At 47.9% G+C, this 55,936-nt stretch carries 55 protein-coding genes; all 55 read right to left on the bottom strand.

Going from position 1 to position 55,936, the window contains the following annotated elements; translation table 11 throughout:
• A partial coding sequence (gene infB, locus V7126_RS11320; RefSeq protein ID WP_335497600.1) for a translation initiation factor IF-2 occupies positions 1-1,771 on the bottom strand: 1,771 nt, incomplete at its 3' end.
• 19 nt (positions 1,772-1,790) lie between these two features.
• A complete protein-coding gene (locus V7126_RS11325) occupies positions 1,791-2,093 on the bottom strand; it encodes a YlxQ family RNA-binding protein (protein ID WP_046128922.1) in 303 nt (100 codons plus the stop codon).
• Positions 2,094-2,369 (bottom strand): RNase P modulator RnpM, encoded by a 276-nt coding sequence (gene rnpM / locus V7126_RS11330; protein WP_082094016.1) that lies wholly within the window; start codon positions 2,367-2,369, stop codon positions 2,094-2,096.
• Positions 2,370-2,382: 13 nt separating this feature from the next.
• Positions 2,383-3,498, bottom strand: coding sequence for a transcription termination factor NusA (nusA, locus tag V7126_RS11335; protein ID WP_046128923.1), 1,116 nt, complete (start codon positions 3,496-3,498; stop codon positions 2,383-2,385).
• Between the two features lie 31 nt (positions 3,499-3,529).
• Positions 3,530-4,003: a ribosome maturation factor RimP gene (rimP, locus tag V7126_RS11340; RefSeq protein WP_046128924.1), complete on the bottom strand. Its 474-nt coding sequence runs from the start codon at positions 4,001-4,003 to the stop codon at positions 3,530-3,532.
• Between the two features lie 195 nt (positions 4,004-4,198).
• A complete protein-coding gene (locus V7126_RS11345) occupies positions 4,199-5,374 on the bottom strand; it encodes a glycoside hydrolase 5 family protein (RefSeq protein WP_046128925.1) in 1,176 nt (391 codons plus the stop codon).
• Positions 5,375-5,453: 79 nt separating this feature from the next.
• Positions 5,454-7,109, bottom strand: a complete 1,656-nt coding sequence (locus V7126_RS11350) for a cellulase family glycosylhydrolase (RefSeq protein ID WP_046128926.1) — start codon at positions 7,107-7,109, stop codon at positions 5,454-5,456.
• Between the two features lie 112 nt (positions 7,110-7,221).
• Positions 7,222-9,336, bottom strand: a complete 2,115-nt coding sequence (locus tag V7126_RS11355; protein ID WP_046128927.1) for a glycoside hydrolase family 48 protein — start codon at positions 9,334-9,336, stop codon at positions 7,222-7,224.
• A gap of 60 nt (positions 9,337-9,396) precedes the next feature.
• Complete coding sequence (locus V7126_RS11360; RefSeq protein ID WP_396335463.1) at positions 9,397-11,295, bottom strand: glycoside hydrolase family 9 protein; 1,899 nt, start codon at positions 11,293-11,295, stop codon at positions 9,397-9,399.
• A 442-nt stretch (positions 11,296-11,737) separates the two neighbouring features.
• Positions 11,738-16,054: a PolC-type DNA polymerase III gene (locus V7126_RS11365; protein WP_046128929.1), complete on the bottom strand. Its 4,317-nt coding sequence runs from the start codon at positions 16,052-16,054 to the stop codon at positions 11,738-11,740.
• Positions 16,055-16,139: 85 nt separating this feature from the next.
• Positions 16,140-17,858 (bottom strand): proline--tRNA ligase, encoded by a 1,719-nt coding sequence (locus tag V7126_RS11370; RefSeq protein ID WP_046128930.1) that lies wholly within the window; start codon positions 17,856-17,858, stop codon positions 16,140-16,142.
• 46 nt (positions 17,859-17,904) lie between these two features.
• A complete protein-coding gene (rseP, locus tag V7126_RS11375; protein ID WP_099047038.1) occupies positions 17,905-19,170 on the bottom strand; it encodes an RIP metalloprotease RseP in 1,266 nt (421 codons plus the stop codon).
• A 6-nt stretch (positions 19,171-19,176) separates the two neighbouring features.
• Positions 19,177-20,328 (bottom strand): 1-deoxy-D-xylulose-5-phosphate reductoisomerase, encoded by a 1,152-nt coding sequence (gene dxr, locus V7126_RS11380; protein WP_046128932.1) that lies wholly within the window; start codon positions 20,326-20,328, stop codon positions 19,177-19,179.
• 44 nt (positions 20,329-20,372) lie between these two features.
• Entirely contained in the window at positions 20,373-21,176 is an 804-nt protein-coding gene (locus V7126_RS11385; protein WP_046128933.1) for a phosphatidate cytidylyltransferase, read from the bottom strand.
• A gap of 12 nt (positions 21,177-21,188) precedes the next feature.
• The gene (locus V7126_RS11390; protein ID WP_046128934.1) at positions 21,189-21,968 is read right to left on the bottom strand and encodes an isoprenyl transferase; all 780 of its coding nucleotides are present in this window, start codon (positions 21,966-21,968) and stop codon (positions 21,189-21,191) included.
• 129 nt (positions 21,969-22,097) lie between these two features.
• Positions 22,098-22,640 carry a ribosome recycling factor gene (gene frr / locus V7126_RS11395; protein ID WP_202049319.1) on the bottom strand — a complete coding sequence of 181 codons (543 nt, stop codon included), beginning with the start codon at positions 22,638-22,640 and terminating at the stop codon, positions 22,098-22,100.
• Positions 22,641-22,656: 16 nt separating this feature from the next.
• The gene (pyrH, locus tag V7126_RS11400; protein ID WP_046128936.1) at positions 22,657-23,379 is read right to left on the bottom strand and encodes a UMP kinase; all 723 of its coding nucleotides are present in this window, start codon (positions 23,377-23,379) and stop codon (positions 22,657-22,659) included.
• A gap of 147 nt (positions 23,380-23,526) precedes the next feature.
• Positions 23,527-24,408, bottom strand: coding sequence for a translation elongation factor Ts (gene tsf / locus V7126_RS11405; RefSeq protein WP_046128937.1), 882 nt, complete (start codon positions 24,406-24,408; stop codon positions 23,527-23,529).
• A gap of 99 nt (positions 24,409-24,507) precedes the next feature.
• Positions 24,508-25,251: a 30S ribosomal protein S2 gene (gene rpsB, locus V7126_RS11410; protein WP_046128938.1), complete on the bottom strand. Its 744-nt coding sequence runs from the start codon at positions 25,249-25,251 to the stop codon at positions 24,508-24,510.
• Between the two features lie 150 nt (positions 25,252-25,401).
• Complete coding sequence (locus V7126_RS11415; protein ID WP_046128939.1) at positions 25,402-25,920, bottom strand: DUF6115 domain-containing protein; 519 nt, start codon at positions 25,918-25,920, stop codon at positions 25,402-25,404.
• A 71-nt stretch (positions 25,921-25,991) separates the two neighbouring features.
• Positions 25,992-26,756, bottom strand: a complete 765-nt coding sequence (locus V7126_RS11420; protein ID WP_046128940.1) for a FliA/WhiG family RNA polymerase sigma factor — start codon at positions 26,754-26,756, stop codon at positions 25,992-25,994.
• Positions 26,757-26,778: 22 nt separating this feature from the next.
• On the bottom strand, positions 26,779-27,285 hold the full coding sequence (locus tag V7126_RS11425; RefSeq protein ID WP_082094012.1) for a chemotaxis protein CheD: 507 nt from the start codon (positions 27,283-27,285) through the stop codon (positions 26,779-26,781).
• Positions 27,282-27,911 (bottom strand): chemotaxis protein CheC, encoded by a 630-nt coding sequence (locus tag V7126_RS11430; RefSeq protein WP_046128941.1) that lies wholly within the window; start codon positions 27,909-27,911, stop codon positions 27,282-27,284. Before V7126_RS11430 ends, V7126_RS11425 begins: the two co-directional genes overlap by 4 nt.
• Before the next feature lie 8 nt (positions 27,912-27,919).
• Positions 27,920-28,366, bottom strand: coding sequence for a chemotaxis protein CheW (locus V7126_RS11435; protein WP_373688015.1), 447 nt, complete (start codon positions 28,364-28,366; stop codon positions 27,920-27,922).
• 55 nt (positions 28,367-28,421) lie between these two features.
• Positions 28,422-30,449, bottom strand: a complete 2,028-nt coding sequence (locus tag V7126_RS11440; RefSeq protein ID WP_046128943.1) for a chemotaxis protein CheA — start codon at positions 30,447-30,449, stop codon at positions 28,422-28,424.
• A gap of 18 nt (positions 30,450-30,467) precedes the next feature.
• Positions 30,468-31,526 (bottom strand): protein-glutamate methylesterase/protein-glutamine glutaminase, encoded by a 1,059-nt coding sequence (locus V7126_RS11445; RefSeq protein ID WP_335497601.1) that lies wholly within the window; start codon positions 31,524-31,526, stop codon positions 30,468-30,470.
• Positions 31,523-32,407: a MinD/ParA family protein gene (locus V7126_RS11450; RefSeq protein ID WP_335497602.1), complete on the bottom strand. Its 885-nt coding sequence runs from the start codon at positions 32,405-32,407 to the stop codon at positions 31,523-31,525. The genes V7126_RS11445 and V7126_RS11450 overlap by 4 nt, the downstream gene beginning before the upstream one ends.
• A gap of 2 nt (positions 32,408-32,409) precedes the next feature.
• On the bottom strand, positions 32,410-33,522 hold the full coding sequence (gene flhF, locus V7126_RS11455) for a flagellar biosynthesis protein FlhF (RefSeq protein ID WP_046128946.1): 1,113 nt from the start codon (positions 33,520-33,522) through the stop codon (positions 32,410-32,412).
• Positions 33,519-35,555, bottom strand: a complete 2,037-nt coding sequence (gene flhA, locus V7126_RS11460; RefSeq protein ID WP_046128947.1) for a flagellar biosynthesis protein FlhA — start codon at positions 35,553-35,555, stop codon at positions 33,519-33,521. Before flhA ends, flhF begins: the two co-directional genes overlap by 4 nt.
• Before the next feature lie 30 nt (positions 35,556-35,585).
• The gene (gene flhB / locus V7126_RS11465) at positions 35,586-36,665 is read right to left on the bottom strand and encodes a flagellar biosynthesis protein FlhB (protein ID WP_046128948.1); all 1,080 of its coding nucleotides are present in this window, start codon (positions 36,663-36,665) and stop codon (positions 35,586-35,588) included.
• The gene (gene fliR, locus V7126_RS11470) at positions 36,662-37,441 is read right to left on the bottom strand and encodes a flagellar biosynthetic protein FliR (protein WP_046128949.1); all 780 of its coding nucleotides are present in this window, start codon (positions 37,439-37,441) and stop codon (positions 36,662-36,664) included. Before fliR ends, flhB begins: the two co-directional genes overlap by 4 nt.
• 7 nt (positions 37,442-37,448) lie before the next feature.
• Positions 37,449-37,718 carry a flagellar biosynthesis protein FliQ gene (gene fliQ / locus V7126_RS11475; protein ID WP_046128950.1) on the bottom strand — a complete coding sequence of 90 codons (270 nt, stop codon included), beginning with the start codon at positions 37,716-37,718 and terminating at the stop codon, positions 37,449-37,451.
• 14 nt (positions 37,719-37,732) lie between these two features.
• Entirely contained in the window at positions 37,733-38,398 is a 666-nt protein-coding gene (gene fliP, locus V7126_RS11480; RefSeq protein WP_046128951.1) for a flagellar type III secretion system pore protein FliP, read from the bottom strand.
• On the bottom strand, positions 38,391-39,059 hold the full coding sequence (gene fliZ, locus V7126_RS11485) for a flagella biosynthesis regulatory protein FliZ (protein WP_046129017.1): 669 nt from the start codon (positions 39,057-39,059) through the stop codon (positions 38,391-38,393). Before fliZ ends, fliP begins: the two co-directional genes overlap by 8 nt.
• A 15-nt stretch (positions 39,060-39,074) precedes the next feature.
• Positions 39,075-39,437 carry a response regulator gene (locus tag V7126_RS11490; protein ID WP_003181796.1) on the bottom strand — a complete coding sequence of 121 codons (363 nt, stop codon included), beginning with the start codon at positions 39,435-39,437 and terminating at the stop codon, positions 39,075-39,077.
• Positions 39,438-39,465: 28 nt separating this feature from the next.
• Positions 39,466-40,593, bottom strand: a complete 1,128-nt coding sequence (gene fliY, locus V7126_RS11495) for a flagellar motor switch phosphatase FliY (protein WP_046128952.1) — start codon at positions 40,591-40,593, stop codon at positions 39,466-39,468.
• Complete coding sequence (fliM, locus tag V7126_RS11500) at positions 40,583-41,581, bottom strand: flagellar motor switch protein FliM (RefSeq protein WP_046128953.1); 999 nt, start codon at positions 41,579-41,581, stop codon at positions 40,583-40,585. Before fliM ends, fliY begins: the two co-directional genes overlap by 11 nt.
• 38 nt (positions 41,582-41,619) lie before the next feature.
• Positions 41,620-42,051 carry a flagellar basal body-associated protein FliL gene (fliL, locus tag V7126_RS11505; protein ID WP_046128954.1) on the bottom strand — a complete coding sequence of 144 codons (432 nt, stop codon included), beginning with the start codon at positions 42,049-42,051 and terminating at the stop codon, positions 41,620-41,622.
• Complete coding sequence (locus V7126_RS11510; protein ID WP_335497603.1) at positions 42,048-42,263, bottom strand: flagellar FlbD family protein; 216 nt, start codon at positions 42,261-42,263, stop codon at positions 42,048-42,050. Before V7126_RS11510 ends, fliL begins: the two co-directional genes overlap by 4 nt.
• 44 nt (positions 42,264-42,307) lie before the next feature.
• Complete coding sequence (gene flgG, locus V7126_RS11515) at positions 42,308-43,105, bottom strand: flagellar basal body rod protein FlgG (RefSeq protein ID WP_335497604.1); 798 nt, start codon at positions 43,103-43,105, stop codon at positions 42,308-42,310.
• Positions 43,106-43,133: 28 nt separating this feature from the next.
• Positions 43,134-43,571: a flagellar hook assembly protein FlgD gene (flgD, locus tag V7126_RS11520; RefSeq protein WP_046128957.1), complete on the bottom strand. Its 438-nt coding sequence runs from the start codon at positions 43,569-43,571 to the stop codon at positions 43,134-43,136.
• The gene (locus tag V7126_RS11525; RefSeq protein WP_046128958.1) at positions 43,571-44,947 is read right to left on the bottom strand and encodes a flagellar hook-length control protein FliK; all 1,377 of its coding nucleotides are present in this window, start codon (positions 44,945-44,947) and stop codon (positions 43,571-43,573) included. Before V7126_RS11525 ends, flgD begins: the two co-directional genes overlap by 1 nt.
• Before the next feature lie 18 nt (positions 44,948-44,965).
• Entirely contained in the window at positions 44,966-45,559 is a 594-nt protein-coding gene (locus V7126_RS11530) for a MotE family protein (protein WP_046128959.1), read from the bottom strand.
• Between the two features lie 12 nt (positions 45,560-45,571).
• Entirely contained in the window at positions 45,572-46,015 is a 444-nt protein-coding gene (gene fliJ, locus V7126_RS11535) for a flagellar export protein FliJ (RefSeq protein ID WP_046128960.1), read from the bottom strand.
• A 2-nt stretch (positions 46,016-46,017) separates the two neighbouring features.
• Positions 46,018-47,331, bottom strand: coding sequence for a flagellar protein export ATPase FliI (gene fliI / locus V7126_RS11540; RefSeq protein WP_046128961.1), 1,314 nt, complete (start codon positions 47,329-47,331; stop codon positions 46,018-46,020).
• Positions 47,331-48,098: a flagellar assembly protein FliH gene (gene fliH / locus V7126_RS11545; protein ID WP_052948478.1), complete on the bottom strand. Its 768-nt coding sequence runs from the start codon at positions 48,096-48,098 to the stop codon at positions 47,331-47,333. Before fliH ends, fliI begins: the two co-directional genes overlap by 1 nt.
• Positions 48,082-49,098 (bottom strand): flagellar motor switch protein FliG, encoded by a 1,017-nt coding sequence (gene fliG / locus V7126_RS11550; protein WP_046128963.1) that lies wholly within the window; start codon positions 49,096-49,098, stop codon positions 48,082-48,084. Before fliG ends, fliH begins: the two co-directional genes overlap by 17 nt.
• Before the next feature lie 13 nt (positions 49,099-49,111).
• Complete coding sequence (gene fliF, locus V7126_RS11555; protein ID WP_046128964.1) at positions 49,112-50,713, bottom strand: flagellar basal-body MS-ring/collar protein FliF; 1,602 nt, start codon at positions 50,711-50,713, stop codon at positions 49,112-49,114.
• A 50-nt stretch (positions 50,714-50,763) separates the two neighbouring features.
• Entirely contained in the window at positions 50,764-51,081 is a 318-nt protein-coding gene (gene fliE, locus V7126_RS11560) for a flagellar hook-basal body complex protein FliE (protein ID WP_065894398.1), read from the bottom strand.
• 12 nt (positions 51,082-51,093) lie between these two features.
• Positions 51,094-51,546 (bottom strand): flagellar basal body rod protein FlgC, encoded by a 453-nt coding sequence (gene flgC / locus V7126_RS11565; protein WP_046128966.1) that lies wholly within the window; start codon positions 51,544-51,546, stop codon positions 51,094-51,096.
• A complete protein-coding gene (gene flgB, locus V7126_RS11570) occupies positions 51,546-51,935 on the bottom strand; it encodes a flagellar basal body rod protein FlgB (RefSeq protein ID WP_046128967.1) in 390 nt (129 codons plus the stop codon). Before flgB ends, flgC begins: the two co-directional genes overlap by 1 nt.
• A 341-nt stretch (positions 51,936-52,276) precedes the next feature.
• The gene (gene codY, locus V7126_RS11575) at positions 52,277-53,056 is read right to left on the bottom strand and encodes a GTP-sensing pleiotropic transcriptional regulator CodY (RefSeq protein ID WP_006638180.1); all 780 of its coding nucleotides are present in this window, start codon (positions 53,054-53,056) and stop codon (positions 52,277-52,279) included.
• Positions 53,057-53,093: 37 nt separating this feature from the next.
• Positions 53,094-54,497 carry an HslU--HslV peptidase ATPase subunit gene (gene hslU / locus V7126_RS11580; protein WP_175076215.1) on the bottom strand — a complete coding sequence of 468 codons (1,404 nt, stop codon included), beginning with the start codon at positions 54,495-54,497 and terminating at the stop codon, positions 53,094-53,096.
• A gap of 16 nt (positions 54,498-54,513) precedes the next feature.
• The gene (gene hslV / locus V7126_RS11585; RefSeq protein WP_048354622.1) at positions 54,514-55,056 is read right to left on the bottom strand and encodes an ATP-dependent protease subunit HslV; all 543 of its coding nucleotides are present in this window, start codon (positions 55,054-55,056) and stop codon (positions 54,514-54,516) included.
• 13 nt (positions 55,057-55,069) lie between these two features.
• The coding region (xerC, locus tag V7126_RS11590; protein ID WP_335497605.1) for a tyrosine recombinase XerC at positions 55,070-55,936 on the bottom strand (867 nt) is incomplete at its 5' end.

Here is a 55,936-nt window from a genome sequence, read left to right on the forward strand (position 1 = left end):
TACTCTTAGCATTACCGTCAGGTCTTACATTAAACCCGATAACGATCGCATTTGACGCGGAAGCCAAAATGATATCTGATTCGGTAATCGCGCCGACGCCTGTATGAATGATTTTTACCCTGACGCCTTCCACTTCGATTTTTTGAAGAGCTGCCGCCAGCGCTTCAACAGAGCCTTGAACATCGGCTTTTACGACAAGATTGATATCTTTGACGTCTCCTTGTTTGATCTGTTCAAATAAGTCGTCAAGGCTGAGCTTCGCTTTATCGCTGCGCTGTTCTTCAAGCTGTTTGGAAGCGCGCGCTTCACCGACCGAGCGGGCCGTTTTTTCGTCTTTGAAGACAAGGAACTGATCCCCGGCGTTCGGAACTTCGTTAAGACCTGTGATTTCAACAGGAGTTGACGGGCCGGCCGCTTTGACGCGTCTGCCGACATCGTTGACCATCGCACGCACGCGGCCGAACGTGTTTCCGACAACGATCGGATCTCCGACGCGAAGCGTTCCGTTTTGGACGAGCAATGTTGCCACAGAGCCTTTTCCTTTATCAAGTTCGGCTTCGATGACCGTACCTTTCGCCCTGCGGTTTGGATTCGCTTTAAGCTCCTCTACTTCGCTGACAAGCAGAATCATTTCAATCAGCTCGTCGATTCCTTCGCCTGAAAGAGCGGAAAGCGGAACGAAAATCGTGTCTCCTCCCCATGCTTCCGGAACGAGGCCGTGCTCTGTCAGCTCTTGCATGACGCGGTCCGGGTTTGCCGTCGGTTTATCGATTTTATTAACGGCGACGATAATCGGCACCTCTGCGGCTTTTGCGTGGTTGATCGCTTCGACCGTCTGAGGCATAACCCCGTCATCAGCCGCGACGACGAGAATCGTAATATCGGTTACTTCCGCTCCGCGGGCGCGCATTGTCGTGAATGCGGCGTGTCCCGGCGTATCGAGGAACGTGATTTTTTTGCCGTTTTCTTCGATTTGATAAGCGCCGATATGCTGCGTGATACCCCCTGCTTCTCCTTCGACAACCTTCGTTTTGCGGATGCTGTCAAGAAGCGTCGTTTTTCCGTGGTCAACGTGACCCATGATCGTCACGACAGGCGGACGGATTTCAAGATCTTCTTCGCGATCAGGCTCCTCGTACTTTTCAAATTCGGTTTCTTCGTGGACGATCACTTCTTCGACTTCAACGCCGTATTCGGAAGCGATCAGTTCAACCGTATCTTTGTCGAGATCCTGGTTGATCGTCGCCATAGTTCCGAGCAGCATCAGTTTTTTAATGATTTCTGACGGCTCTTTGCCGAGTTCTTCGGCCAGCTGGCCGACCGTCATTGAATTTGTAAACGAGATTTTTTCAGGCAGTTCCTTTTTCGGTTTAACCTGCTTCTCCTGCGGAGAATGATGGTTTCTATTGCGCTTGTTTTTTTTGTTGTTGTTGTTTTTCTTCTTGTTTTTGTTGTTAAATTGAGTATTTTGCACGTTATTCTTCTTTCCGTCTCGATTTTTCTTTGGCTTAGTTCCGGCATTCTGTTTTGCGGCTTCTTGCTGAGGTTTTTGGCCGCTTCGATCGGCGCTTTTTTTGTTTTCGGCCTGCTTGTTTCCCGCAGGCTGTCCGGCGCCTTTTTTGAATTTTTTATCAAGCTGTTTGATTGCACTTTCTTCAATCATTGCCATATGGTTATTGACTTCGATATTCATATCTTTCAATGACGCGATGACATCCTTACTTGAAACATTTATGGCTTTTGCATATTCATAAACTCTCATTTTAGCCATTCGTTCACCCCCAAAAAAATTAATCGAGCTTTCGGAGCAACGTTTGCGCAAAGCCTTGATCAGTGACGGCCACTGCCACACGGGATTCTTTGCCGATTGCACGGCCGAGAATCGTACGGTCTCCGACTTTTTTACACGGCACGCCGTAGTACTTGCATTTGTCGGTTACCTTTTTCTCCGTGTTGGCTGATGCGTCTTCTGCAAGCAAAACAAGCTTTGCGCGCAAATGCCTGATTTCCTTCACAACCAGGTCTTCTCCGGACACGACCTTTCGAGCTCGATTCGCCAGGCCCAGCAAGGAAAACCACTCTGATTCCGACATCTATCTGGTCTCCTTTTCCGCCAGTTCCAGCAATTCATCAAAAATCTGATCATCAATTTGTGCCTGAAGCTGATTTGCTAAGCTGTTTTTCTTTTTTGCGGTTAAGATTACGTCTTTATCAAGCGTAAGGTAAGCTCCCCGGCCGTTCTTTTTGCCAGTCGGGTCTACTGAAACTTCCCCTTCTTTGGAGCGGACGACGCGGATGAGCTCCTTTTTAGGCTTCATTTCCCCTGTTACGACGCATTTTCGAAGCGGGATCTTCTTTCGGCTTTTCACCAAAGGTCACCTCTTATTCATCCGTTTCTGGAGTTTCGCTCTCTAAAAAGAGCTCTTCAGACTCTTCTTCAAGCTCCCTTGGATAAATCCCAAGTTCCCTTGCATCAGTTTCGCTTTTAATATCGATTTTCCAGCTTGTCAGCTTTGCGGCCAGCCGGGCGTTTTGGCCCCTTTTGCCGATGGCGAGCGAAAGCTGGTAATCAGGGACGATGACGGTTGTCGCCTTGTCTTCCTCATTGACGATGACATCAAGGACTTTGGAAGGGCTCAGCGCATTTGCGACAAATTCGACGGGATCGCTTGACCAGTGGACAATGTCGATTTTCTCGCCTTTCAGTTCATTGACGATCGCTTGCACGCGCTGTCCTTTAGGGCCGACGCAGGCGCCGACCGGATCGATGTCTGGATCGTCCGTCCGGACGGAGATTTTCGAGCGGTCTCCTGCTTCTCTCGCCACAGACTTAAGCTCGACGGTTCCATCGTAGATTTCAGGAACTTCGATTTCGAAGAGGCGCTTTAATAATCCGGGATGAGTTCTTGAAACATAAATCTGCGGACCCTTCGTCGTTTTCTCGACCTTTGTGATGTACACTTTGATCCGGTCGTGAGGCTTGTAGACCTCGTTCGGCATTTGTTCAGAGACGGGCAATAGCGCCTCGATTTTGCCCAGAGAAACGTAGATGAACTTATTGTCGATCCGCTGGACGATGCCTGTCATGATATCTTCTTCACGGTCGATAAATTCTGAATAGATGACGCCCCGCTCGGCTTCGCGGACGCGCTGGGTAACCACCTGCTTCGCCGTCTGGGCGGCGATGCGGCCGAAATCTTTCGGGGTAACTTCTATTTCCACGACGTCCCCGACAATATAGTTCGGGTTGATGTTTCTGGCGTTTTCAATCGAGATTTCAAGGCGCGGATCATAGACTTCGTCCACGACGTCCTTGCGTGCGAAAACGCGGATTGTGCCGGTGTCGCGGTTTAAATCGACCCTGACATTCTGCGCCTGGTTAAAGTTCCGCTTGTATGCGGAAATGAGCGCAGCCTCAATTGCATCAATAATAATTTCCTTACTGATTCCCTTTTCTTTCTCAAGAACAGTCAGGGCATCTAACAACTCACTACTCATGTTTATGGTTTCCCCCTTAAACAGTCAAAAATTAATTGAACGAAACAGCCAGCCTTGCTTTTGCTATTTTTTCGTACGGTATCTGGATTTTTTTCTGCCGTGTTTTGATCGTGACTGTAATTTCTACGGTTTCACCGTCAAATGCAGAAAGCTCGCCTTCGAATTCTTTATTGCCTTCAATAGGTTCGTACGTCTTAATGTATACGTTTTTTCCGAGCGCTTTCGTGAAATCGGCTTCTTTCTTTAAAGGCCGTTCCGCTCCGGGAGATGATACTTCAAGAAAGTAGTTCTGCTGAATCGGATCAGCCTCGTCAAGCTTTTCACTCAGCGCTTCGCTAACCTTTGCACATTCTTCGATGTCGACGCCGTCATCAGAATCAATAAACACGCGAAGGAACCAGTTTTGCCCTTCCTTGACAAATTCGATGTCAACGAGTTCAAGCTGAAGATTGTCTAATATGGGCTGAACCATTTCGCTTGCTGTTTCGACCACTTTGCTACTCATACTTTTCCTCCTTGTGCAGGCTCCCATTCATCAGCTCTCTCGTAAAAACCCCGCTTTTTAAGAAGCAGGGGCTAAAGAAAAGACGATGAACATGTCGAGACAAAATTGCCTGTTCAATACAAAAGAGCGGGTTTCCCCACTCTTCGCCTCGGCTATCGTTAGCATTTCCAATAAAACTATACCATAACCATATTTTTATTGCAAATCGGTTGCGGTTTTCTCCTTTATTTTGAACGACTTTTCGTTCATTCGCTCCGCATGTTCTGAAATGACGGAAGCAGACGTACTCGGATGAATAATCCGGAAGCCGTCATAATCCGGATAAAGGGTGCCGTCGTCCTGAATGCCGGTTAAAATCCAAAATTGGCTTCCGGCGCCGCCCTGTGACTCGATGATATCAAGCCAGGTGCTGTAGACGGCATCCCGCCTCGCTTTGTCCAGGTAGCCGTATTCCTCCAGAACGACGGGCTTGCCGATTTCGTTTCCGTCACGAATATGATCCAAAATCCACCGGTTTCCCCATTCCGCGGTTTTGCCCCAATGGTCGGGATACAGGTGGAAGGTTCCGTAATCAATGCCGGGCAAGGCGGTCAGCCGCTTCCAGTCAACGCCTTCTCCGCCTCCGTATGTCCAGTCCGGATGGCCTTCAATCCGATAAAACCCTTCATCTCCTGCCGCGACAAGATGGTTTTGATCGATTGATTTAATAAATGCGCTCATTTCATCAGCCCATTCAATGAGCGTGTCGCCGCTATTATCCGACTGAACCCTTGGCTCGTTTGCCAGTTCCCATGTCATAATGGCGGGATCGTCCTTATACTTTACGCCCGTATAAGTGTTTACCCGGTTCAGCATATAAGCGACATAATCTTTATAAGCCTGTTTAATGCCGGGATGGGTATAAAACGCATCATGTCCGGAAGCCTGAAACCATCTGACGTATTGATTCATCCCGCCGAAATCGTCCCAGTTGTTCACAAAGGGAATGACCAGTTTTATCCCGGTCTGGCCCGCTTTGTAAATGGCGTAATCAAGCTTTGAAAAGCCTGATTCATCGAATACCCCGGGCCTTGGCTGCATGACGGAGTTTTCTTGCGGCGTGCCGTCAAGAAAGCCCCAAATCCGGATCACTTTCAGATTCATCGCTTTCATATCTTCAAATACATCATCGACCATTTTTTTAGATTTGTAGTGAAAATAATAGTTATTGGTTCCTGCAAAATAAAAATCTTTTCCGTTCAATTTAAAAATTGTTCCCGATGTCTCCACAAAAGGAGATGCGGCAAATGCCCGGTTATCGCCGGGCAGCATGGCCGAACATGCCGCTAACAGCACCATCAGCAAGTGCAGCAACATTTTTCGCGCTTTCATGGTTCTCCCCGCTTTCACTGAGGTGACGGCGGCATCTGATTTTCGCCGCCGCTCCCTGTCTTTTTAATCGCCCGTTTCTTTAAGGCGTGACTTTCACTTTCACGGCTACTTCGACACCCTTCGGCCACATTTCAAATGTAAAGGTCGAATCGCTCTTCAAGAAGTGTAAAACGCGCTCTCTGAGATACAGCTTCCCGGCTTTTTCATAAAAATCTTCGTCATAGTTCAAGTATGGCGTCCATGACCATACGTCTTCAAGAACCGGCCTGCCGGTCGAGTCCACGACACCTTTAACGGTGGCGAGCTTCGTCCCGTTTAAAGAAGCGGGGATTTCCAAATCTCCCTTGATATTCGACCTGCTGATCGTAAACTCATCTTTCTCAAGCTTCGGCGCGCCATACAGAATCACGTCGGCCACCTGGCTCGCTCCTTTGTCAAACGCAAAGGTAAGCTCTGCCTTCGTTCCGAATGCCGGCGATCCGTCAATGAGCTTTGCCAAATATGATGCTTTGATCGTCACCGACTGTCCGGAGACCGTATAATCAGTTCCGTTTTGCAATTGTTCCGATCGGTGCCGGATTCCCGCAAACTTGTTTCCGCTCAGGCGGATTTCCATCGTCTGATCGGTGATGGACTGCCCTTTTCTGATATAAAGGTCTCCCGGATTGACGATGGCATTAGAGATGCCCCGCCCCGCTTGAATGACGATGTCTTTTACAACCGGATCGCGCCAGGTTCTTGTTGTCCGGTCGAACTGGTCATTCCCATTATCCCACCACATGGTGACCATTTGATATTTGTGAGCCAGTCCGACAAGCGCATCGTGGTAAAGACGCTTGGAATACTTCTCATTGGCGCCCAGCGTCCCGTACTCGCCGATAATGACCGGATAACCTTTCGCAACGAATGTTTCATAAACCGGTTTAATATCCCGCTCCATGTCTTCGATATCTTTGGACGTTCCCCAAGTCGTCCGGCCCCACCAGTTGGAGACATAGTCCCATGGGGAATAGTAGTGGAAGGTCAGCACGATTCTGTCATCATCAGGCGGTTCAAATGTATTGAGCAGCTCATCCTTGTTGTCTTCCAGCCCGCCGACGATAACGAGACGCTCGGCATTTTGCCCGCCTGTAGCGCGGATCATCCTCAACATCTCACGGTTGAGGAGATTCAATTGATAGGCGCTCATTCCCGTCGGTTCATTGACGATTTCAAAGAGCAGACGGTCGCTTTTGTTTTTGAAGCGGTCTGCGATCTGTGTCCATACTTTACCCAGTTTTTCCAGCGTTTCCTGCTGGCTGCTTCCCATGCGGTTGATCCACAGCCATGAATCGTGATGGACATTTAATACGACATAGAAGTCTCTTTTTAACGCCCAGTCTGTGACTTGTTCCACCCGATTCATCCACTCCGGGGCAATCTTGTAATCCGGAGCGCCGCCGATATGCGAATCCCAGGTCACGGGAATTCTGACGCTTTTAAACCCTGCCTCGCGAATATCGTCAAATGTGTGCTCCTGAACAGGCGGGTTGTTCCATGAGCCTTCGGTGGGGACGGCATCAAGCGTGTTGCCGAGATTCCAGCCGGGGCTCATCTTTTCCAAAAGGTCTAACGGTTTATTCTCAACTGTCGCTTTTGTTTCCCTTTCTGTTCCCGAGGCCGGAATCGCGCCAAGAGCAGCCGTTCCCATGAACAAAAATAAGACGATGATCGATTTTATGCACTTATCTCTCAATCTTTTATCCTCCTTATTTCGCATCTTTATTTGTAGAGTAAAGCGGCGGCGCCGTTCGCTTAAGGTCAGCACCGCCTCTATTTAAAGCGTTTTCAAAAATATGCTGAGTTCTCTACGCATCTCCGATTAAGCGGTCATACTCGGCATACGCTGTCGCGATGTCGACTTGGGACCAAAAACGGTGGTAAATGAATGTCGGCAGACCATTTTCCCATTTGCCGGTATCCGGGTTCCACGATGTTCGGTATTTGTTTTCCAAATAAGTCCATTTCGGATCGTTTTTGATCTTTGGACGGAGATCCGTATGGCTGATATAGACGCCGTTTCCTCCTTTAGCAGGGTCGGACGGCACGGTATTCGGTCCGGGGATGGTGTTTCCCTGGCCGTTCCTTCCGCTCCAGCCGTTCGGGAAGTAGATTTCCTCCGTAAAGTAGCGGACGTAATCGGCATGCTCTTCCTCTGCCGCAATACCGATCCCGTCATTTTTATTCCACGCCGAATCGAGCAGGCCTTTCGCGAGGTTTTTGGCGCGGTTTCCGAGAGCGGTGAAGCTTCCTGTTTCGGCTTTTGTTCCAGCCGCAAAGAAAACAAGCGTTTTAATATAGCTTCCGAGAACACCGACATCCTGTGACGGGCTCTTTGTCGTAACGTGCAGCCCCGGGTTGCCCGTAAAGGAAGCGAAACCTTTCCACGTGTCGGGCTGACCGCTCCATTCTAGATTGGACGGAATCCAAAATTCGCCCGGATCAGGCTCTGTGGCAACATTCGGGTTGTTGCCGCCGTAAATTCTTTCTCCCGCTTCATTCAAATAATAGCCCTCATCGTCTGACAGCGGACGTTCGTTAACAAAAACATAGTCCATCGAATAAGCGGTCCATTTTTCAATGACGGTCTTTGCCATTTTAAAATTCTCGGAAGATGTGTCGCCTTTTGCAGCCAAAATATAATACAGTTCAGCGACCCTTTCCATCGGCCAGGCTTGCATGCCGAACCAATTGTTTGAAGGCGGATCATGGTAAACCGGCGCTTCTGTGTACGCCATGCCATAAAACGTGCTGACATCCTCCGGATACCGGCTGTAGTTGCCGTTCCAGCTGTTTGTAGCGCCGCCGGCGATCGCACCTTCTGAAGAAAGCAGCCACGTATACAGTTCAAGCTGCCGTTTCAGCGCGGTTTCCCAGTCGGCGCGCGCCGAAGGCGAATTTGGAATCAGGCCACCTTCAGACGTAGACAGCGCATATGAGGCAACCGGATTTTGATAGCCTTGATGCACATGGCTTGCGCCGATCCGCCAAGCCCAGTTCGCATACTGTCCGAGCCCGCCTCCCCATGCGGTGTACCATGCCATTAAATAATGGCAGGCGTCTTTGCCCGATCCCCTTTGCGGCGATCCTCCAGAAGCGCTCCCAATCCTTTGGAAATATTTATCATACATGCCGTAGCGGAGAAAGTCCCCCATCTTTTTGGCTTTGTTCAAATACGTTGAATTGTTGTAGCCCCACTGCTTTGCCCAGTACATCGCCTGAATGGCGCGGGCATCGGCATCCGTCGCGTTCGTGTAGCGCCATTGCGGAGCAGGCGCCTGATTTTCTTTTGTGAACAGGCTCATAAACCCTTCATTTGCTTTTCCAAAGGTCTGATCATCCTGGGACGGATGCGGAATCGTTTCCCAGACTGATTCCTGTTCTCCGCGCTGATAAGTGTTGACGTAGGCAGCAGTATGGGAAGGGTTCAGAAGATTGCCGAATCCATACCAGTTGTCAACGTCCAGCAGCCAGTGCATCAAATACGTTTCATTGCTTCCGTATGTGGCTTTCAGCTCGGCGTCAAGCGGGTCGTTTCCTGCGGGATACTGTCCGGTAAGAGGCGACGGGTAGCGGTCAGGAAAGGGATGTTCAGCGGCGTATGTGGCAGGGCTTGAAGGGTTGTAGTAGCGCATCGTCGGCTGTTCTTCTTTTCCGTCTCCTTCATTGACGGGGATGATATATTTCTCCATGTTGTCCCAAGCGGCTTCAAGCTTAGCCCAGTCTTGCGTGTAACGCCCGTACATCGCTTCGAGCCACAGCCAATAGCTGTATGCTTCAGATGTCGTCATATGGCCGTAGTCCGGAGCTTCACAGATGAGTGTTTCAATGGAGTGGTACGGAATGCCCTCCGGGGAAAAATAACCGTTATTCGGATTTTTAATCTGCTCATACAATTGCATAAAACGGGTTTTGTTGTCCATGGTGTGTCCTCCTTTTAAAGCTTCTCCATGTTTTGCACGCCGGGTTTCCATCCCGGCTTTTTACTTCGGCTCGTTTCCGAATACGAGCCGTCCTCCATCATAAACAGGGATATACCGGGTTTTCGCAAGCATATATGACAGTCCTTGGTAGGAGTAATCGTTATTCGGATTCCAAAAGGCCGTTCCCGACGGTGCCGAAATGCGAAATTGCGCTTCCTTTTTGTGAGCCGATTGTCCGCCCGGATAAATCGGCACACCGCTGAAGCTGACTTCCGTGTAGTAAACGTGATTCTTTGCATCATAAGGCTTCAGCTGAGACACGGTTGCCCCCTCGTGATATCCTCCGAGTGCGACTTTGATGTCGTCGGCTGAATATCCGGCACCCGCCGCTTCAGTAAGGTCAATGTAATAGCGGAAAGACAGTTGATCGGATTTTCTTGCCGGCCATCCCGACCGGTTGTTGAGCTGCACCCGTATTTCGGTGAAATTGATTCCTGAGCTGTTGACGGACGCTTCTGCAAAAAACTCGTCATCCGGCGTTTCGTTTTCAGGGAAGCCGGGCAGCGGCAATTGTCCCACTCCATGCAGTTCATACATTTTCGCAATATTCCCCGTAAAAGCGGCATTGTAGTCAATCGCTACCTCGTTTGATACATAGTCTGATGTCTCATCCCGGTATGAATCGTCTCTTCCCGGTCCGCCGACCAGTGCTCCGTAAAGCGTATGCCGGTGGTTTTCAGGCACGTTCATATTGTCGGCCCATGACCCGTGTGCAGTCCGGTGATGCGGATGTTTCGGCGGATTTGTTCCATAGCCGACAACGAAGCTGCGCTTCCCCGGATTGTCTCCAAGCATATAGTTGATTTGCTGTTCGGCAAAATCGCGATACCTTTTCGCTTTAGCCTCGTCTTTTACCCAATCTGAATAAACAAACGCGAGAAACGCGGCATTTGATGCATAACGGAGCGAGCCCCACTGTTCAAGCCACGCCAGCCCTCCCGGCGTATATGTGATTCTTTCCGTGCTTCCGTCATGCTTGTAGCCGGTTGACCAGTAATCAAGGTTGCGCTCGACACTCGCGGTAAAGCGGGAATCGTTCGTCAGACGTGCCAACAGGAGCTGTGCCCCGTATGTGACGTCATCCCACGAAATGGTCCAGCGGTAAGGCCAGCTTGCCGGATCTCCCCAGTCGTTGACCGAAGAGAGCGCTTTGTCCAGATATCGCTCTTCATCGGTTGCCAGATACAGCCATACGGCTCCCCATGTCAATTCGTCCTTATACCCGCTCCACGAATTGTAATATTGCCGGGCATCTGTGATACAGTCGGAATATTTGCCGCGGTATCGGTCAGCGAAATCATACAGCTGCTTCGCGTGCGTTATAAGTGTCGCGGCATATGAGGAATCTGTCGGCTGAAAGACGATTGAAGCTGCAGCGAGGGCAGCAGCGGTACCGCCTGCTAAATCCGAACCGGGGCAGCCGGCATCAATCTTGTAGGCGGGACGCTTCATCGGCATGACTTCAGCCGGCCCCCACCAGCCGTGGTCAGCGGCTCCATTGCCGACCTGCCCCCAATATTCGTTAGGAGCTGTATGCGCTTTAATAAAATAATCCGTCGCCCATTTTAAATTGTCCAAAATCGCCCCGAGCTGTCCGGCTGCTATATACGCATCGCGGTATTCATAAACCGACCAGGCTAAAACGGCGGCAGAATACGCCATCGGCAGCCCGAACTTCACATGATCTCCGGCATCATACCATCCGCCGGTTAAATCGCGGCCGGCGTCCTTTCCGTCATCAAGCCCTGAATCGCCTCTCCAATTCAGCCGGCTGTTGTCGGGGAGTTTGCCTGAGCGCTGCGCTTCATAAAACAAGATCGACTTTTGCAGGAGCTCAGCGTAATTTTGCTGATTGTCCGCCGCATATGCCGTACTGTCCCTTTCAGAAAACGGCATCATAACCGCGGCGGCCAAAAGTACAGCAAGCGAGAAAAGCGCTTTCATTTTTGAAAAAACGGTCCGTTTCACATGATTCATCCCCCTCACCTCTGTTTACCGATAAAACTAAAAGTTTGCTACATCCTCCTCACCTCCTTTCAGTTAAAGCTCATAGTGTCTGCCAATAACAGAGAGATTCTGAATGCAACCTTTTTTGAGGGGGCGGTTAACATGGGGAAATGGTGTACTGTATAAAAACTTAGTTTGTTTAAACGAGAAACAAACTAAAGAGATTGATAGCTTTTTGTCTTCAAATCTGAGATTCTTTTGAAGATATTAACATTATTGTATATTTTATGTCAATGGATCTGGCAGCCCTTTATGCAGAATGAGGCATTTCCTCCTGCAGCTGTCCTATTCGAAGAAAACCTAACAAAAAAAACTGCCGACAAAGCCGGCAGTTTTAGAATAAAGAAAGCTGATTCTGTTCCGGAAGCGACTCTAAGCAGCCGTGCCGCTCCAAGTATTCCATAAGGGTTTTCGAAACCTTTCCCCTTTTTTGCAAATCTTCTTTTGAAAGAAATTCGCCTTCCTCCCTTGCCTTGACAATATTTAAAGCGGCGTTTGTACCAAGGCCCGGAATGGAGTTGAAAGGAGGGATCAGGCTGTTGCCGTCAATAATAAATTCTGAGGCGCTTGACCTGTATAAATCCACCTTTTGGAAAGAAAATCCCCTTTCACACATTTCAAGCGCCAGCTCAAGCACGGTAAGCAAGCTTTTCTCTTTCGGAGAAGCGTCAAGCCCCTTGCTGTTGATGTCATCCATGACGGCTCTGATCGCGGTCGAGCCTTTGATCATCGTATCGATATCGAAATCATCGGCGCGGACCGTAAAGTATGCCGCGTAATAAAGCAGAGGGTGGTGCACTTTAAAATATGCGATCCGGACGGCCATCAGCACATAGGCGGTGGCGTGGGCTTTCGGGAACATGTATTTGATTTTCTTGCATGAATCGATGTACCACTCGGGAACATTATTATTCCTCATTTCTTCTTCCCACTCCGGTGTCAAGCCTTTCCCTTTCCGGACAAACTCCATAATTTTAAAGGCCAGGGAAGGTTCAAGGCCCTGATAGATGAGATACACCATAATATCGTCGCGGCATCCGATAACCTCGCTCAGCTCGCATATATTATTATGAATGAGCTCCTGTGCGTTCCCGAGCCAGACGTCCGTGCCGTGAGAAAGTCCGGAAATCTGGACGAGCTCGGAAAATGTCGTAGGCTTTGTATCCTCAAGCATCTGTCTGACGAAACGGGTTCCGAATTCAGGGATTCCGAGCGTACCGGTTTTACAGCCGATCTGCTCTTCTGTGACGCCTAAAGACTCAGGCCCCTGGAAGATTTTCATGACTTCCGGATCATCGGTCGGAATCGTCTTCGGATCGATTCCGCTTAAATCCTGAAGCATGCGGATCACCGTCGGATCATCGTGTCCAAGAATATCAAGCTTCAGCAGATTGTCGTGAATCGAATGGAAGTCGAAGTGGGTCGTTTTCCATTCTGAATCGGTGGCATCTGCCGGAAACTGGATCGGTGAAAAATCGTAAATATCCATATAGTCCGGAACGACGATGATTCCGCCCGGGTGCTGGCCCGTCGTCCGCTTAACGCCGGTGCACCCCTGCACAAGGCGGTCGATTTCCGCCCCGCGTATATGCAGATTGTTATCGTTCGCATACCCTTTGACATATCCGTAAGCCGTTTTTTCGGCAACCGTGCCGATCGTTCCCGCGCGGTAGACGTTATCTTCCCCGAACAGCACTTTCGTGTAATTGTGGGCGCGGGGCTGATATTCCCCGGAGAAGTTCAAATCGATATCCGGAACCTTGTCCCCTTTAAAGCCCAGGAACGTTTCGAACGGAATATCGTGCCCGTCTTTTTTATAGACGGCCCCGCATTTCGGACAGTCTTTGTCAGGCAAGTCGAATCCCGAGCCGACAGATCCGTCATTGAAAAATTCCGAATGGCAGCAATCAGGACAGACGTAGTGCGGAGGCAGCGGATTAACCTCGGTAATTTCAGTCAATGTCGCAACGAGTGAAGAACCGACCGATCCCCTTGAGCCGACGAGATAACCGTCATCAAGAGAGCGTTTTACGAGCTTGTGGGAAATCAGATAAATAACGGCAAATCCGTGGCCGATAATGCTTTTCAGCTCTTTTTCGATACGCTTCTCCACAATCTCGGGCAAATTTTCGCCGTAAATGCTTTTCGCTTTTTCATAGCTCATGTTGCGGATTTCTTCATCTGCCCCTTCGATCTTCGGCGTATAGAGATCGTCTTTGATCGGTTTGATTTCTTCGATTTTTTCGCTGATCATCCGCGTATTCGTCACAACGATTTCTTTCGCTTTTTCCTTGTCCAAGAATGAAAAGGCTTCAAGCATTTCATCCGTCGAACGGAAATGAACGTTCGGCAGCTCATGCCTGTTCAGCGGATTTGCCCCGCCCTGCGAGGAAATCAAAATCTTTCTGTAGATTTTGTCCTCCGGATTTAAGTAATGCACATTTCCTGTTGCCACGACGGGTATGTTCAGCTTGTCCCCAAGCTTTGTGATGTTTGTAATGATTTCCTTGAGCGATTTTTCATCCCTGACCAGCTCAAGCTCGAGCAGATGGCGGTAGACTTCAGGCGGCATCACTTCAAGATAGTCATAGAACGAAGCGATCTCCTCGACCTCTTCCGGCGATTTCTGCATCATGCCTTCAAATACTTCGCCTTTGTCGCACGCCGAGCCGACTAACAGGCCTTCTCTGTGCTTTTCCAGCTGTGACCGCGGAATTCTCGGCACCCTGTAAAAATAGTTGATGTGTGAAAGTGAAACGAGTTTGAACAGGTTTTTTAAGCCTGTTTCGTTTACCGCCAAAAGTGTCGCATGATAAGGTCTTGAGCGCTGATACGCATTCGACTGCCCCATGTTTTCATTGAGCTGGTCATGATACAAAATATTTTTTTCAGCCGCGTCTTTAAGCATTTTCACGAGGAGATAGCCCGTCGCTTCCGTATCATAAATCGCCCTGTGGTGCTGCGTGAGCTCGATATCGAACTTTTTACAGAGCGTATTCAGTCTGTGGTTTTTGAACTCAGGGTAGAGAAAACGTCCAAGTTCCAGCGTATCGATGACAGGGTTTTGCGCTTTTTCGGTTTTCAGAAGCCGCTTATAGGCGACATTGATGAACCCCATGTCAAAACTCGCATTGTGGGCGACAAGCGTGTGGTCTCCGATCCATTCCTTAAAATCCCTGATCACTTCTTCAACATCTGGTGCGTCTTTGAGCATATCGTCCGTAATTCCCGTCAGCTCAATGATGGTAGCTGATAAAGGACGATGCGGGTTAGCAAACCTTTCAAAACGCTCGATGATTTCCCCGCCTTTTACTTTTACAGCGGCCAATTCGATGATCGTATCGTATACCGCGGACAGCCCCGTCGTTTCGACGTCAAATACGACATAGGTTTCCTCTTCTAAAAGACGGTGCGCGGGGTTGTAAGCGATCGGCACGCCGTCATCTACGAGATTCGCTTCAAGGCCGTAGATCATTTTCACGCCGTGTTTTTTGCTTGCCGCATACGCATCCGGAAACGACTGTACGACGGCGTGATCCGTAATTGCGATGGCGGAATGGTTCCATTTTTTCGCCTGTTCGACAAGCTTGCCGATGCTTGTAACGGCATCCATTTGGCTCATCGGCGAATGAAGGTGAAGTTCAACCCGTTTTTCGTCATCCGGTGCGGTATCTTCGCGCGTTTTCGCTTTGATTTCATTTACATCGTTGGCGATCATAACTAAATCGCGGACGAACGTGTCGTTTTGAATGCTTCCCCGCGCCTTGACCCACATCCCTTTTTTCAAGGATTTCATCAGGTTTGCGTCCTCTTTCTCGCGGGCGAACATTTTGATGAGGATGCTGTTCGTATAATCTGTGATTTTAAAGATGCAAAGCGTTCTGCCGCTCTTGAGCTCCCTTGTTTCAGCATCAAACACATACCCTTGAACCGTAATTCTCCGCTCTTCATCCATGATGCTGTCAAGCGTCCTGATTTCTTCCGTGTCTTTGATCGGATAGCCGATTTGCAGCGGCCCTTGCGGCGCCTCATCTTCAGCGCTTTCTTTATCCTGCTTTTCCATTTCGATTAAGGCCTGAAGGGCGCGTTCCTTGTCTTCAGCCAGCTTTTGTTCTCTGAATTTCTGAATCTCTTGATCTGATACGAAAATTTCAGTCTCGAGCTGAAGCTCGGGAAACCCGAACGTCCGGTAGCTTGCCTGAATGAGTGAAGCGTATTTTTTCTTCAGTGCCGAAGCTTCTGTATCTGTTTTCGTTTTCAGTACGAGTTTGTTCCCTGAAAGTTTAGGCTTTTGCTCATTCAAAAGCGTTAAAATCGGCGGAGAAATGCCGTCTAATTCTTGAATGCAGCGCGTCCAGTAGTCCTGGATGAGCCGCTCGTCCACCGTCCGGTCTTCGGCTTCGATTGAGCATGTCACTTGTGCAATATGGGAAAAGGTGCGTGTCAGCTGGTGATGAAACCGTTCGAAAACCTGATACGGCAGCACGGCTTTAAATTGAAAGTGGAAATGCCAGGTCTTCTTGTTTTTATGAACGGTAAGCTTGATGATCTGCCCGCCTTCAAGATGGCGGATTACTGTATCTTCGGTAAAATTCAGCTGCTGCAGAAGAATTTGAAACTGTCTTCTGTTGACAGAAAGCTGGTCTTCCAAGACAGATTCCTCCCTAAAAGAAAATCATAATGGAAGGTACCTCAGGGATTCCCGAGGTACCTTCCTTTACATTAGTGTAACACGTTTATGAATGTGAAGATAAGCTCTTGATTTGCTTTTCGATGAAGTCTGAAAGCTCGCCGGCTGCGACTTCAAAAGTCTCCCCGGTTTTGCGGATCTTCACTTCGACAATGCCTTCGTCAGCACGCTTTCCGACCGTGATACGGATCGGAAGGCCGATGAGATCGGAGTCCGCAAATTTTACGCCGGCCCTCTCAGCCCTGTCGTCAAATAAAACGTCATAACCCTTCTCTTTACATTCGCCGTATAATCGTTCAGCAAGCTCGGCCTGTGCGTCATTTTTCATGTTGAGCGCGAGAATGTGAAGGTCATACGGGCTCACGCTCAGCGGCCAGATCAGGCCTTTCTCGTCGTGATGCTGTTCGACGATGGCGGAAAGCGTCCGTGAAATACCGATTCCGTAGCAGCCCATCAGCATCGGTTTGGCGCGGCCGTTTTCGTCAAGGAATGTCGCATCCATCGCTTCTGAATAGCGGGTGCCGAGTTTGAATACCTGTCCGACTTCGATTCCCTTTGCAAAGCGGATCGTCCCTTTGCCGTCAGGGGACGGATCTCCCTCCTGGATGAATCGGAGGTCAGCGTATGTGACATTGCCCGCATCGCGGCTGATATTGACGTTTTGATAATGGTAGTCAGCTTTGTTCGCGCCTGCGGCTGCATTTGCCATCGCTTTTACGGCGAAATCGGCGTATACCTCGATGTCCGGGTTAAGGCCTATCGGTCCGACAAAGCCCGGCTCTGTCCCGATGACCAATTGGACTTCTTCAGCGCTTGCGAATTCGATCGTTTGCGCGTTCAGCAGATTTTTCACCTTAATATCGTTCACTTCATGATCCCCTCTTGTCAAGACGAGGACGAAGCGGTCGTCCGCCTTCAGCAGCATCGATTTGATGCAGTCTGACGGGGATACATGTAAAAATCCGGCAAGCTCTTCAATCGTTTTCACGCCTGGCGTATGGACTTCCTGGAGCTCTTTCATGTCTTCGTTTTTGGCTTCAGCGGATTCCAGCACTTCTGCCATTTCGATGTTGGCAGCATATGACGACTGATCTGAATAGGCAATCGTATCTTCCCCGACATCGGATAGCGCCATGAATTCATGCGTGTCCTTTCCGCCCATTGCGCCGGAGTCGGCGATAACCGGCCTGAAATTCAATCCGCATCTCGTAAAGACGTTCATGTAAGCCTGATACATATCGTTGTATGTCTTATCAAGGCTTTCAGCAGATGAATGGAAAGAATACGCGTCTTTCATGATGAATTCGCGGCCTCTCAGCAATCCGAAACGCGGACGCTTTTCATCGCGGAATTTGGATTGGATCTGATAGAGGGTCAGCGGAAGCCGCTTGTACGATTTGATTTCGTCCCGTACGATGCTTGTGATGACCTCTTCGTGTGTGGCGCCGAGCGCAAATTCGCGGCCGTGGCGGTCTTTCAGCCTCATCAGCTCAGGTCCGTATGTATACCATCTTCCGGATTCCTGCCAAGTTTCAGCCTGCTGCAGCGCCGGCATCAGCATTTCAACCGCGTTGATGTTTTCCATCTCTTCGCGGACGATGGCCTGAATCTTTTGAATTACTTTATTGGCAAGGGGCATATAGCTGTATACGCCGCTCGTATTTTGTCGGATAAAACCCGCTCTGAGAAGGAGCTGATGGCTTTTCGCCTCCGCATCAGCCGGCACTTCCCGGAGCGTCGGAATTAGAGTCCTGCTCTGTCTCATTTCGTTCGCACCTCATTTATGTCAATTGGTTACTTTTTATTCATTTTTATAAAAATAAACGCTGGATGTCGTTCCATGTAACGACAAGCATCAACAGCATCAGAAACGCCACGCCGATGAATACGACAAATGCTTCTTTTTCCCGGTTGATCGGCTTTCCGCGGACCGCTTCAATCAACAGAAACAACAGCCTTCCGCCGTCCAAAGCCGGAATCGGCAGGAGGTTGACAATCCCGAGGTTAATGCTTAAAAAGGCTGCAAGCTTCAGCAGGTTGATGATACCCGTTTTCGCCACTTGCTCTGTCATATCATAGATGCCGACAGGTCCAGCCAGCATATCGATCGAAAACTGGCCCGTCACGATTTTGCTTAGGCTTGTGACGATGTTCTGCGCCACAGCGACAGTTTCGGTCGCGCCGTATGAAATCGATGTTAACATGCCTTTTTGCACAGGGTTATAAGCGCCGAATCTGCCGACGGTTTCTTTCCCCGATTTGACCGATTCAGGGGTCACATATTTCGTCATCTTGACATTGTCGCGCGTCAGAACGACCTTCAGTTCCTTTTCCGGATGCTCCCTGACCGTGTTGACAATATCGGTCCACGAAGACATTTTTTCTCCGTTGATCGTCTGGATGCGGTCTCCTTCCTTGAGTCCGGCTTCAGCTGCACGTCCGTTGTCGATCAGCTTTCCGAGCACCGGCTCATCTGAAGGCACGCCCTGCATCAACCCGAGCATGACGAGAATCACGTAAGCCAGAATAAAATTCATGATCGGACCGGCTGCAATTGCTTTGATTCGCTGCCAGACCGTTTTCGAATGAAATTGGCGGTTGTACGGTGCAACCTGCACTTCTTCCCCGTCGACGATGAAAAATGACGTTTCACTGACGGAAAAGGAAACGAGCTGATCCTCATTGCCTTGCTCATAGCCGGAAATTCTCATCTGGTGCTCCAAATCGGCCTCTTCGACTTCGATGACCAATGCATCAGGATATTTTTCTTTTTGATTTAAAATGATTTTCTCGACTTTATTTTCTTTGTTGAACAAAAGCCCGACCGTATAACCCGGCTTCACCTCGACCATTTCGGGATCTTCGCCGGCCATCCGGACAAAGCCGCCGATCGGAAACAGGCGGATCGTATAGACGGTCTCATTTTTCTTAAACGAAAAGATCTTCGGGCCGAAGCCGATGGCAAACTCCCGGCACAGGATCCCCGCTCTTTGGGCAAGGATTAAATGGCCCAGCTCATGGAAAAAAACGAGCGTTCCAAAAATGAGAATAAAAGCTATCACAGTATTCACGGACATACCACCTTATGTGAGTAATGTTTGGACAAACCTTCTGGCATCTTTGTCCACTTCACGGATCTCCTGAAGGCTAGGTTTTGCAATCGCCTGATGACGTTCCAATGCTTTTTCGATGATGTCTTCGATTTCCAAAAAGGTAATCCTGCCTGACAGAAACGCTGCAACGGCTTCCTCGTTGGCCGCATTTAAAACGGTCGGCATTGTACCGCCTATTTTGCCTGATTCATATGCGAACTGTAAGCAGCGGAACCTTTCAACATCAGCTTGGGCAAAATTCAGCTGGCCGATCTCCCACAGCTCGAGAGATTTCGCTTCTTCAAACGGCAGGCGCTTCGGATAGCTGAGCGCGTATTGGATCGGCACTCTCATATCGGGGGTGCCGAGCTGGGCGATGACGCTTCTGTCATGAAACTCGACCATTGAATGGATGATGCTTTCCTTGTGCAGCAGAACATCGATCTGTTCGTACGGCAGGTCGAAAAGCCAGTGCGCTTCTATGACTTCGAGTCCTTTATTCATCATTGTAGCCGAATCGATCGTAATTTTTGCACCCATCGACCAATTTGGATGGTTGAGGGCTTCCTCGACCGTTACGCCTTCCAGCTCTTTTCTCGTTCTGTCTCTGAAACTTCCGCCCGAAGCCGTGATGACGAGGCGCTTGATCTGTTTCGGATTTTCGCCCTGGAGGCATTGAAAAATCGCAGAATGCTCGCTGTCGACGGGCAGCAATGGAACATCGTATTGTTTTGCATGTTCTTTCACTATATGTCCGGCTGTCACAAGAGTTTCCTTATTTGCAAGCGCAATTGTTTTTTTATGCTCTATCGCCTTTAACGTCGGAATAAGTCCGACGCTTCCGACAAGAGCGTTGACGACGATATCCGCTTCCGGGAAAACAGCCGCTTCCATTAAAGCTTCTTCCCCGACTCCCGTTTGAAAGGAGTAGGAAAAAGAAAGCTGTTTTAATTTTTTATATGTACGCTCATCACCGGCGGCTACGTATTTCGGTTTAAACATTTCGATGATCTCAGCCGCTTTTTCTACATTTTTGCCAAACGTCATCGCCGCAAGACGAAATTTATCGCCGTGCGCTTTTATGACATCAAGCGTCTGTTCCCCGATGGAGCCTGTCGCCCCCAAAAGACATATGTTCTTCAAAATTGCCGCACCTCTGTTTCTTTCTAGCTATCAGTACTTCTCTATCATAGCCCGAACGGCTGAAAAAGAACAAGCAAGAAGTATAAAACCGGCATGACAAATAAAAAGCTGTCAAAGCGGTCGAGCATTCCGCCGTGTCCGGGAAGAATCCGTCCGGAGTCTTTCACCTGGTAATGCCGCTTGAACGCAGATTCGGCCAAATCGCCGAGCTGCCCGACGATCGACAAAAGCACGGTGATCAAAAACACGAATAAATACGAATGCGGAAAGCCTGTTGCGGCCTGGTAAACGGCCGAAAAGACGACAGCCGTCAAAATGCCTCCCCAAAAGCCTTCAATCGTTTTGTTGGGGCTGATCTCAGGCCAAAGCTTGCGCTTACCGAGGGCCTTTCCGATAAAATAAGCGCCCGAATCCGTCGACCAGACGACGCCGATCGCAAAAAATACATAGCTGAGACCGATGCTTCTGATTTCGATAAAATAATAAAAACCGAATCCGATATAGATTGCAGCCAAAGCAGCAAAAGCCGCTTCATCAAAAGAAAACGAGTTTTTGCTGAGGACCGTATAAGAAAGCAAGAGCAGCACGGCCAAAAACACGGTTTCCCCTTTCGTGACGGTGATATCCACGGTTCCGCCAAATTGAGCCGGGACTAATAAAATCATGAGCAGCAAGAGGCTTATGATGCCCGGGGGGCTCAAAAGCTTCATGCCTTTCATTCTCAAAAGTTCAAATAGGGCCAATATGCCCATCGCGTAGACCAGCAAGGTGAACGGCAGCTCGCCCAAAATCACGAGCGGCAAAAAAATCGCCGCTGCCAGAACACCCGTCAATATTCTCTGTTTCATCTGCACCATCCTCTAAATTCCGCCAAACCTTCTCCCTCGACGTTGATACTCTCCGATGGCCTGTAGGAAATGAACTTCTTTAAAATCAGGCCACAGAACATCGGTGAATAAAAACTCGCTGTACGCAAGCTGCCAGAGCATGAAATTGCTCAGCCTGATCTCGCCGCTTGTCCGAATCAGCAAATCGGGATCCTGCAGCGATTCGGTCATTAAATAATCGGAAAACAGCTTTTCATCGATTTCTTCAATGTCGAGCGTCCCTTTTTTTGCTTCCTCGGCGATTCTTTTGGCAGCATTTGCGATTTCCGCACGTCCCCCGTAGTTCAATGCAAAGTTAAGAATAAGTCCGTCATTGTGCTCCGTATCGCTGATGGCTTTTTCCACAGCGCGGATCGTATGAGGGGGCAGACCGTTCTTATCACCGGTAATGCGCACCTGAACATTCTCTTCCACCAATTCAGGAAGATACGTGCCCAAAAATTCTTCAGGCAGCTTCATCAGAAAATCAACCTCAAGCTTTGGACGTTTCCAGTTTTCAGTAGAAAAAGCATACAAAGTCAATGCTTTGACACCAAGTTCGCTTGCAAGCTTTGTTGTCTCCCTGACTACCTTCATGCCTTCATGATGGCCCGCGATGCGGGGCATGGCACGTTTTTTTGCCCAACGGCCGTTTCCGTCCATAATAATGGCGATATGTTCAGGAATTTCTCCCTTTAATATATTTTCTTTTGTGTAAGATTCATTGGAAGCAACCGAATGCTGGTTCTTCCAATTTTTGAGTATATTGAGCATGAGATTCCTCCATCACCCAAAAGGTTGCTTTCCTGTGATATCCTGCTAGATAACAACAGTATTAACAAAAAAACCCCCTGTAAACATGAGAGGGTCTTTTCACTATTATCTATTGTACAGAGTTTTTCATTAAACTTCCATGATTTCTTTCTCTTTATCTTTTGTGATCTCATCGATTTTTGACACGTATTCATCTGTCAGTTTTTGCACGTCTTCCGTTGAAGAACGCAGTTCATCCTCAGTCATTTCACCATTTTTCTCTAATTTTTTCAGATCGTCGTTTGCATCGCGGCGGATGTTGCGGACGGCGACTTTCGCATCTTCAGAATATTTTTTGACGAGCTTGACGAGCTCTTTTCTGCGCTCCTCTGTTAAAGGAGGAATCGTGATGCGGATAATGCTGCCGTCGTTTGTCGGAGTCACGCCCAAATCGGCTTTTTGAATCGCTTTTTCGATGTCTCCGAGCGCCGTTTTATCATACGGTGTGATGACGAGCATGCGCGCTTCAGGCACAGTAATGGACGAAAGCTGGTTTAAAGGCGTTTGCGCTCCGTAGTATTCGACCGTTACTTTATCCAACAGCGACGGATTCGCACGTCCGGCACGGACTGTGGCAAGTTCGCGCTGGTATGCGGCCACGGCTTTTTCCATGCGTTCTTTTGTTTCATTCATCACTTGATTTGACACGTTATTTCCCCCTTACGATTGTTCCGATTGGTTCGCCGAACACGGCTTTTTTAATATTTCCTTCTTCCATAATGGAAAAGACGATCAGCGGGATGTCGTTATCCATGCACAGTGAAGAAGCAGTCGAATCCATGACGGCCAAACCGTCTTTCAATACGTCGAGATATGACAGTTGTTCATATTTTACGGCCGTTTCGTCAGTCCTTGGATCGGCATTGTACACGCCGTCGACATTATTTTTGGCCATCAAAATGACGTCGGCTTCAATTTCAGCCGCTCTTAGCGCAGCTGTCGTGTCCGTAGAAAAATACGGATTGCCTGTACCGGCAGCGAAAATGACGACACGCTTCTTTTCAAGATGGCGAATCGCTTTTCTTCTTATGTATGGCTCAGCGACCTGCCTCATTTCTATCGATGTCTGCACCCTTGACTGAACGCCGAGTGTTTCAAGGCTGTCTTGAAGGGCGAGGGAATTCATGACAGTTGCAAGCATTCCCATGTAATCTGCCGTCGCGCGATCCATTCCCAGATCGCTTCCGGTTTTTCCGCGCCACAGGTTGCCTCCTCCGACAACGACTGCAACTTCAACGTCAAGCTCGGCGATTTCCTTCACCTGCTTGGCGATGGACTGGATCACGGTCGGGTTGATGCCGCTTCCCTGCTCACCCGCAAGCGCTTCTCCGCTAAGCTTTAATACGATACGATTATACTTTGGTTTTTCCATAATAACCTCCAAGTGCATGCTTGCCGTTATTTATTATGCAAGAGAAAAAAAGGTTTGTAAACTGTTTTAAAAATAGGGACACAGTCAGTGTCCCTTATTTTCCTTGAAAAGATCGTGCCGAACTGCTTTGGCAAGCGCTTTTCAGTCTTATTTTTTCACTTGGTTCATAACTTCTTCAGCAAAGTTTTCTTGGCGTTTTTCGATTCCTTCTCCGACTTCGTAGCGGACGAATGTTTCAACGGTTGCGTTTTTCGCGCCGACAACCTGCTTCACTTTTTCATCAGGGTTTTTCACGAACGCCTGATCCAGGAGGCAGATTTCTTCGAAGTATTTGTTCAGACGGCCTTCAACCATTTTAGCGACGATGTTTTCAGGCTTGCCTTCTTGAAGAGCTTGCTGAGTCAAAATTTCGCGCTCGTGTTTTGCTTCTTCCTCAGACACTTGGTCACGGGAGATGTAGCGAGGGTTGATAGCCGCAATGTGCATTGCGATGTCTTTCGCAGTCTCTTCGTCAGTTGTGCCGTTTAGAACGGTCAGCACGCCGATTTTTCCGCCCATGTGCAGGTATGAACCGAATGCAGCGTCATCGCCTTTTGTAAGCACAGCGAAGCGGCGAAGCGTAATTTTTTCTCCGATTTTTGCAACGGCGCTCGTAATGTATTCTTCAACAGTTGAACCGTTTGCCATTTTTTGCGCCATAGCTGTTTCAAGGTTTTCAGGCTTTTCGGCAAGAATATGATCAGCCAGGTCGTTTAGAAGCGCTTTGAAGCCTTCGTTTTTCGCAACGAAGTCAGTTTCAGAGTTCACTTCCAAAATCACGCCTGTGTTGCCTTCTGTTTTCACGAGCGTCAGACCTTCAGCAGCGATGCGGTCAGCTTTTTTCGCCGCTTTTGCAATTCCTTTTTCTCTGAGAAGGTCGATTGCTTTGTCCATGTCGCCGTCAGTTTCAGTTAACGCTTTCTTGCAGTCCATCATGCCTGCACCGGTTTTTTCGCGAAGCTCTTTTACCATTTGTGCACTAATTGCCATTTTGATTTCCTCCTTATGATTCAACAAATTATGTAAATTGTCATTTGGTGAAAAAAAAGGTGATAAAAGGCAGTTCCCCCTTATCACCTTTTGATCAGGTTAAGCAGTTGTCGTTTCAGTTGTTTCTGCTTCTTTCTCTTCTGTTTCAGCTGCTGTTTCTTCACCTTGCTTCGCTTCCAAAATCGCATCGGCCATTTTAGAAGTAAGCAATTTGACAGCGCGGATCGCGTCGTCGTTCGCAGGGATGACAACGTCGATTTCATCAGGGTCGCAGTTTGTGTCGACGATTCCGATGATCGGAATGTTCAGCTTGCGCGCTTCAGCAACAGCGATGCGCTCTTTGCGAGGGTCGATGATGAACAGCGCGTCAGGAAGTTCTTTCATGTCTTTGATTCCGCCAAGGAATTTTTCAAGACGCTCTAATTCTTTTTTCAATTGAACGACTTCTTTTTTAGGAAGCACGTCAAATGTGCCGTTTTCTTGCATTTTTTCGATATCTTTAAGGCGTTTGATACGCTTTTGGATCGTTTCAAAGTTTGTTAATGTACCGCCGAGCCAGCGTTGGTTGACATAGTACATTCCAGAACGTTCCGCTTCTTCTTTAACAGAGTCTTGTGCTTGCTTTTTCGTACCGACGAAAAGGATTTTTCCTCCGTCAGCTGCAAGGTTTTTCGTAAAGTTGTATGCTTCCTCAACTTTTTTGACCGTTTTTTGAAGGTCGATGATGTAGATTCCGTTACGCTCCGTGAAGATGTAACGTTTCATTTTTGGGTTCCAACGGCGAGTTTGGTGACCGAAGTGAACACCAGCTTCAAGCAATTGCTTCATAGAAATGACTGACATGTGATTTCCTCCTAATATAATGGTTTTTTCCTCCGCTTAGGTCATTTTTATGCAGGACTAACGCGCACAGCGCGATAGCACCGCTTGCATAAATCGTTAAGCGTGTGTAATTAACACCACGAATTAATATAACATAAGCTTCCCGGACAATCAAGAATCGTTTTTCAGCTTTCCGCGAAATTTTAACAAAAGCTCGATTTCGGTTTTTCCGCTTTTCAACTGCCTTGCAATATCTTCGGGTGAATAGCCCTCTTCATGCAGTGCGACGGCTTTTTCTTCAAAGGAAACCGCTTCGCCCGTTTGTTCCTGATTCAGGACATCTTCTTTTCTTTCCACTTCATCAATCATCGATTCGATGTGAAGCGGCAGATCGTCCGCGTCTTTTGCTCCAGGGCGGTCGGCGGCGGCTTCTTCCGGGGCGGCCGGACGGTGTTTTTCCGCTTGCTGCACTTCGTGTTCCCCGGCTTGCTGCAGCTGGCTGACGAGCCTTTCATTTTCGTCTTTCAGCTCCATCAGAAATGCGGTCAGCGTATTCTCTGTTTCTTCCAATAGCTGTTTTTGATTTTTTTCGGCCTCTTTAAAAGCGCTGAGCCGCGTGTAAAGGATGATGACGAAATAGATCAGTATACCGTGGAGCATAAAGCTCGTAATCCATAATATTGTTGACATTTTTTTCACTCGCTAACCATGGATTTTAAAAGGTTCTTAAAAAACGCTGCCGGCAAAGCCAGCAGCTAAGATTATTGTACCACTTTATCAAGAAGGTGCTTTAGTTTATAAAGCGCCTTGGAGTGAATCTGCGAAATGCGGGAGGTCGATAAATTCAGAATCTGTCCGATTTCAGTCAGCGTCAGCTCTTCTTTATAAAATAAGCTGATGACAAGCTGTTCTTTTTCGGAAAGCTCGCTGATTTTTTCGGAAAGCTGGGATATCAGTTCGTCTTTGATCATCTTTTCTTCAGGAGTGCTCGTTTTGTCGTCCCTGATCATGACCTGGACATTCTCCCCGTCTTCATGGTCGTGAAGCTTTTCATCAATGGAAAGGAGATTTGCAAAAAACCCCTCATTGATTGTCGTCACGACATCCTGTTCTGTCATTCCCAATTCAGCCGCGATTTCGCTCGGTGATACGTTTCGCAAGTAGCGCTGTTCAAGCTTTTCAATCGCCGCTTCGACTTTTTTCGTTTTTTCCCGGGATGTTCTCGGAAGCCAGTCCTCTTTTCGAAGGCCGTCGATAATCGCGCCCCTGATTCTGAAAGAAGCGTATGTATCGAATTTCAGATCCCTTCCCGGATCGAATTTTTCAAGGGCATCATACAAACCCAGCATGCCGAGGCTCACCAGATCATCTTTATGTACGGACTTTGGCAAGCCGACGGCGATCCGGCCGACGTGGTATGTGACAAGCGGCATATAGCGGCGGATCAAATCATCGCCGGCCTGAGGATCTTTCCATTCTTTCCACCGCGACCAAAGCTCTTGATCTTCGTAGTTCAAGGATTGCATCGTTATCCCCCTAAATTGCTTATTAAATCGTCGTTATACCTTGTTTCACAGTGCGGATGACAAGCTCCGCAGTCTGCGGATCAAACTCGATGGTCCTTCCGCTGTTTCCGCCTGTATCCTCGCTTACAATCGGAATGTTCAAGAGAGATAGATGTTTTTTTATCGCCAACACGTTTCTTGGCCCGACTTTCATCAAATCATTCGTCATTTTAAATTTAAACATTTCGGCTCCTCCGGCCATCTTCGCTTTCAGGGCGAATTTGCGGCAGCCGGCTTTAAGCAGCATGTCAACCGTTGATGCAACAGCCGTGTCCGCGTATTTTGCCAGATTGATATCCGGGGTCTTTGAAAGGGAAGAATCGGGAAGCATGACATGGACGAGTCCGGCTGTTTTCGCTTCCAGATCGTAAAGCACAAGCCCGACGCACGAGCCGAGCCCGGATGTTCTGATGCGGTCCGGAGTGCGGACAATCTTCACATCTGCAATGCCCACCCTGATAATAGTAGTCTCTTTTTCTATCATTTTCATAGCGCTGCACCCAATGTCCGGAAGAGCTTTTCAAACGAATCATAGTCAGGCAAAAGGAAAAGGTGCGCATTTACCTTCCGGTTGTGCTCTTCGTCAAAAATGGAGTTGTCAATGACGATCACTTGGTCCCCGATTTGGCTGAGCTCGATCAGCCCTTCGCTGATGACGGCTCCGAACATATCAAGCGTAAGTTCGGGAACGCTCGGATACATTTGCCGGTTTGTCAAATCGGCGAGAGCCGTCAAATAAGACCCCGCCATAATGTTGCCCAGTTCATGAAGGGCGGAGGCACCGATATCATCAGGCGTCATGCTGTCGATCTCGAATTCCGGATTGCCGACAAGCTCCCTGATTAACTGCTCCGCCTCTGAAAAAGGCATGATAACGAACATGGAGCCCGGAAAATCCCCCTCCATCCTTAAAAAAATACTGGCGACAGGAAGGTCTGCTCCGCCGAAGAAGTTCACCAGTTCATCAAATGACAGCAGCTTGACAAACGGCACTTCCATCTCGATTTTCCTGTTGAGCAACTGGGCCAAAGCTGACGCCGAATGACCGGCTCCAATGTTTCCTACTTCCCGCAAAATATCAAGATGCTGTTCTGTAATTCCCTTAAATATGCTCATCTCTCTACCTACTTCTTCGCGTTTTCTGAAGCTGCAGAAAGGCTGGACTTCCTGTTTAATACGGCTTCAGAGTCAATTAGATTAAGAAGTCTGGAGCCTTGCTTCACAATGCCTTTTATCCATTGCCTGCCGTCTTTCCCGACCGTTTCGGGAGCTGATTCGATCTCGTGCTCTTCGACAGTGATAACGTCGTTTGCTTCATCTACGACCCAGCCGACTTCGATGTCCTGATAGGTAATGATGATAATTCTCGTTTCATCCGTAATGTCATCACCGGGCGCCCCGATCCGCTTTCTTAAATCGATGACAGGCGTGACGACGCCCCTTAAATTGATGACGCCGCAAATATACGGTTCAACTCCAGGAACCCTTGTAGGCTGCTGCCACTTTTCGATCGACATGACTTCTGAAACGGATATGGCATATTCTTTATGATTCACTTTGAATACAATCATTTTTTCACCGGTGGTAGTCTGTGTGGTCAAGAGGATCGCTCTCCTTTCGCTATCTCTATTTAATAAGGGCGTTGCAATCAATGATCAGCGCGACTTGTCCGTCTCCAAGGATCGTCGCTCCTGATATTGCAAAGACGTTTGTCAAATAATCGCCAAGCGATTTTAGGACGACTTCCTGCTGGCCGATGAAAGAGTCGACGACAAACGCGGTCAGCTTGTCTCCCTTTTTCACGACGATGACATGGAGCTGGTCGAGATCGTCTGATGAATCCTCAACGTTAAACTCTTCTTTCAGGTAAACCACCGGTACGATATGGCCCCTGAAATCAATCACTTCGCGGTCGTGTGTCAGAAGAATGTCTTTCTTATCGATGACGGCCGTTTCTATAATAGAAGAAATCGGAATCGCGAACGTTTCTTTTTCAAGCTTGACGAGAAGCACAGAGATGATCGACAGCGTCAGCGGAAGCTGGATTGAAAACAGCGACCCTTCCCCTTCGGTTGATTTGATGCTGACAGATCCGCCCAATGATTCAAGCTTGCTTTTGACGACATCCAGGCCGACGCCGCGGCCGGAAATATCCGAAATCTGATCCGCGGTCGAAAATCCCGGCGCAAAAATGAGCGCATCGATTTCATGATCTTCAATCGTTTCCGCATCACGTTCAGAAATGACATTTCGCTCTATCGCTTTTTCAAGCACTTTTTTGCGGTTGATGCCCGCTCCGTCATCTTCAACCTCGATAAAGACGTGGTTTCCGCTGTGGTATGCTTTCAGCCGGACGTGTCCTGTTTCAGGCTTTCCGTTTTTCGCTCTGACTTCAGGGGCTTCGATTCCGTGGTCAAGGCTGTTTCGCAGCAGATGGACAAGCGGATCGCCGATTTCATCGATCACTGTCCGGTCAAGCTCTGTATCCGCTCCGAAAATGGAAAGCTCGATTTTTTTGTTCAGCTCTTTCGTCAGTTGGCGGACCATGCGCGGAAAACGGTTGAATACGGTTTCGACAGGCACCATTCTCATATTGAGGATGATCGATTGGAGATCTCCGGAAATTCGTGTCATCCGTTCGACGGTTTCCGTTAATTCGCCATGGTCAAGCTCTTTTGCAATCTGCTCGAGACGGCCTCTGTCAATGACAAGCTCTTCAAAGAGGTTCATCAGTGAATCGAGGCGGTCAATGTTGACGCGGATCGTTTTCGTTCCGCCGCCGGCCGCAGGTTTTGCCGGTTCTTTTTTGTCATTTGCCTGTTTTGCCGGCTTTTCCGGTTTTTTCTCCGGCTGTTTCGGAGCTGCTTCTTTTTCGGCGCCCTCCTTCTCCTCTTCAGGTGCTGCAGCATCGATTTTCAGCTCAGTCACTTCGACCTTTTCAATTTCTGAGACGCCGTTAATTTTATTGAAAATATCCTGTTCATTGTGTTTGCTTAAAAAACAAATTACAAATTCGGAGTCAAAGTCTTCGGCTTCCAGCACTTCCGTTTCCGGAATGGTTTGGACGACTTCGCCGATTTCATTCAGCTGTTCAAACACCATGTAGACGCGGACGCCTTTAAGCAAGCAATCCTCTTTAAGAGAAACGGTGATTTCATAGCATTTAAAGCCCTGTTCTTCCGCCTCTGCAATGACGGTTCTTTGGAACTCGTCATAGGACCATTTCGATTTGGAAGGTGCCGCTTCAGGGGCTTCGGCCGCTGCCGCCGTTTCCTTGCCGGCTCCTGTGACATCAAGCTTGGCGCAGACTTCTGAAACATCCCGTTTTCCGTCGCCGCCTTCGATGATCGAAAGGACGATCGCCTCCAGATCGTCGAGCGCTTCAAACATGATATCCATCCATTCTGACGTAATCGTCATCTCCTCGTTCCGGATGGCATCCAGCACATTTTCTAGGCTGTGCGTCAAATGCGCCATATCTTCATAGCCCATCGTGGCGCTCATGCCTTTTAGCGTATGGGCCGCCCTGAAAATATCGTGGACAAGCTGCAGGTCTGATGGATTTTTTTCGAGCTCGAGCAGTTTTTCATTACAGGTTTGCAAATGTTCTTTACTTTCTTCTATAAAGACGTCTAAATATTGATTCATCTCCATTTAAGTCACGCCCTCTCTTTATTTCGTATACGTCATAATAGCTGCAGCTATTTCGTCAACATGCTTAACATCATTTGCTAGTCCGTTGTTAATGACCGCTTTGGGCATCCCGAAGACGACGCAGGATTCTGCCGACTCGGCGATTACCGGACCCCGCGAATGTCTCAAGAGGCTTTTGACGCCTTCTGTTCCGTCCGATCCCATGCCCGTCATGATCACGGCGATTTTTTCAAAGCCTGTCAGCGTCGACAGCGAGTTGAACAGGTAGTCGACAGACGGTTTGTGGCGGCTGCCTGTGTCCCTGTCATCAAGCGAAATCACAAGTTCGCCGTTTGCAAGGTGCACCGTCATGTTTTTTCCGCCCGGCGCGATATAGACCCATCCGGCTTTTGCTCTCTCGCCGTGTTCAGCCTCCTTTACGGTTACTTCTGAGAGGTAGTTCAGCCTGTTTGCAAGTGAAGCCGTAAACCCCGCCGGCATATGCTGGACAACAAATACAGGCGCCTTCAGCGTACGGGGCAGCTTCGGCAGCACTCTTTGCAGCGCTTTCGGCCCCCCTGTCGATGTACCGATGCAGACCAGCTGTTTGGAAGCCCCGGAAGGAATGAACCGGCCGCCGCTTTTTGCAGCGGGTGTTTGAAGAGGCGCTGGGTGAGGCAAGAGGGCTGAGGCAGGATTTACTTTCGCCCGTCCGGCTGCCAAAACCTTTTCTATCAATTCTTCCCTTACTTTGTATAAATCGAATGAAATCGAGCCTGACGGCTTTCCGACAAAATCGACTGCACCGATCTCCAAACACTCGATGGTAATATCCGCTCCGCGCTGTGTCAGGCTTGATACCATGATGACCGGAAGGGACCTTTTGGCCATGATGTGTTTCAATGTTTCTTTTCCATCCATCACGGGCATTTCGATATCCAATGTGACCACATCCGGGCGGAGCTCCTCGATTTTTTGGAGGGCCTCCTCCCCGTTTCTTGCCGTTCCCGCTACAGCAATCTGTTGATTGGATGTTAAAAACTCGGTGATCATATTTCTCATAAAAGCAGAGTCATCAACGACAAGAACACGAATCATGTAGCATTACCCCTTCTGAAAAATGAAGATAATTTATCAATAAATGACCGGTTTCCTCCCGTCTTCACCGTGCCGCTTTCAAGCAGTGAGTCCGCCAAAAGATAAACCGCGCTGCTCAGCTTGGAGCGCGGATGTCTGATCAAAAACGGCTGCTGCTCGACGACTGCTTTTGACACTAGAGGATCTTCGGGAATCGGTCCGGCGTATTCCAATTTTTGCTGCAAAAATGCGTTCACCGTATTCGAGAGCCGCAAAAAAGCAGAAATTCCGTCTTTCTGGTTCATGCAGCGGTTGACGGCGACCTTCAGCCTGAGCTCCCGTCCGTTTAAAGTCAAATGCTTGATCGCACTGTATGCATCCATAATCGATGTCGGCTCAGGGGTGGTGACGACCAGAATTTCATCCGCTGAAAGGGCGAATGGCAGCTGGTCTTTTGACAGTCCCGCTCCCATGTCAAACACGACAAGGTCGAAATCATTGATGACAGTTGACAGTTCATTCAGAAAAAACGCCCATTTGTCTCTGCTTAATTCGAACATCGTGTTGAGCCCGGTTCCTCCGGAAATATACCGGATGCCTTTCGGGCCCGTTGACAAAGCGCGGTGAATCGGCATTTTGTGATTCAGCACGTCCACGACGGTATAAAGCGCCTGGCGGCCGATCAAGATGTCGATATTGCCCATTCCCACATCAAGATCGATGACAAGAACTTTTTTCCCTTTGTCGGATAATGCCAGCGCCGTATTAAGCGATATGTTCGATTTCCCGACGCCCCCTTTTCCGCTGACAACAGCCAGCGTTTTCGCTTTATTGCGATAGACGGCGGGCGTCCCGGCAAATCGCTCTTCCATTCGCTTTCTCAAGCTTTCTGCCTGATCCATGTTCAACACCCCGTAAGCAATTTGACAAAAGATGCATTTGATACAGAACGAATATCTTCGGGAACGTTCTGGCCGTTGGTAATATAGCCGAGGCCGATCCTCGATTCGGCAAGCAGATTCATGACGCTTCCGAGCGAGTCGGTTTCATCCACCTTCGTTAAAATGAGCTGATCGATCGGAATGCTTGAAAACTGCTTGACGAGCTCTTTCATATCTTCGTATTTGCTTGTGGCGGACAAAACGAGAAACGCCTGAATCCCCCGCTCAAACGGAATGATTTCCTTCAGTTCCCTGACATATTGCCCGTCTTTAAAATTGCGGCCCGCCGTATCGATAAACACATGATCGAAATCGGCGAATTTTTGCTGGGCCGTTTTAAATTCTTCTTTCGTATAGCACACTTCAAGCGGTGCATTTAACAGTTCGGCATACGTTTTCAATTGCTCAACCGCGGCGATCCGGTACGTGTCCGTTGTAATGAAGGCGATCTTCTTTTGCTTCTCAAGCACCGATGAGGCGGCAAGTTTGGCAAGCGTCGTCGTTTTGCCGACGCCGGTCGATCCAAAAAGGACGATATATTTCGAACGGATCGCCGCATTTTCTTCCGGATTTTCCGGAAGAAGCTCTGCTAAAATCTCGGTTACACGGCGAAGCGCTTTGTCATCCGTCCATTGTTCCCCCGCCTGGAAGGACGTGCTGAGCAGCCTGCTCAACGCTTTCGTCCGGATCGCTTGCGATACCCCTTGTTTCGCCAGGAGCCTGTCTGTTTGTTTTAAAGGCTCCGGCAGCACATCGGCAGGCTGTTCGTGCCGCGTTTCTAAAAGCGCCTTCAGCTCTTTCACCTGGCTTGCAAGCTCAAGCTGCACCGGGTTTTCCGGGAGGAAAGCGGGCTCGCGAAAAGCAGGCTGCACCTGCTGCTGCTTCGTTTTTCTCGTATCGGAAAAGTCCTGATCGACAACGGCGATCACTTCAACGCCCTGTTTTTTGACGAGTCCGAGGAAGCGCCTCATCTGAATCTTTTTGGAGTTTAAGATAACGGCGTCATTTCCAAGCTCGTGTCTAATTTGCTTTGTGGCTTCCTGCATCGAACCGGCTACAAATTTTTTGATTCTCATTGGATATCCACCACTCCGATACTTTGAACTTCTACGTTGGCCTCCAGTTCGTTATATGACAGAACCGGAAGATCAGGGAAATACCGCTCCAAAAGCTGTTTGACGTACATCCTGACCGGCGGTGAACAGAGGAGAATCGGCACTTCCTGCCTTAAGGAAAGCTGCTCGATTTCCCTTGCTACAGATTGAATGATATTGTCCGAGATTGACGGTTCAAGAGATAAATAGTTGCCGTGTTCGGTCTGCTGGATGCCTTCAGCTACCGCCTTCTCAACGCGTCCTGAGCAGGTCACGACCTTCAGCATCTCGTTTTCTTTTGCATACTGTGCGGTAATCTGCTTGGCGAGAGACTGCCGTGCATATTCGGTCAGCATGTCAGAATCCGTCGTCAGTTTTCCGTAGTCAGCCAATGTTTCAAAAATCGTCACCAGATTCCGGATGGATACTTTTTCTTTCAGAAGCTTAGCAAGCACTTTTTGAATGTCGCCGACAGACAGAGGATTCGGCGTCACCTCTTCGACGAGAACCGGATACGATTCTTTCAAATGGTCGATGAGCTGCTTTGTTTCCTGTCTGCCGAGCAGTTCGTGGGCATGCTTTTTCACCTGTTCCGTAATATGGGTTGAGACGACTGAAGCAGGATCGACGACCGTATATCCGAGCATTTCAGCCTGATCCTTTTGAGACTCTGGTATCCATTTAGCCGGAAGGCCAAAGGACGGTTCGACCGTGTCAATCCCCTCGATGTCATCGTCCTCACCCGTCGGGGACATCGCCAAATAGTGGTCAAGGAGAAGCTCGCCTTTCGCCACTTCATTTCCTTTGATTTTCAACCTGTACTCGTTCGGCTGCAGGGCAATGTTATCCCTGATTCTGACGACCGGAATGACGAGTCCGAGTTCGATCGCAAGCTGGCGCCTGATCATGACGATCCTGTCCAAAAGGTCTCCGCCTTGATTCGCATCAGCCAGGGGAATCAGCCCGTAGCCGAATTCAAATTCGATCGGATCGATATCAAGCAGGTGTATGACGCTTTCCGGGCTTTTCAGCTCATCGACTTCGGCTTCTTCCTCTAAAATATCTTCCACTTTCTCCTTCTCTTGACCGGCCTTAGAAAGCATGTAGGCGCCAAAAGCGAGGAGAAGGGCGAGCGGCCCTGTCAAAAGGAGTCCGATCGGCGTGAAAATCCCGAGCGCAAAAATCGTACCGGCTGTCACGTATAAAAGCTTCGGATAGGCAAACAGCTGGCCTGTAATATCCTGTCCGAGGTTGCCGTCCGAGGCGGCTCTCGTGACGACGATACCCGTTGCCGTCGAAATCAAAAGCGCGGGCAGCTGTGATACAATACCGTCCCCCACGGACAGCAGCGTGAAGTGGGATGCGGCTTCCTGAATGGTCATCTGTTTTTGCAGCATGCCGATGACGATGCCGCAAAGCACGTTGATCAGCACGATGATGATCCCTGCGATGGCGTCGCCTTTGACAAATTTGCTGGCACCGTCCATCGCCCCGTAGAAATCCGCTTCGCGCGCGACTTTTTCCCGGCGCGTCCTCGCTTCATGCTCAGTAATCATTCCGGCGTTCAGATCGGCATCAATGCTCATCTGTTTTCCCGGCATGGCGTCAAGCGTAAATCTCGCAGCGACTTCGGAAACCCGCTCAGCCCCTTTTGTAATGACGATAAACTGGATGATGATCAGAATAATAAAGACGACAAGACCGACTAACACATTGCCGCCGACGACGAATGATCCGAACGTCTCAACGACTTTGCCCGCGTCTCCGTTTGAAAGGATCGAGCGCGTCGTTGAAACGTTAAGCCCTAATCGGAACAGCGTCAGCAGCAGCAATAATGAAGGAAAAATCGAAAACTGCAGCGGTTCTTGCATGTTCATTGTGGTGAGAAGCACGATTAACGCAAGAGAAATATTCACGATAATTAAAACGCTCAACAACCATGGTGGAAAGGGTATGATAAGCATTGCCACAATGAGGACAACGCCTGATAAAACTGATAAATCTCTTGCTGACATGCTGTTTCTCTCCTTTTAAAACTGAAAAATTCATATTTTTTGCTTTGCTTTATACACATAAGCCAGGATTTCGGCTATGGCTTTGAAAAATTCTTCCGGTACGGCCTGTTCAATCTCAACCTGATCATAGAGCGCTCTTGCAAGCGGTCTGTTCTCAACCGTCATGACGTCATGCTCTTTTGCAATCTGTCTGATTTTCAGGGCCACCAGATCGACCCCTTTGGCCACGATAAACGGAGCATCCATTTTGTTTTCGTCGTATTTCAAGGCGACCGCATAATGGGTCGGGTTCGTAATGATGACGTCTGCCTTCGGAACCTCCTGCATCATGCGGCGCATCGCCATTTCTTTTTGCTTTTGCTTGATCTTGGATTTGATCAACGGGTCGCCCTCGGTCTTTTTGTATTCGTCTTTGATGTCCTGCTTTGACATCCGAATATTTTTTTCATAATCAAATTTCTGATAGAGGTAATCGAGCGCCGCAAGAAAAAGCAAGGCAACCGCTGCCGACACCCCCATCAAAAAGGAGAGCCAGCCGACATATGACAGAGCTTTTCCGGGGGTCAGCAATGGGGTCCTGAGAATTCCGCCGAAGTTTTGCCACAGGACTGTGAAGGTCACGCTTCCGACGACAACGATCTTTAAAATGGATTTTAATAGCTCAACGATCGCCCTGATGCTGTAAATCCGCTTGAACCCTTTCAGCGGATCCAGTTTAGCAAGATCGGGCTTGACCACCTCAGGCGCGAATAAAAATCCCACTTGCATGTAGTTGCTCAAAACCCCTGAAATGAGAGCCGCAAGCATGATCGGCGCCAAAATCATGCCGGCTTCCAGCGACAGATCCCGAAAAAGTACAGGGATATTGGTCTCCGTCACCTTCATCATGAGCAGATCGTGGTAAAACCTTTCGATGAGACCGAGCAGATGATCCCTCATATACGATCCGAAAAACAGCAGGGACAAAAAGACGATAAACAGCGTAACTGCGGTATTGACGTCCGCGCTTTTGGCAACCTGTCCTTTTTTTCTTGTCTCCCGCCGTTTTTTCGGCGTTGCTTTTTCCGTTTTTTCACCTGAAAAAAATTGCAAATCCAACGTCAGCTTCATCGTGCCACCCCAAGCAAAGTTAGTAGATCTCTCATCGTCCTGACGGCGAATTCGAACACGTTTTGCATCATGCTGAACATAACCGCCATACAGATGATAAGCATGATAAAGGTGACCGCGATTTTCAGCGGAAGACCGACGACAAAGACGTTCAGCTGAGGCACCGTCCTCGCCACGATGCCGAGCGCCAAATCAACCAAAAACAAGCTCGCAACAACGGGTGCAGATAATTGAAAAGCCGTAATGAACATCGTATTGAAGCTTTTCGCGATGAACTCGGCAAACTGCGCGTTTCCAAACGACAGCCCGAGATGGTCAACCGGAATGTACTGATAGCTGTAGTAGATGCCATCGAGCAATAAATGGTGCGCATTCAGGCTCAGCATCAAAAGCAGCGCCATCGTGTATAAAAATTGACCGACTAGCGGGCTTTGCGCCCCCGTTTGGGGATCGATGATGTTTGCCACCGCGAATCCCATCTGAAAGTCGATAAACGATCCGGCAATCTGAACCGCTGACAGCATCATGTAGGCGATGAGCCCCAGAAGAAGCCCGACAAGCGCCTCCTTCATGACAAGCAGCATGTAAAAGCCGTCAACATCAAGGTGGGGAGGCTTTTCGATCGTGCTGAAACTGACAAGCGCAAGAAAAAATGCAAAACCTATTTTATGAATAGCTGGAACTGTCCGATAAGAAAATAGAGGGACCGTTACATAAAATGCCGTGATCCTGACAAACACAAGTAAAAAGGCTGGAATTAATTCAATCATTGACATGTTCAAGCTACCCTGCAAAACGATTTAAATTCGAGAACAGCTCGGTTGCAAAAGACAAAATCGTCGACAGCATCCACGGCCCGAAGATGACGAGTCCCACCAAAACGGCGACAATTTTCGGTATGAATGCAAGAGTCTGTTCCTGTATTTGGGTCGTTGCCTGAAAAACGCTGACGATCAGCCCCACCAGAAGAGCGAGCGCAAGCAGCGGCCCGCTGACGAGCAACGTTACGTACACCGCTCTTTCGGCAATCGATATAACAAATTCCGAACTCATTTTCAGCACCTACTCTAAAAGCTTTCCAGCAAAGATTTAACGATTAAATACCAGCCGTCTACAAGGACAAAAAGCAAAATTTTAAACGGCAGTGAGATCATGACCGGAGGAAGCATCATCATCCCCATCGACATCAAAACACTCGCCACTACCATATCGATAATTAAAAACGGAATAAAAATCATAAATCCCATTTGAAATGCGGTTTTTAATTCCGAGATGATGAACGCGGGCACCATTGTTGAAAGCGGAATGTCATCAATGGAGTCGGGCGTTTTCATCTTCGCGTAATTCATAAACAGCGCCAGATCCTTCTGTCTCGTGTGCTTGCTCATGAATTTCTTGATCGGAGCCTCGGCTTTTGTGTAGGCCTCGTCCAAGCTGATTTTGTTATCCATTAACGGGGTCAGGGCATCTTTGTTAACCTCTGAAAATGTCGGTCCCATAATGAAAAAGGTTAAAAATAATGCGAGTCCGATCAGCACCTGGTTTGGCGGCATCGACTGCGTTGCCAGAGATGTCCGGACAAAAGACAAAACAATGACGATCCTTGTAAAGCACGTCATCATGATCAAAATCCCCGGAGCGATCGAAAACACGGTTAACAGCAGCAGGAGTTTGACGCTGGCGCTGACATTTGCCGCATCGCTTGAATTAAATAAATTGATAAATTCATTCATGTTGATTTTGGCCTTTCTTTCTGCCTTTTGCATGGTTTTGTTTAAGTTCTGCAAGCTGCGCTTTTAACGATTCAGAAAACGAAGGCAGCCCGCCTCGTTTTTGCGCGCCCGGACCTTTGACTTGATCCACCCATTTTTGCCATTCGATCTTGCTGTTCATTGCAGCCTCATGCTGAGCGAGAATTTCTTTTACATCCTGTTCGTCATCGATCTCCTTCAGGAGCTGAATGTTTTCGCCGACACCGACGACAAGCACCCTGTTCCCCACTTTCACCAGCTGTACGGACCTGTTTTGGCCGAGCGGCGCACCGCCGATGTTTTCAACGTACTGAAACGGTTTTAACAGCCGGTTTCGTTTATTCATGAATTTGACCAACGCGTAGATGAGAAAAATCACAAACAGCAAGGCGCCGATCATTTTGACAAAATCAAATATGGAAACGGAAGGAGACGGTGTCTCCGTCCCTTCCTTAAGAGATTTGCTGCTGCTTGTTTTCTCCGTCTTGTCTTTTTCATTTTTCTGACTGTCTTTGCCGGCCCCTTTATCGAACAGCTGATCAACCGTCTTGTCGCCGGATTCCTCAGCATGGGCGGGGGCGGTGTGCAAAGCGAGTAAAAGAGTGAGACAAATGCCGGCTATGAAAATAAGAGATTTTTTCAACAACTTGTACACCCTTTAGCTCAGCGTTTTATTGATCGCTTCCATTACGCGGTCAGCCTGGAACGGCTTGACGATAAAATCTTTTGCTCCGGCCTGGATCGCGTCAATAACCATGGATTGCTGTCCCATTGCAGAACACATAATGATTTTCGCCTGCGGGTCGATTTCTTTGATTTCTTTCAGAGCGGTAATTCCGTCTTTTTCCGGCATGGTGATGTCCATTGTCACCAAATCCGGTGAATGCTCTTTATATTTTTCAACTGCCTGCGCTCCGTCTTGAGCTTCGGCGACCACTTCAAATCCGTTTTTCACCAAAATATCCTTGATCATCATTCTCATAAATGCTGCATCATCAACTACTAAAATCTTGTAAGCCATTGTTTATCTCTCCTTCATCAATCTGTTGTTATCGTAATTTGCTGATTCGTTCAGCCTGGCTTAAAATGTCTGTTACCCTGACGCCGAAGTTTTCGTCGATGACGACGACCTCGCCCTTTGCGACAACCCGCTGGTTGACGAGGATGTCGACGGGTTCACCGGCCAATTTGTCAAGCTCGACGATACTGCCTGTCGACAGCTCCAGCACCTCTTTGACGCTGCGGCTTGTCCTGCCGAGCTCAACCGTCACGGATAAAGGAATGTCCATGAGCATGTCGAGATTGTTCATAGAGGTGCGGCCTTCAGGCTGCGGATCAAACGACGCAAACTCGGCCGGCGTGACTTGTACGGGCTCGGAAACCTTTGCCGTTCCTTGCCTTTTAGGGGCAGGCTCTTGTTTAGGAGCCGCGCTTTGCGGAGCGGCGGCAGGCGCCGGCTGTACCGGAGCAGAAGGTTGTTCATCAGCCTGTACCGGTTCATCTGCAACCTGCGGCTTTGTTAATTCATCTATCAATTCTTTCGCAAACGTAAGCGGGTAAAGCTGCATGATATGGGAATCTATCAGCTCTCCGACTTTCAATCTGAAAGATACTTTAACGAGCGGGTCTTCCTTCGGGATCTGGTCTGTCCCTTCCCCTTCATTCACGTCAAGAAGATCTACCTCAGGCGGTGAGATGTCGATCTTCTTGCTGAAGACGGTCGACATGGAAGTCGCTGCTGATCCCATCATTTGGTTCATGGCTTCCTGAACGGCGCTCAAATGAATTTCGCTGAGCGATGGATCTGCATTTGTTCCGTCTCCCCCCATCATCAGGTCGGCGATGATCGCCGCGTCTTCCTGCTTGATGACCAGAAGGTTGTTGCCTGATAAGCCTTCCGTATAGCTCACGCCGATCGATACATAAGGATGAGGGAATTCCTCGTTTAAATGGCTCTTTTCAATAACCGAAACGGTCGGTGTTGTAATATCTACTTTCTGGTTTAACAATGTGGACAAAGCTGTTGCAGAGCTCCCAAAGGAAATGTTTCCGATTTCCCCGATCGTATCCTGTTCCATCGGGGACAGTCCTGATTCCGGCTGCTCCCCGTTATTGTCATCGCCGCCCGTCAGCAGCGCATCAATTTCATCCTGTGATAACCTATTGTTATTCTCCATATTCTTCACCTCTTATGTCGTGATCTAGAATTTGAATCGCAGTTTTTCGATTCATGCGGCCGGCTTGTCCTAGAAATTTCGGTTTATCTCCGACCAAAACAGTAAGAGGTTCTGCTACTGATTTGTCCAAGGTGATACAATCGCCAATTTCTAATTGTAAAAACTCTTCAATTGTGAGTTCCGATTTTCCGAGTTCTGCGACAATCGGAATTCGGGCCGTCATAATCCGCTTTTCGATTGACTTTGTTTCCTCCGGTTTTGGCTCAATTCTGTCAGATTGCATCCAATAATGGACGGAAAGCTTAGGAATAATCGGTTCGAGAACGACGTGCGGGATGCACAGATTGATGACCCCGCTGATATCCCCTATTTGCGTGTTCAATGAAATGACGACGACCGTCTCATTAGGAGAAACCATTTGCACAAACTGCGGATTCACTTCAAAATCGGACATTTCCGGCTCGATTTCCGCGATGGATTCCCAAGCGTCTTTATAGTTCGCAAGACTGCTTTCAAATAGATTGGACATGATTTTCGTCTCAATTTCCGTCATGCTGTCAATTTTGTTATGACTCGTTCCGATCCCGCCCATGACTCTGTCCATCATCGCATAGGCGATGGTCGGATTGATCTCCATCATGATCCTCCCTTCAAGAGGATGAACCTCAAACAGATTGAGGATCGTCATATTCGGAATGGATCTGATGAATTCCTCATACGGAACCTGGTCAACCGAGCTCACCGAAATTTGGATATACGTTCTCAGCTGTGCTGAAAAATAGGTTGTTAACAGCCTCGCAAAATTATCGTGAATCCTTGTTAAACTGCGGATCTGGTCTTTTGAAAAGCGGAGCGCCCGTTTAAAATCGTAAACTTTTACTTTTTTTACGGTCTCCTCTTTTTTCAGCTCATCGGCATCCATTTCTCCGGTCGATATCGCTGAAAGCAATGCATCAATTTCATTTTGGGAGAGAACTTCTCCTGCCATCTTCTTTTTCACCTCCGTGGTCCTGTCAAATATGTTTCCTACTGCAGATTAAAGGAGGTAATGTATACTTTTTTGACTTTGCCCTCTTTCATATACTCTGAGTTCAGCTTATCTTTGAGCTGCTTTTTAAAGGCTTCTCTTCCCTTTTCTCCATCCATTTGTTCAGCCGTCATATTTCCGAGCAGGGAAATGACCGTATCTTTGATTTGGAAATCGCGTTTTTCAAGCTCTTCCTTCGCTTTTTTTGAATCGGTTTCAAGCTTGATCGAAAGGCGGACGTAGTTGTCTGATTTCAGGTTTGTCGTGATCTCATCAATTGCGACTGAAGACTCGACAACCTCGTCAATCGTCGGTTCCTTTTTTGCAACCTTTTCGCTTGCATTTCCTTTAATGACAAAGAAAGCAGCCGTCCCCAGTGCGGCGATCGCCAACAAAATGATCATCATGATTGCTAGAAGTTTTTTATTCATTCTGATTCCTCAATTCTTTGATCACAAGAAAGTATGTTGATTTTTTGATAGAATGACACGATGCTTTCTACAACTGTATCCTCGTCTTCTTTGACAACAAATTTTTTTCCGTTTGACAGCGTGACCGTCGTGTCTGGGAAACATTCGATTTGTTCGATTAATAATGCGTTCAGAACAAAGGGTTGTCCGTTTAATCGCGTAACCTTGATCATCGTTTCACAGAAGGCGCCTTATCTAAAGGCGCCCGCCTTCCTCCTTATCGCTTCAGATTGACGAGCTCCTGAAGGATTTCGTCAGAGGTTGTAATGATTTTCGCATTGGACTGGAAGCCGCGCTGCGCAATGATCATTTCGGAGAATTCTTCCGAAAGGTCGACGTTTGACATTTCAAGCGCACCTGTTTGCAATGCTCCTGCTGATCCTTCGCCAGGTGCGACGATCTGCGGAGTCCCTGAGCTTAATGATTCGCGGTAAAGGTTGTCACCAGTTTTGGTTAAACCCGCCGCATTGCTGAACGTCGCAAGTGAGATCTGTCCGACTTTTACGCTGTTGTTCGTATTCTTATCTACGTATGACACCGTTCCGTCAGGTCCAATTGAGTAGCTTTTCGCATTATCCATCGGAATTTGAATTTTCTGATCGTCAGCCTGTAAGACAAACAGTCCGTCTGCTGTTGTTAAATAGCCTTGATCAGACAACTGGAAGTTTCCGTATCTTGTATAGCTGACTTCGTTCCCCGTGCCGACCCGGAAGTAGCCGTCGCCGGTGATCGCGATGTCTAAGTCTCTTCCTGTTGTCCCAGTCGAAGAAGGTGAATGAACGGTATCAATGGAGGCGATCGTTGAACCGAGCCCGACTTGCTTGCCGTTTACTGATCCCTTGTTGGCAGTTGAGGCAGACGCCCCTGAAATCTGCTGGCTGACGATGTCTTTAAAGGTGACCCTGCTTTTCTTAAATCCGGCAGTATTGACGTTTGAGATGTTGTTTGCGACGACATCAAGCTTCGTCTGAAAGTTTTTCATTCCGCTGATTCCTGAATAAAGTGAACGTAACATATACTATTCCTCCCAGTATTCTTTGTTTTTATTTGCTAGCTTCGCCGACCGCGGTCACATTCCATGGGCTCACTTCATTACCGTTGTCGAGAACGAGCTTATATTGGCCGTCTGAGCTTTTCACTGATTTGACGAGCGCCGTTTTTTCTTCATGATTGTCGCCTTCGTATGTGACTTCTTTACCAATCCAGCTGACGTACATTGACATCGGATCTTGGAGGCCGACGAACGTTGACATCGTCGAATTTAAATTCGTCATTTGCTCAAGGCTTGAAAAAGTTGCCATCTGTGCGATGAATTCGCGGTCCTCCATCGGATTTAAAGGATCCTGGTGTTGCAGCTGTGTTACCAGCAGCTTCAAAAAGTCATCCTTTCCTAAGTCGGAGCCTTTTGATTTCGCCGTCTTTGTCGAACTTGCATTCAAAGCCGTCGTTTCGGTTCTTGCGGCAGCTGTTGTTCCAGACATTAGATCTCCTCCTCGTAATCGTGGGTTCGGCTTTCGATGAGCTCTTCTAAAAATTCATGGAAGTCTTCGCCTTCCTGTTCGCTTCGGCTGTCCTGCTTCGGCTGCTGGTGTCTTCCTTGATCATCGGCCGGCTGGCCGAACTGCTGCTGATCTCCGGTTTGCAGCGGAACGCTGAAGCGGTCGATCTGTACCGACATGCTCGGAAGCGCCTGTTTGAGCTGAGCGAGATTGTGTTCCAAAAGCTCTTTCGCCGACTGTGTCGAAGCGATGATTTTGCTCGAGAACATGCCGTGCTGTTTGATCAGTTTCACGGTGATAAATCCCAGATTTTCAGGATTGAGCCGAATCGTAAAGCTGCCTGTCGATTTCCCGAACGGCGTATACTTCATCTGCTTCCATGAGCCGAGAATCTGATCCGTAAATCCCTTTGACTGCGAGGGTGCCGGATCACCGGCTGGTGCAGCCTGGCTCACCTTGAGCAGAAATGATTCTGATTTCTGCTGAACACCTAAGCTTTGCTGGTGGAAAGGCGCCGGTTTTTCATCCGCTTTCGGCTGATCGTCTTTCGGGAGTACGAAAAAAGGTTTGCCTGTAACCTGTACATCCGTTTTTTTGCCAAGAAGAAAGGCCTTCAGTTCGCTTTCAGCCATCTTCCATTCCTTTTGTCCCGTGTCCGCGGTGTTTTTCATCATCTGGTCGATGACGCTCTTAAAGCTTTTCAGCTCAGCCTTTGACATCGATAACAGTTTTGACTGGTCAGGATCTTTTGTAAATATTTGACGCTTCAGCTCATCAATGAGCTCGGGCGCGGCTCCCTTATTCTTCAGCATCTCGAGAAATTCGGGCCCTTTTTCCAAAATGTACGAGATTTGTGCCGATTTTTCGAGCGGCTGCTGTTCATAAACGAGCGTGTATAAAAGGTGCTGGATCGCTGCAAGGGCGTCTCTGTCAGATCCAAGGCCTTTTGTCTCACCCCTGTCTGACTCATCAGTCGGTTCAGATGGATTCATGTCTTCCAGATCAGCGGCCGGCGCAGCGCTCTGCTGCAGCAACGCTGCGATTTTCTTCAGGAGTTCTTCGGCTAATGACACCGTCTCCTGATCTTTCGCCCCCTGGCCGATGAGCGCCTCAAGAGCTTTGAGCAGCTTATCATCCGACTCGCCTGCTGACGTTCCCGACAGCAAATCCTTGATTTTTTGCAAAAGTTCATTCAGGTTGTCCGCATGTTGCGGCATGCCCTGAGCGTTTCCGCTGAACGAGAGGTTTTCTTTTTGCAGCACGCTCTGAAACAGCGTTCCTGCTGACGTTTTCCCATTTTTCCCCGACGTTTGCGCCGGCGGCGCTCCGTCAAAAGAGATCATATCCAGGAGCTTCAACTTTTTCCCCCCTCTTATTTATTTTTTTAGTTTTGACAGCTGTTCCGTTATTGCAGCGGCTTTGTCAGGCGCCATTTTGGCAAGGATTTCGCTGATCTTCTGCTTGTTTAATTCATTCAGAATCTTGACAGCTTCTTTTTCATTGAGCTGGCTCAAAATTTTGGCGGCTTTGCCGCTGTCCATGCTTTGGTAAATTTTCACGACTTTTTGCGCCTGCTCGTCGCTGTCCCCTTTGCTGCCTGCTTTGTCCTTGCTGTCTTTTTTGGCGTCTTTTTCGAGTTTTTCGAACGAGCGGACTTTTTGATTCAGCCTTTGAATCTCTTCATCGCTTGTCTTAAGATCGCTTGTCAAGTTTTCGATTTTCGTTTTTTGTTCTTTGATCGTTTTTTGAAGCTCTTCGGTTTGGCTGTTATCACTCCTGCTCGCTGTAGCCGCTTTTTCTTTATCGTCCGGTACGAGCTCTTTGACGAATGGAATATGTGAGGCAACATCTTTAATGCCTACACCGGAAAGCCACAATCCGACACAGACAATAATGGCTAAGAAGATGAACGGAATGACAATCAAAAACAAAAACGTCTGAAATTTACCGGTTTTTTTTTCTTCACTCATCGTGTTCTGCTCCTAATTTCCATGAGTCATAAATTGGGTGATGGATATATCATCCATCTCTTTCATTTCGTTTGCTTTGTTTCGTATTAAGAACATTTCAAGCTGTTTTTCCTTCATTTTTTCAAACTTTCTGAGCTCGATATTTTTTTCCGTCAAGTCATGCTGTTTTTCGTTCATTTCGTTTCTTTTCATGATAACCAGTTTTTGATAGTGGTGAATCGTGTTTTCAAGATTGGTGACGAACTGCTGATAATGTCTCATTTCCTGAACGCTCATGCCCGACTGCAGCTTGATTTCCTTGTTTTTTTCGAGCGTTTCTTTTTTGTTCATGCTTTCATACAGCTTTTCTGCAACCTTTTCAAATTCGGAAACCGAGTGCTGATATTCAGCGAATGATTGGTCTTTTTCATTTTCCTTAAGCTCCAAAAGCTTTTGAAATTTAAATGAATAGGCCATTCTTATTCCTCTCTTCCTGTAAGACTCTTTAAGAAGGAAATGCTGTCTTCCATTGATGCGGTCTCATCTACTTCCTGTTTGAGGAAGCTGATCAGCTTTGGATGAAACTGTATCGCCTCATCGATTTCTCTCGAAGATCCTTTTTTATATGCGCCTATGTTGATTAAATCCTCTGAGTTTTGATAGGTTGATAACAGTTCCCTGAAGCGGTTTGCCGCCTTGATATGGTCTTTTTCAGAAATGTTTCCCATAACCCTGCTGATGCTTTTTAAAATATTGACCGCCGGAAACTGGCCTTTATTCGCCAGATGTCTGTCAAGGACGATATGCCCGTCCAAAATCCCCCTTACCGTATCGGCGATCGGTTCGTTCATATCGTCGCCGTCTACAAGAACCGTATAGAACGCGGTGATCGAGCCGCTTTCATTGGTTCCTGTTCGTTCTAAGAGCCTGGGTAAAATAGCGAACACTGAAGGTGTATAACCTTTCGTCGTCGGCGGTTCTCCCGCCGCCAGCCCGATTTCCCTCTGGGCCATGGCGACCCTTGTCACCGAATCCATCATAAACATGACGTTTTGGCCCTTGTCCCGAAAGTACTCGGCAATTGCCGTCGCCGTATAGGCCGCTTTCAGCCTCATCAAAGCCGGCTGGTCAGATGTTGCGACAACGACGATCGAACGCTTTAATCCTTCTTTTCCAAGGTCTTTTTCGATGAATTCGCGCACTTCGCGCCCGCGCTCGCCGACAAGGGCGATGATGTTCAGATCTGCTGCAGTTTGCCTTGCGATCATTCCCATCAGCGTGCTTTTCCCGACGCCGCTGCCCGCGAAGATGCCGACACGCTGCCCTTTTCCGACGGTTAAAAGGCTGTCAATCGATCTGACTCCAACTTCCATTTTTTCTCTGATTGGCGGCCGTTTCATCGGATTTGGCGGGGCCTGCTCCGTCGAAACCGGAGTCAAGCCTTTCGGCAGCATGCTGCCGTCGAGCGGATTTCCAAACGCATCGACAACCTGGCCGATCAAGCCGGCGCCCACCTTGATCCTCAATGATTCGCCCGTCGCTTCGACGATGCTGCCCGGGGCGATATTTGACGCCTCAAGGTACGGCATCAGAAGGATATTTTGGTCTTTGAAGCCGACGACTTCCGCTTTAATAACCTTCCGGCTGTCTCCTTTTGTATAAATTTTGCAGACATCACCGATCGAGCTTTCCGGCCCTTTCGATTCAATCATTAATCCGACGGCCTGTTTTACTTTTCCATAGCGTTTATAAGAATCGGCTGTTTCAATACACTCCAGAAGCTGATCCAACATCACCGGCTTTCACCCGCCGTTTCAAGCGCATCGAGCAGCTTTTGTTTGAGCTGCTGCAATTGGGTGTCGATGCCGGCGTCGATTCTTCCAAACGCCGTTTCGATATAGCAGGTGCCTTTTGCCGCTTTTTCATCTGCGTAGATCGCAATGTGTGCACCGTATTGAAGCATCTCTTCAAGCTCATTTTTATGACTCTGAACCTCTATGTAATATTCCGGGTCCACATAAATGGAAATCTCGTCAAACTCCTTCATTTCAGACAGCACCTGTTTGACAAGGACGATGAAAGCTTCTTTGTCATCAGGCTTTTGATTCCATACTTTTTTCGCCAGGGAAACGGCAAGCGTAATGATGTCTTCGGCAGATTGCTCGATTTTTTGCTCATAATCCTGCCTTGCTGCCCTGACGATGGCGTTTGCACCTTCCAAATAGGATTGATAAGATTTTTCCGCCTCAGCCTTCCCCAGTTCAAAGCCTGCCTCATAACCTTCTTTTTTCGCCTGTTCGATCAGGGCTTCGCGCTCTGCTTCCCAGCCTTTTCTTTCCTGTTCGATTTGCCGGCGGATCTGTTCGAGTTCGACATTCGCCTTTTCGTGAATTTCCTTTGCTTGTTGCTGCGCCTTGTCAATAAGAAGCTCGGGGCTTTCTTCGGCAGCCAGATCGGCCGTCGTTTCAGGAAGCTTAATTTCTTTTAAAGAAATCTTTCGCTTTTTTTGATCGGGAACGGATGATAATCGCTGTTTAATGATATTAGACAATGATATCATCCCCTCCGCCTCTGGCGATTACGATTTCACCCGCTTCTTCCAGTCTCCGGATGACGCTTACGATTCTGGATTGAGCCTCTTCAACATCGCGCAGACGGACAGGTCCCATGAATTCCATTTCCTCTTTGAACGTTTCAGCCATACGCTGTGACATATTGCTGAAGACGATGTCTTTGACCTCTTCGCTCGCGACCTTCAAGGACAGAAGCAGATCGTCGTTTTCGACATCGCGGATAACCCTTTGAATGGCCCGGTTGTCAAGCGTAACGATATCTTCGAAGACGAACATCCTCTTCTTAATTTCGTCAGCAAGCTCAGGATCCTGAATTTCCAGGGAATCAAGAATCGTTTTTTCCGTTCCCCTGTCAACTCCGTTTAATACTTCCACAACCGCTTCTATGCCGCCGGTCTGCGTGTAATCCTGAGTGAAGGTCGATGAAAGCTTCTGCTCCAAAATCTGCTCCACTTCGTTGATGATTTCCGGTGATGTCCGGTCCATGACGGCGATCCGCCTTGCGACCTCAGCCTGCACGTCCTGATTCAGTTCCGACAGGATCTGTCCGGACTGCACAGGATCAAGGTAGGATAAGATCAAAGCGATCGTCTGCGGATGCTCGTGCTGAATAAAGTTCAGAATTTGTTCAGGATCAGCTTTTCTGGCAAAATCAAACGGCCTGACCTGCAAGGATGATGTGAGCCTGTTGATAATGCTTGACGCCTTTTCTTCGCCAAGCGCCTTATCCAGGACTTGTTTCGCGTAATGGATACCGCCTTGGGAAATGTACTCCTGGGCGATGGCCGTTTCATGAAATTCCTGAATAATTTCGTCTTTTTTCTGTGGCGAAACAGATCTGACATTTGATATTTCAAGCGTCAGCCTTTCAATTTCTTCGTCGGTTAAATGTTTGTAAACGGACGCTGACACATCAAGCCCTAAGGATATCATGAGGATGGCCGCTTTTTGCTTGCCTGTAAGCTTGTCTTGTTTCATTTTTGCCATTTCAAAACTCCTCCTAATCCTCGGTCAGCCAGCTGCGTAGTAATTTTGCGAATTCTTCCGGTTTGTCTTTCGCCATTTTTTCAAGCTGTTTTCGTCTGACGGTTTCTTCAGTCTCTTTTTCGTTGTTAACATCCGCAACTCTTATCGGTTCCTGAGGCGTTTCATACCATTCCTCTTCATATTCCTCGTCGTCATTTTTGCGTCTTCTTACAAGCCAGAAAATCAAACCGATCAGCGCGATCAAGACCGCTCCGCCTGCAATATAAACCCAAAGCGGAATGCCGCCGGTATCCTTTGCCGTATCAACCGTTGTTTTTCCATCGAACTGTTCGACGGATACGACGATTTTATTTTGAAGGTCTTCGTCTGACAGGTTATTATTCTCTGATTTGTCAATCGATGTCCGGACGATTGTAGAAAGAATGTTTTTAATATCGTCCTGCCGTTCCTGCGTCAGAGAAGCCGGATTTTTAGGATCAGGCGGTTCAACTAAAACTTGAATGCCTAAATCTCTGACTTTATAAGGGCTTTCTGCGATTTCTTTATGAATCTTGTTAACTTCGTAATTGAGACGGTCTTCGCTTTTTTCGTAATTTCCGTTATTATTGCCGTCTTCAGTTTCGGCATAGTTGGTGACGTCTTTGTCACCTGTGCCGTTGACTCCGCCCGCATTAGCCCCGTCACCAGAGTACGTTTCGCTGATTTTTTCCGAGCTTACGACGATGCCTGCCATGTTTTCCTTGTCTACAGGCTCAACAAGGTCTTCTTTTCTTTTTTCCTGCGTAAAGTCGATGTCTGTCGTAACAGATACCGCGACTTTATCCTGGCCCATCATCGTGCCGAGCAAGCTTTGAACCTGTCTTTGAAGATCTTTTTCGATCTGCGTCTTGATCTCGCGCTGCGATGCATATGTATCTCCAGCCGTACCTCCGGCGCCCTCGCTGTTTTGATCATAGTAATTCGAATTTTGATCCATGATGACGATGTTTTTCGGATCAAGATTCGGCACGCTTTTAGAAACCAGATGATAAAGGCCGTTGATCTGGCCTTTGTCCAGCGTATAGCCCGGCTTGATCTGCAGAACGATCGACGCGGAAGCTTCCGGTTTTTCTTCTCCGATAAAAACGGAATCCTTCGGCATGTTGATCATTACTTTTGCATCCTTGATCCCATCCATGCCTTTGATTAAGTTTGAAAGTTCCGTCTGCGTCGCCTCGGCTTTTAATACGTCAAACTCATTGTCCGTCATTCCGAAGCTGGCGTTTTGGCTGAAGAATGAATAATCAATGCTTCCGCTTTTCGGCAGCCCCTGGGCGGCCAGTTCGACTTTCAGCGAATCGACCTGCTCTTCAGGAACCTTGATGACGGTACCGTTATCCGCCAGTTCGGAAGAGACGCCCTTTTCATCAAGCACTTGTTTAATCTGTCCTGCCTCTTCAGCAGACAGGTCTTTGTAGAGAGGAACCATCTTCTCTGATGAAGCAAAAATGGCGATGATGATGGTAAGGATGACGGCTGCTGCAAAGCCGCCGATCATTAATATTTTTTGCAGCTTCGATCTTTTATTCCAAAAATCAGTTATTTTTGTTTTGATTTGCGTTAAAGTACGATTCATCTTACTCCCCCGGTAGTTACACTAATTCTCTTCGCTTTCAGACTCCTTTCCTACATTTGCATTCTCATGATTTCCTGATAAGCTTCCACCGCTTTGTTGCGGAATTCTGTCGCTGCTGTTAAGGTCACGTTTGCTTTTTGAGCCGCGATCATGACTTCGTCAAGATTGACATCCTGACCGAGTGCCAGCGCGTTTGTCAGTTTATCAGATTCATTTTGAGATTGATTCAGAGCATTGATAGAATCTTTCAGCACATTTGAAAAGCTGGTTTGGTTTGCGGAACCTGCCTGACTGTTGTTGATCTGATTTGTTGCGTCTGTTCCCGCCTGCGCGACTTGGACCTGGAACGGAGAGATTCCGTTGATCATAAGTTCATCACCCTACTTTCCGATTTCTAATGCTTTCATGAGCATTCCTTTTGTTGCATTCATTGCTGTGACATTTGCTTCATAAGATCTCGTGCTGCTCATCAAGTCGACCATTTCCTTCAGGGGATCGACATTCGGCATTTGTACATAGCCGTCTTCATTTGCGTCAGGGTGTGTCGGATCATAAACAAGCTTAAAGGGCGTTTCATCTTCACTGATTTTTGTTACTTTGACCCCTTCACCGATTCTGCTTGATGCATTCATCGATGACTCCAGAACGGATGAGAAGGACTCGCCTTTCGGAGCAGTTGATACAAGCTTCCGCCTGTAGGGCTGCCATTCTCCATTCACCTTCTTGGCTCTTGTTGTATCCATGTTCGCAAGGTTGGAAGAAACGGTGTCCATTCGGACACGCTGAGCAGTTAAGGCAGAAGCCGAGATGTTGATGCTACCAAATACCCCCATCATTTACCTCCCGTAATCGCTGTTTTCAGCGAGTTGAATTTTCCGCTGATTCTTTCAACTAGTGCTTGGTACTGAATTTGGTTTTCAGCCATTTCGCTCATTTCCTGATCAATGTCCACGTTGTTTCTATTCTGCTGGTATGATGTTTGTTTGCTCGACACGATTGAATAATTCGAATCACTTCCTTTAAAGTCAATATGTCTATAGTCTGTTTTTGTTGCATCTATCCGGGAGGACTCCTCATTCAGCATATTTTTAAAGGATACTTTTTTCGCCTTGTAGTTCGGTGTATCTACATTGGCGATATTGTTGGATATGACTTTTTGCTTAACATTCGCTCGTTGCAAGGCTCCTTCAAGTGTTTGAATCGTTCCTGAAAATATATCCACCGCCAAATACCTCCAATCTTTTTCCATCTGTCTTAAAATCTTGTCGAGAATTGTAAAAACCATAAGCCTATTGTAAGAAATAATAGGCTTAAAGTCTATGATCTGACAGCAAAAAAAAATCGTAATATATATCTATTTTACTGATAGGTATTTTGACCTAGATTGTAAGAACTATGTTTTTCAAATGAAATGGAGCTCACCAAAAAATATATCAGAATATTTTTTAGCGAGCTCACAAGTCTGATAATATTGAGTTTATCGTTTCAAAAAATTACAATAATATAATTTATAAAGGTTGACAAAAAAAGGCTGCAGAACAAAATGTTCTGCAGCCTTTTTGATTAATGAGACTTTAGTTTTTCAAGCTCCATCAGGAACTTGTTGTTCAGCACTTTAATGTATGTGCCTTTCATCCCTAATGAGCGGGACTCAATAACGCCTGCGCTTTCGAGTTTTCTCAGCGCATTTACGATAACCGAGCGCGTAATGCCGACGCGGTCTGCAATTTTACTTGCAACGAGCAGGCCTTCGTTCCCATCGAGCTCCTCGAAGATATGTTCAATCGCTTCAAGCTCGCTGTAAGATAATGAACTGATCGCCATTTGAACGACAGCCTTGCTGCGGGCTTCCTCTTCGATTTCTTCGGCTTTCTCTCTGAGAATCTCCATTCCGACGACAGTTGCGCCATATTCGGCAAGGATCAGATCATCATCTTCAAATTTTTCCTGAAGACGGGAAAGAATCAATGTTCCGAGTCTTTCACCTCCGCCGATGATCGGTACGATCGTTGTCAACCCTGCTTGGAAAAGATCGCGGTTTTCGACAGGGAACGCCGTGTATTCGCTGTTAATGTCGAGGTTTGATGATGTTTCCGGAATGTTGAACAGGCTTTTTGTGTAATCCTCAGGGAACTGGCGTTCTTCAAGCATTTTTTTCATCCGGTCGTTTTCGATCTGCTGGTTGATAGAGAAGCCGAGAAGTTTTCCTCTGCGGCTGACGACGAAAATGTTCGAATCAATTACATCGCGAAGCGTTTCGGCCATTTCTTTGAAATTAACCGGCTTCCCTGCCGCATTTTGCAGCATTGCATTAATCTTTCTTGTTTTTTGTAATAAAGCCATAATAAATGATCCTCCTAAATTACTCGTATTTAATTGTTTATAAAATAAACTGGCTTAAATCCTTATTCTTGGCGATCGAACCTAGCTTTTCTTCGACATACTGCGGCGTGATAACCACTTGTTCCATCATCACGTCCGGAGCCTCAAATGACAGTTCCTCCAATAGCCGTTCCAAAATCGTATGGAGTCTCCGCGCTCCGATATTATCTGTGTCCTGGTTCACGTGATAAGCCACTTCTGCAATCTTACGAATAGCATCGTCAGAAAATTCAAGAGATATACCTTCAGTCTTTAATAAAGCTTTATACTGTTTCAGAAGCGCGTTATCAGGTTCGGTCAAAATTTTGACAAAATCATCGATGCTCAGCTTTTTCAGCTCGACGCGGATCGGAAAACGTCCCTGAAGCTCAGGGATCAAATCAGACGGCTTTGCCATATGGAATGCACCCGCCGCAATGAACAGCACGTGGTCTGTTTTGACCGCTCCGTACTTCGTCATGACGGTCGAGCCTTCAACGATCGGCAAAATATCGCGCTGTACGCCTTCCCTTGACACATCCGCCGAAGAGGAAGCTCCGCTTTTTTTGGCGATTTTGTCGATTTCATCAATGAAGATGATCCCTGATTGTTCGGCTCTTGCCACCGCTTCCTGAGCCGCTTCGTCCATATCGATAAGCTTGGCGGCCTCTTCGTTCGTCAGCACCTTTCTGGCTTCCCTGACGGTGAGCTTGCGGCGCTTTTTCCTTTTCGGCATCAGACTGCTGAGGGCATCCTGCATGTTCATGCCCATCTGTTCCATGCCTGAGCCTTGGAGCATATCAAACATCGAAGGCTGCTGCTCTTCAACCTCGACTGTGACGTAATGGTCCTCAAGTTCGCCGAGAGCGAGCTGATGCGCAATACGCTTCCGTTTGTTTTCGATATCTGATTCTTCCTGCTTTTCCGCTTCGTCGTTTTGCTGATCCTGATTTCCGCCAAACAGCATTTCAAAAGGATTTTTGGCTCCTCCCTGTTTTTTTCTTCCGGGAACAAGCAGGCGCACGAGCCGTTTATTCGCGTTTTCCTCGGCGATGCCTTTGACTTCATTCATTTTTTCCTCTTTGACTAGGCGTACGGATGTTTCGACAAGATCCCTGACCATTGACTCAACATCACGGCCGACATAGCCGACCTCCGTGAATTTCGTCGCTTCGACTTTAACGAACGGCGCGCCTACGAGCTTGGCAATCCGCCTTGCAATTTCGGTTTTTCCTACTCCTGTCGGGCCCATCATCAAAATGTTCTTCGGAACGATTTCTTCGCGCAGCTTTTCATCAAGAAGACTTCTTCTGTAGCGGTTTCTCAAAGCGACGGCGACCGCTTTTTTCGCGTCGAGCTGGCCGATGATGTACTGGTCAAGCCGTTCAACAATCTGTCTCGGCGTCAGCGGCTTTTTTTCCATATGCCTCATATCCTTTCTATTCAAGTTCTTCTACAATGATCTGATCGTTCGTATACACACAGATTTCGCCCGCAGTTTCGAGTGATGCCTTTGCAATCTCTTTTGCGGTCAGGCCTGAGGCATGGCGTTTCAGAGCCCGGCCTGCGGCAAGGGCATAGTTCCCGCCTGAGCCGATCGCAAGGATGCCGTCATCCGGTTCGATTACTTCCCCCGTTCCGGAAACGAGCAGAAGGCTGTCGGCATTCATCACGATCAGCATCGCTTCAAGCTTTCTGAGAATTTTATCGCTTCGCCACTCCTTCGCAAGCTCCACAGCCGCCCGCTGGAGATTGCCGTTGTATTCCTCAAGCTTCGCCTCAAACATTTCAAAAAGAGTGAAAGCGTCTGCAACAGAACCCGCAAAACCCGCGAGCACTTTTCCGTTAAACAGCTTCCTTACCTTTCTTGCCGTATGCTTCATGACGACAGCCTGACCGAACGTGACCTGGCCGTCACCCGCCATGGCGCATTTTCCGTTATGCCGGATGGCAAATATCGTTGTTGCATGAAAAGATGACATAAAAGAACCTCCTTTATTTCCCTTTTTGAGCACGGGGGTGGTGAGACATATACGTCTTTCTGAGCATGTCTTTCGATACATGTGTATACACCTGGGTGGAAGAAAGATTTGAATGTCCCAAAAGCTCCTGTACGCTCCGCAAATCGGCCCCCTCATTTAATAAATGGGTGGCAAACGTGTGGCGAAGCATATGCGGATGTATATGTAACGTACCCGAAGTCTTCTTGACCAGCTCATCCAAAATATAGCGGACCCCCCTTGAAGTTAAGGGGCCCCCCCTCTGATTTAAAAAGACAAAAGGGCTGGGCTCCTTTGCTTTTGCAAGGAGGACGCGCCTTCCATTTTGAAAATATAGATCCAAAGCCTCGCGGGCATAGGAACCGAATGGAATATACCTTTGCTTTTTTCCTTTCCCGTGAACCAATACCGTCTCCAAAAACAGATCGACTTCGGATTCCTTTAAGCTGCAAAGTTCGCTCACCCGCATGCCTGTGGCATAAAGAAGTTCCAGCAGCGCTTGGTTTCTTTGGCCAAGCGGCGTGTCCAAATCAGATATACGAAACAGTCCTTCAAGCTCCTTTTCATACAAAAACTTCGGAATTCTTTTGTCCTGTTTCGGAAGACTGACGAGCAGAAACGGGTTTTCTTTAACCAATTTTTCCCTTAATAAAAATTTATAGAAGCTTCGCAGAGCGGAAATTTTCTTGCTGATCGTTCTGCGTGTGAGCCCTTTTTCATGAGCCTCCGTCAAAAAAATCCTTACATCTGGATAGGTGACGTCTTCAAAGCCCTTTATTCCCTGAACTTTTAAAAAGGATTCAAATTCCTCTATGGAAGAAATATAACCCACAATTGTATATTTTGAATAATTCTTTTCTAT

The organism is Bacillus sp. JJ675, assembly GCF_036963165.1.
GTDB lineage: Bacteria > Bacillota > Bacilli > Bacillales > Bacillaceae > Bacillus > Bacillus glycinifermentans.

Excerpts from the sequence above, each read along its gene's own strand:
- V7126_RS11415 (WP_046128939.1), bottom strand. The coding sequence starts at position 25,920 with ATGTCAACAATATTATGGATTACGAGCTTTATGCTCCACGGTATACTG.
- V7126_RS11355 (WP_046128927.1), bottom strand. The coding sequence starts at position 9,336 with ATGGACAACAAAACCCGTTTTATGCAATTGTATGAGCAGATTAAAAAT.
- rpsB (WP_046128938.1), bottom strand. The coding sequence starts at position 25,251 with ATGTCAGTCATTTCTATGAAGCAATTGCTTGAAGCTGGTGTTCACTTC.
- flhF (WP_046128946.1), bottom strand. The coding sequence starts at position 33,522 with ATGAGAATCAAAAAATTTGTAGCCGGTTCGATGCAGGAAGCCACAAAG.
- fliE (WP_065894398.1), bottom strand. The coding sequence starts at position 51,081 with ATGATCAACGGAATCTCTCCGTTCCAGGTCCAAGTCGCGCAGGCGGGA.
- fliP (WP_046128951.1), bottom strand. The coding sequence starts at position 38,398 with ATGAATGAATTTATCAATTTATTTAATTCAAGCGATGCGGCAAATGTC.
- V7126_RS11430 (WP_046128941.1), bottom strand. The coding sequence starts at position 27,911 with ATGAGCATATTTAAGGGAATTACAGAACAGCATCTTGATATTTTGCGG.
- fliM (WP_046128953.1), bottom strand. The coding sequence starts at position 41,581 with ATGGCAGGAGAAGTTCTCTCCCAAAATGAAATTGATGCATTGCTTTCA.
- codY (WP_006638180.1), bottom strand. The coding sequence starts at position 53,056 with ATGGCTTTATTACAAAAAACAAGAAAGATTAATGCAATGCTGCAAAAT.
- fliJ (WP_046128960.1), bottom strand. The coding sequence starts at position 46,015 with ATGGCCTATTCATTTAAATTTCAAAAGCTTTTGGAGCTTAAGGAAAAT.
- V7126_RS11345 (WP_046128925.1), bottom strand. The coding sequence starts at position 5,374 with ATGAAAGCGCGAAAAATGTTGCTGCACTTGCTGATGGTGCTGTTAGCG.
- V7126_RS11420 (WP_046128940.1), bottom strand. The coding sequence starts at position 26,756 with ATGCAATCCTTGAACTACGAAGATCAAGAGCTTTGGTCGCGGTGGAAA.
- V7126_RS11390 (WP_046128934.1), bottom strand. The coding sequence starts at position 21,968 with ATGCTCAATATACTCAAAAATTGGAAGAACCAGCATTCGGTTGCTTCC.
- tsf (WP_046128937.1), bottom strand. The coding sequence starts at position 24,408 with ATGGCAATTAGTGCACAAATGGTAAAAGAGCTTCGCGAAAAAACCGGT.
- fliY (WP_046128952.1), bottom strand. The coding sequence starts at position 40,593 with ATGGAGAATAACAATAGGTTATCACAGGATGAAATTGATGCGCTGCTG.
- fliI (WP_046128961.1), bottom strand. The coding sequence starts at position 47,331 with ATGTTGGATCAGCTTCTGGAGTGTATTGAAACAGCCGATTCTTATAAA.
- fliL (WP_046128954.1), bottom strand. The coding sequence starts at position 42,051 with ATGAATAAAAAACTTCTAGCAATCATGATGATCATTTTGTTGGCGATC.
- V7126_RS11370 (WP_046128930.1), bottom strand. The coding sequence starts at position 17,858 with ATGAGACAGAGCAGGACTCTAATTCCGACGCTCCGGGAAGTGCCGGCT.
- fliR (WP_046128949.1), bottom strand. The coding sequence starts at position 37,441 with ATGTCAATGATTGAATTAATTCCAGCCTTTTTACTTGTGTTTGTCAGG.
- fliH (WP_052948478.1), bottom strand. The coding sequence starts at position 48,098 with ATGATATCATTGTCTAATATCATTAAACAGCGATTATCATCCGTTCCC.
- fliQ (WP_046128950.1), bottom strand. The coding sequence starts at position 37,718 with ATGAGTTCGGAATTTGTTATATCGATTGCCGAAAGAGCGGTGTACGTA.
- V7126_RS11530 (WP_046128959.1), bottom strand. The coding sequence starts at position 45,559 with ATGAGTGAAGAAAAAAAAACCGGTAAATTTCAGACGTTTTTGTTTTTG.
- frr (WP_202049319.1), bottom strand. The coding sequence starts at position 22,640 with ATGAATGAAACAAAAGAACGCATGGAAAAAGCCGTGGCCGCATACCAG.
- V7126_RS11385 (WP_046128933.1), bottom strand. The coding sequence starts at position 21,176 with ATGAAACAGAGAATATTGACGGGTGTTCTGGCAGCGGCGATTTTTTTG.
- flgG (WP_335497604.1), bottom strand. The coding sequence starts at position 43,105 with ATGTTACGTTCACTTTATTCAGGAATCAGCGGAATGAAAAACTTTCAG.
- pyrH (WP_046128936.1), bottom strand. The coding sequence starts at position 23,379 with ATGGAAAAACCAAAGTATAATCGTATCGTATTAAAGCTTAGCGGAGAA.
- V7126_RS11445 (WP_335497601.1), bottom strand. The coding sequence starts at position 31,526 with ATGATTCGTGTTCTTGTCGTTGATGACTCTGCTTTTATGAGAAATATG.
- hslU (WP_175076215.1), bottom strand. The coding sequence starts at position 54,497 with ATGGAAAAAAAGCCGCTGACGCCGAGACAGATTGTTGAACGGCTTGAC.
- V7126_RS11440 (WP_046128943.1), bottom strand. The coding sequence starts at position 30,449 with ATGGAGATGAATCAATATTTAGACGTCTTTATAGAAGAAAGTAAAGAA.
- flhB (WP_046128948.1), bottom strand. The coding sequence starts at position 36,665 with ATGAAGCTGACGTTGGATTTGCAATTTTTTTCAGGTGAAAAAACGGAA.
- flgC (WP_046128966.1), bottom strand. The coding sequence starts at position 51,546 with ATGGGGGTATTTGGTAGCATCAACATCTCGGCTTCTGCCTTAACTGCT.
- V7126_RS11510 (WP_335497603.1), bottom strand. The coding sequence starts at position 42,263 with ATGATCAAGGTTACGCGATTAAACGGACAACCCTTTGTTCTGAACGCA.
- V7126_RS11435 (WP_373688015.1), bottom strand. The coding sequence starts at position 28,366 with ATGATTGTATTCAAAGTGAATCATAAAGAATATGCCATATCCGTTTCA.
- flgD (WP_046128957.1), bottom strand. The coding sequence starts at position 43,571 with ATGTCTGGAACAACAGCTGCCGCAAGAACCGAAACGACGGCTTTGAAT.
- V7126_RS11490 (WP_003181796.1), bottom strand. The coding sequence starts at position 39,437 with ATGGCTTACAAGATTTTAGTAGTTGATGATGCAGCATTTATGAGAATG.
- V7126_RS11360 (WP_396335463.1), bottom strand. The coding sequence starts at position 11,295 with ATGATGCCGTTTTCTGAAAGGGACAGTACGGCATATGCGGCGGACAAT.
- fliG (WP_046128963.1), bottom strand. The coding sequence starts at position 49,098 with ATGGCAAAAATGAAACAAGACAAGCTTACAGGCAAGCAAAAAGCGGCC.
- rseP (WP_099047038.1), bottom strand. The coding sequence starts at position 19,170 with ATGTCCGTGAATACTGTGATAGCTTTTATTCTCATTTTTGGAACGCTC.
- hslV (WP_048354622.1), bottom strand. The coding sequence starts at position 55,056 with ATGTCATCTTTTCATGCAACAACGATATTTGCCATCCGGCATAACGGA.
- V7126_RS11325 (WP_046128922.1), bottom strand. The coding sequence starts at position 2,093 with ATGTCGGAATCAGAGTGGTTTTCCTTGCTGGGCCTGGCGAATCGAGCT.
- nusA (WP_046128923.1), bottom strand. The coding sequence starts at position 3,498 with ATGAGTAGTGAGTTGTTAGATGCCCTGACTGTTCTTGAGAAAGAAAAG.
- V7126_RS11450 (WP_335497602.1), bottom strand. The coding sequence starts at position 32,407 with ATGGATCAGGCAGAAAGCTTGAGAAAGCGAATGGAAGAGCGATTTGCC.
- fliF (WP_046128964.1), bottom strand. The coding sequence starts at position 50,713 with ATGAATCGTACTTTAACGCAAATCAAAACAAAAATAACTGATTTTTGG.
- rimP (WP_046128924.1), bottom strand. The coding sequence starts at position 4,003 with ATGAGTAGCAAAGTGGTCGAAACAGCAAGCGAAATGGTTCAGCCCATA.
- V7126_RS11425 (WP_082094012.1), bottom strand. The coding sequence starts at position 27,285 with ATGAAAATGATAGAAAAAGAGACTACTATTATCAGGGTGGGCATTGCA.
- flhA (WP_046128947.1), bottom strand. The coding sequence starts at position 35,555 with ATGTCAGCAAGAGATTTATCAGTTTTATCAGGCGTTGTCCTCATTGTG.